Source organism: Streptomyces sp. NPDC054770, assembly GCF_053611985.1.
In genome coordinates this window covers 1-54383 of the sequence record NZ_JBSHBL010000016.1, presented here as the reverse complement: position 1 = coordinate 54383, position 54383 = coordinate 1, and the positions used below count along the sequence as shown (strand labels likewise).

Here is a 54383-nt window from a genome sequence, read left to right as displayed (position 1 = left end):
GCATCGGCGCGGGGTCCGAAGTGCTCGGTTACGACACCGAACGCTCCGCCGACCACGAATGGGGCCCACGCCTCCAGCTCTTCCTGCACTCCCACGATGTGGGCCGCCACGCCGGACGCATCAGACATGTGCTGGCCGAACATCTTCCGAAGACCTTCCACGGCTGGCCCACCCATTTCGCCGCCACAGGGGACCGGGACGTCCGCGTCATGCGGGTCACCGACGGTCCCGTGCACCACCGCGTCGAGGTGACCGGCGTCTCCTCCTGGTTCCGCGCCACCCTCGGCTTCGATCCCGCCTCCGGAGTCACCCCGGCGCACTGGCTCGCGCTGCCCACCCAGCTCCTCGCCGAGGTCACCGCCGGCGCCGTGTTCCACGACGGCCTGCACACGCTCACCCCGGCCCGCACCGCCCTGCGCTGGTACCCGCACGACCTCTGGCTCCACGTCCTCGCCTGCCAGTGGCAGCGCATCGCCCAGGAGGAGGCCTTCGTCGGCCGCTGCGGCGAGGTCGGCGACGAACTGGGCTCCGCCGTCGAGGCCTCGCGCCTGGTCCGCGACCTCATGCGGCTCTCCCTGCTGATGGACCGGCGCTACCCGCCGTACGGCAAGTGGCTCGGCAGCGCCTTCGCCCGCACCCCCGCGGCCCCGCGGCTCACCTCCGAACTCACCGCCGTCCTGGCCGCCACCGACTGGCGCCGCCGCGAGCGTCATCTGGCCCAGGCGTACGAGATCGTGGCCCATCTGCACAACGAGCTGGAGCTCACCGACCGGGTCGACCCGGCCACGCGCGCCTACCACTCCCGGCCCTTCCGGGTACTGCGCGCCGACCGCTTCACCCGGGCCCTCACCGCCCGCATCAGGGACCCGGACATACGGGCGTTGCGCCGGGCCGGCGCGGTGGACCAGTTCATCGACAGCGTGGAGGTCCTGAGCCGGCCGGACCTGACCCGGGCCGTGGCCGATGCCGTGACGGGCATCGACTCCCACGACGGCCCGCCGCGCGCGCCCACGAAGAGCGGCCGAGGCCAAAGAGGTCACCGTGTGTGATGTTCTGGGGATGGCGGAGAGGGCGCGGAAGGCCCTGCGCCCACCCTGTCGGGCCTCCCGGGGGCGCGCGGACCGAGGGTCGGCGAGCGGGACGGCGCGGTGCGAGCCCCGGCTCGCGTCTTCTGTGTGTGACCGTTTCTGAGCAGGTCGGATCGGTCGGCGACTGTTCGAGGGTGGAGTGCCGAGGGGGTTATCGGTCTTTCGTACGAGGGCTCATACCAGAGCGGGACCATCTCCGGGTGACTTTGTCAACTGCCCACCGCACATGATGCCTTGGCGACTACTGTGAGTGTCCGTCGGACGGCGCGGGGCCGAATTCTTTTGCGGTCCCCTCGGCCGACACCGCGATGGCGCATGCCCAACTCGCGCGACCCGCGCGAGAAACCAGGCCCGACGGACCAGTACGAGGACGCAGATGTCTCACCTCCGTGCACCGGCCGCCCGCGCCGACCGCCGTGAGGGCGGCCGGCACGGACGTCCGGTCGCCCGACCCGTTCCCGCGCTGCCCGAGACCCACATACGGCCTCAGCTCATGCGTCTGGCGGTGCTGCCGCCGGTCGCGGTGGCGCTCAGCGGCTGCGCGGCCGTCCTGTTCACCGTCCGCTCCACCGGCGCCCGGCCCAGCCTCACCCTGCTGGCCGTGCTCGCCGGAGCGGTCTCGGTGACGGCCGCGGGCATCGTGATCGCAGCCGTGGCCGCGGGCCGCGCCGCCAGCTCGGTCAGCGACCGCGTCGGCATCCTGCGCCGCAACGCCGCCCGCGGCGAGGCCGATCTGCTGGCCCTCGTCGACGCGCTGCGCCGCGGCGAGACCCCACCCCCGCGCAAGCCGCGCGGCGGACCGCCCGAGGACGCGGACGACTTCGAGCTGCTCGCCGCCGACCTGTCCCGGGCGCACGACGGCGCCGTCACCGCCGTCGTGCAGGCGGCCCAGCTCTCCAGCCAGGCCGGCAGCGAACAGAAGCTGGAGGTCTTCGTCAACCTGGCGCGGCGCCTTCAGTCGCTCGTGCACCGGGAAATCTCGATCCTCGACGAACTGGAGAACGAGATCGAGGACCCGGACCTCCTCAAGGGCCTCTTCCACGTCGACCACCTGGCCACCCGGATCCGACGGCACGCCGAGAACCTCGCCGTCCTCGGCGGCGCCGTCTCCCGGCGGCAGTGGAGCAACCCCGTCTCCATGACCGAGGTGCTGCGCTCCGCCATCGCCGAGGTCGAGCAGTACTCCCGGGTCAAACTCGTCCCGCCGATCGACGGCGAACTGCGCGGACACGCCGTCGCCGACGTCATCCACCTGCTCGCCGAACTCGTCGAGAACGCCACGGTGTTCTCCGCCCCGCACACCCAGGTGCTGCTCCGCGCCAACCTCGTCACCTCCGGCCTCGCGGTCGAGGTCGAGGACCGCGGACTCGGCATGCCGGTCGGCGAGCAGTCCAAGATGAACGCCCTGCTCGCCGACCCCGACCAGGTCAACGTCGCCAGCCTGCTGGCCGACGGCCGCATCGGCCTCTTCGTCGTCTCCCAGCTCGCCCGTCGGCACGGCATCAACGTCCGCCTCCAGACCAACATCTACGGCGGTGTCCAGGCCGTCCTCGTCGTCCCGCAAGGTCTGTTGGGCACAGCGCCGGGCGCGCCCGGCGCACCCGGCGCCGTACCGCAGCCGCGCGACACGGCGAACGGGGCCGGTGCGCCGGTCGCACCGGTGGCGCCCGGCGGTGGTGTGCCCGGAGGCGGCGGAGCACGGCCGTCCGGCGGCACCGGGGCGCCGGAAAGCACCGGAAGCCGGGCCGCCGCGGGCTCGTCGGCAGCCGGCCGGGGGCCCGGGCAGCAGCAGGGCTCCGCCACGGCCGCCGCCGGTGGCCGGCGACGGCGCACGCAGCCGGGGGGCGCGCCCGCGCCACTGCCGGTGCGCGGTGCCCAGGAGACCCGCCCGAACCCCGCCGAGGCGCTGCCCGGCATCCGGCCCGAGGACCGGCCCACGGTCGCCGAGCACGCGGGCAGCCCGCCCGTACCGCGCGTCGGCGCCGTGCGCGGCACCATGGGCAAACCCCAACTGCCGCGCCGCCGTGCCCAGGAGCACATCGTTCCCCAGCTCCGCGGCGGCCCGGCGCCCCGCCAGGAGAACGAGACCCCGGCCGGACACGACCCCGGCCTGATGGCCGCCTTCCAGCGCGGCATCGGCCTCGCCGAGGCCCAGCAGCACCTGGAGGCGACCCAGGCGGAGCCGACCGCCACCGAGTCCATGGGCGGCCCACATGGCGTTTCCCTCCATGACGGGCTCACCGGTATGGCCTTCACCGACATGTCCGTCGCCGACGGAACCGGCGACCAGAGGCCCCACGCGTCCCACGTCACACACCTGGACGGCACACACATGGATGCCCCGCACATGGATGCCTCGCACATCGAGGCGGCCCATGTGGAGGCGGCGCACATGGGGGCCGGATACCTGACCGCGGACCACACGGCTCCCGACCACCTGGCGTCGGATCACACGACCCCGGATCACACGACCCCGGACCACATGACCACAGGCCACCGGGCGCCGGACCACATGGCCCCCACCCACCTGAGCCGGACACTCCGGGACCCCGCCGACCCCCAGCCGGCGTCCCGACCCCAGTCGTACTCCCAGGCCCTGCGCCCGGTGCACACCTCCGAATTCACCGCCCGGCCCGACGGGAGCGCACCGGCCGGATGACCAGCACCGTTTCCACCCCCACCCCCAGCGCTCCCGCAGACCTTCGTACCTCAAGGAGTCGATCCACCATGGCGAGCGATGCGCCGACCGCCCAGGTATCCGACCTCGACTGGCTGATGAGCGGCCTAGTGCAGCGCGTACCGCACACCACCAGCGCCGTGCTCCTGTCCTGCGACGGGCTGGTGAAGTCCGTCCACGGCCTGGACCCCGACAGCGCCGACCACATGGCGGCGCTCGCCTCCGGCCTGTACTCGCTCGGCCGCAGCGCCGGCGTCCGGTTCGGCGACGGCGGGGACGTCCGCCAGGTCGTCGTCGAACTCGACTCGACGCTGCTGTTCGTCACCACCGCCGGCTCCGGCACCTGCCTCGCCGTGCTGGCGGGCCGGGAGGCCGACGCCGCCGTCCTCGGCTACGAGATGGCGATGCTGGTCAAGAGCGTCCGCCCGTACCTCGTCACCGCGCCCCGGCAGCACGCCGTCGACTCCACGGCGATGAGGCCTTGAGGGTGGCGGCAGCCGGCGACGGGCCCTGGCTCGACGACGCGGCCGGACGCCTCGTGCGCCCGTTCACGGTCAGCAACGGCCGCACCGAGCCCAGCATCGCCCTCGACCTCATGTCGCAGGTGATGGCGACCGGGTCCACACCCCTCGGCTACCTCGGCCTCGAACACGCGCAGGCACTCGACCTGTGCCGCGCCCCCGTCTCGGTCGCCGAGGTCGCCGCGCACCTCAAACTGCCCGCCGTGGTCACCAAGGTGCTGCTCTCGGACCTCGTCGACTGCGGGGCGCTGACCGCCAAGCCCCCCGTGTTCCACCACAACCCCACTGACCGGTCCCTCCTGGAGGCAGTGCTCGATGGACTACGACGACAGCTCTGATCCCTTCCCCACCGCGCTGAAAATCCTGGTGGCCGGCGGGTTCGGAGTCGGCAAGACCACCTTCGTGGGCGCGGTCAGCGAGATCGCGCCGCTGTCCACGGAGGAACTCCTCACCACGGTCAGTGCGGCGACCGACAGCCTCGAAGGGATCGAGAACAAGGTCGAGACGACCGTGGCCATGGACTTCGGCCGCATCACTCTGGACCCGGAACACGTGCTCTACCTGTTCGGCACGCCCGGACAGGAGCGGTTCTGGTTCATGTGGGACGAGCTGTCCGAGGGCGCGCTCGGCGCGGTCATCCTCGCCGACACCCGCCGCCTGGAGGACTGCTTCGCGGCCGTCGACTTCTTCGAGGAGCGAGGCCTCGGCTTCATCGTCGCCATCAACGAGTTCGACGGTTCCTACCGCTACGAGCCCGACGAGGTGCGTGCCGCCATCGACCTCGACCCGGAGGTCCCGGTGGTCCGCTGCGACGCCCGTATCTCCAGCTCCGGCGTCCAGACCCTGCTCACCCTCGTCCGCCATCTCATCGCCCACGCTCCGGTCTCCGCGCCGAGCCACGGCGCCCACATGTGAACCCCATACACCCGTCACGGAGCCCGTATATGACCCACGTCCACTGCGACGGAGCCCGCGCATGAGGTACGACCCGTCGCGCCCGGCCGGCCGGCTGCTGCTCACGCCCGAGGACAAGGAGGCCCCCGAGCGCACCCGGCGCCTCGGTCAACTGCACCTGGGCACACATCCGGACCCCGCCCTCGACGCCTACGCGGACCGGCTCGCCGAGGTCACCGGGGCGCCGTACGCCATGGTCAACTTCATCGACCTGAACCGTCAGTTCTTCGCGGGCCTGCATCTGCCGGACGTGGCACCGCCCGTGGTGCGGCCCGACGGCAGCACCCCGGTACTGGGCCGTGAACTGCCCCGCGACCATGGTTTCTGCCCCCATGTGGTGGTCCGGCGCAAGGCGCTGGTCCTGGAGGACGTCTGCGACTACCCGCGGTTCGCGGGCAACCCGGTCGTCGACGACTTCGGCATCCGTTCCTATCTGGGCGCCCCGCTGATCGACAGCACCGGGACGGCGCTCGGCACGGTGTGCGTGGTCGACGTGGAGCCGCGGCCCTGGGGCCGGGCCGGCCTGGAGGCCATCAAGACGTCGGCGGCCGAGCTGGTGGCCCGCATCGAGCGCCGCGAGGCCGACGGTCTGCCGCTGTTGTGACGACGGGAACAGTCCCTGCACTAGCCGACCGGTCTAGTACCTCCGTACCCTGGTGGTATGGGACGTACCAGTGACGCCAGGCGGAAGATCCTCGACGCCGCACGCTCGCTGATCGAGGGGCGTGGCTACGCCGCGCTCGGAGTCGCCGAGATCTGCAAGGCCGCCGAGGTGCCTAAGGGCAGTTTCTACTACTTCTTCGAGTCCAAGGAGGCCCTCGCGCTCGCGGTCGTCGACGAGCACTGGGCGGCCCAGAAGCGTGACTGGACCCGGGCCCTGACCGGTGACGCGGAGCCGCTGTCGCGGCTGCGGCGGCTGTTCGAGGAGACCGAGGCCGGTCTGCTGGCCGGCCAGCGGGGCTGCGGGACCGTGGCGGGCTGTCTGTTCGGGAACCTCGCCCTGGAACTGAGCAACCAGACCGAGGCGGTCCGCGGCCGGTTGCAGGAGATCTTCGACGCGCAGGTCGACATGGTGGAGTCGGTCGTCGCCGAGGCCGGGGAGCGCGGCGACGTGGACGTGACCGACACCCGGGAGGCGGCGCGGGCGGTGGTGGCCCAGCTGGAGGGCCAGGTGATGTTCGCCAAGCTGTACAACAGCACCCACCGACTGAGCCCCCTCTGGCAGAACTGCCGGGCCCTGCTCGGTGTGACAGGAGCCTAGGGGCGCACGGCCTCGGCCGGTTGCCGCTGTCGTACGGGCGTTGTGTGGTCCCCGTCCATGTGGTGAGGGAACCCGATCCGCAGTACGGCGGCGGTGACGGCAGCCATGAGGACCACCAGGGCGGCCAGGAGCAGGGCCTGGTGGTAGCCGTGGTGCAGCAGCGGGGCGACGACCAGGGGGCCGAGGATCTGGCCGACGGAGTAGCCGGCGGTCAGCAGGGCGACGGAGCGCGGGAAGCGCAGGTGCGCACCGGTGGCCAGGGCCAGGGTGCTCACGCCCAGGAACGTGGCGCCGAACAGCACGGCCGAGCCCAGGGCGGCGACCGTGCTCCCGGTCAGCGCGGGCAGCGCGATGCCGACCGCCTGGATCGTGAGCGCGGTGAGCAGCAGACCGGGGCGGGACCAGCGGTGCCCGAGCCGGGCCCACAGCGCCGAGGACGGCACGGCGGCCAGCCCCACCAGCACCCATGCGCCGCTGCCGAGCCAGCCGGGGGAGCCCTGGCCGATCGCCGCGACCAGGAAGGTACCGGCGACGATGTAGCCGACGCCCTCCAGGAAATAGCTGACGAACAGCGCGCCGAACCACCGGTGGGTGCGGACCCCGGGCCGGTCGTCGCCGGTCCCTCTCGCGGCCGGCTCGTCCTCGGGCCGTAGCCGCCAGGAGGCCGCGGCCAGCACCGCGGTGAGCGCGGCCGCCGCCCACCAGGCCGCCCGCCAGTCGGCGACGGACCGCAGGGCCAGCACCAGCAGGCCGGACAGCGCGATGCCGGCGCCGACCCCGCCGAAGGCCCAGCCGGGCAGATGCGCCGGATGGTCCCGCAGATGGTGCAGCAGGGAGGCGACGGCGACGACGAACACCAGGGCGCTCGCCGCTCCGGCCAGCAGCCGCAGCGCGGCCCACACCGCCGTGCTGTGGGTGAGGGGCATCGCGGCGAGCGTGGCGGTCAGCAGGAGCAGGGAGCCGCGCAGCACGGCGCGCGACCGGACCAGCACGGGGACCAGGGTGCCGGCCAGCGCGCCGACGAGGTAGCCGGCGTAGTTGGCGGTGGCCAGGTTCGCCCCGGCACCGGCCGACAGGCCCGCCTGCGCGTGCATCAGGGGCAGGATCGGGGTGTACACGAAACGGCCGACGCCCATGCCCGCGGCGAGTGCGGCGGCGGCCCTGCCGACATGGGTCCAGGGGGAGGCGGTGGTCATCGGGTGCCGTCGACCCGGCCCGGGTCGTTGGGGTGGGACTCCAGCGGGGTGACGGTGAGCGTCATCCACGGGCGCAGCGGCAGGGTGCCGAGCACCTTCTCGTGGAGTTCCTCCTCGTCGTCGGCGCGCCAGACGCCGATGCTGCGCAACTCGCCCACCGGGCGCCACAGCCGGGCCAGATGACCGGTCGCCGCCAGTTGCCTCGCCCGGACGGCCTCCGCCGCCCGCCGCCGGTCCACCTCGTCCTGGCCCGTGCCCTCGGGGATGCGGGTGGTGATCTCGACCAGGAACTCTCGCACGATGTGCTCCCTCCGGTGCGCCCTGTTGCCGGTGAATCCATCGTGCGCCGCCCCCGGCACCCGTGCCACGACCGGCGGACTCGCTGCTGAGAGGCGCAGCCTCCCAGCGCGCGTAGCATGACGCGCGTGGAACTGCGTCAGCTGCGCTACTTCGTCGCGGTGGCCGAAGAGCTGAACTTCGGCCGGGCCGCCGAGCGGCTGCTCATCGCGGGCCCCTCGCTCTCCCAGCAGATCAAGGCGCTCGAACGGGACCTGGGCGTCCGGCTGTTCGACCGGGACCGCCGCTCGGTCTCGCTCACCCCCGCCGGCGCCGAGCTGCTCCCGCACACCCGGGACCTGCTGGAGCGGGCCGACGAACTCCAGCGCCGGGCGGGCCGGCTCGCGGGCTCCCAGTCGGTACGGCTCGGGTACGTCAACTGGCTGCCGCCGGACCTGAGTTCGCGGACGGCCGCGGTGGCCCGGGTGCATGTGGACGCCTGGGTCGCACCCTCCCACACCCAGGCCGCCAGGGTCGCCGACGGCAGCCTGGACCTCGCCGTCTGCTGGGTGCGTACCGAGGACCTCGAACGCCTCGGGCTGCGGGCCCGGCTGATCGGCGCGGACCGGCTGTACGCCGTCGCGAAGGGCACCGACACCAGCGACCTGCCGGCCCGGGAGGCCGACATCCTGATCGACGACGACATCACCTCCTGGGCCTCCTGGAACGTGTACGCCGAGGAGCTCACGCAGGCCGTCGGTGCCCGCGCGGTGCGCATCTCCGACGGCGCCGTCACCGGCCCCGCCTACTTCGACCACGTCCGGCGCCGCACCCGGCCCGTCCTCAACTCGCCCAAGGGCCAGACCACTCCGCTCCCGCCCGACCTGGTCCGCCGCGAGATCGTCGCGCCGAAGGTGTACTGGACCTGGTCCCTGGTCTGGCGCGCGAGCGAGGACCGCGCCGGCGTGCTGGCCGCCGTCGACGCCCTGTGCGACGGCGTCGGCGACCTCGGGATCCACGCCCCGGACGCCTGGCTGCCCACCGGCGACCCGTACGCACTCCCGGGCTGAGCTGCGCTGGGAGGCTGCGCCTCCCAGCCGGGAGGATACTGATCCTGGCGTCCCGGACCGGCCCGACCTACGGTCCAAATAGTCGACCGGTCGGCTAGTAACCGGTCAGCCACTACGGAGAAGGTCATCATGAGCACGCAGCAGCAGAAGGTCGCCATCGTCACCGGTGCCTCGCAGGGCATCGGCGCCGCCCTCGTCGAGGGCTACCGCAAGCTCGGCTTCGCGGTCGTCGCCACCTCGCGCACCATCGCCCCCGCCGACGACGCCGGCGTCCTGGCCGTCCAGGGCGACATCGCCGACCCGGCGACCGCCGAGCGGGTCGTGGCCGCCGCCGTCGAGCGGTTCGGCCGTATCGACACCGTGGTCAACAACGCCGGCATCTTCGTCGCCAAGCCCTTCACCGAGTACACCGCCGCGGACTACGCCGCCGTGACCGGCATCAACGTCGCCGGCTTCTTCCACCTCACCCAGCAGGCGGTCCCGCACCTGCTGGCCCAGGGCGGCGGACACATCGTCAGCGTCACCACCAGCCTGGTCGACAACGCGGACGCCCGGGTCCCCTCCGTCCTGGCCTCGCTGACCAAGGGCGGCCTCCAGTCCGCGACCAAGTCCCTCGCGATCGAGTACGCCACCCGCGGCATCCGCGTCAACGCGGTGTCGCCCGGCACCATCAAGACCCCGATGCACGCGGCCGAGACCCACGAGTTCCTCGCCGCCCTGCACCCGGTCCACCGGATGGGTGAAGTGAGCGACATCGTCGACGCGGTGCTCTTCCTGGAGACGGCGCCGTTCGTCACCGGCGAGATCCTGCACGTCGACGGCGGTATGAGCGCCGGACACTGACGGCATGGCACGTCACCGACCAAGAAGACCAAGGAGCTGACATGACCGGCATGACGGAGGACACGGCGATCCTGAGCGCAGTCCTCGACCGGTGGAAGGAGGCCGTCGACGCACACCAGCCCGAACGCGTCGCCGCCCAGTTCACCGAGGACGCCGTCTTCCAGGGACTGCACCCCTACAGCGTCGGACGGCAGGGTGTCGCCGCCTACTACGAATCCCAGCCCCTCGGCATGAAGGCGGCCTACCGCGTCCTGGAGACCCGGTGGCCCGCCGAGGGTGTCGTCCTCGGCTACCTGGCCGTCGAGTTCTCGTTCACTGACCGGCCCCCGCTGGACGTGAAGCTCTCCGTCCTCGTCACCCGGACGGGCGAGGACTGGCACATCGCCCATTACCAGGTCTCCCGCCTCGACTAGCCGTGTCCTGCCGGGTGTTCCGGGGGTGTGAAGCGGAGCTGTGGCGGCGCTTAAGAAATCCTCGATGGACCGACGCGCCCGGGTGCGGCAGATTGCTGTGAGATTCCACCCCCTCCCCGGCCGCGGGCCGCCTCGGCGTCCCCGCGGCCGGGGTCTCACGCACAGGAGCCGTAGCGTTGAAGGCGCTGGTCAAGCAGAAGGCGGAGCCCGGGCTGTGGCTCACGGACGTGCCGGAGCCCGCGGTCGGCCCGGGTGACGTACTGATCAAGGTGCAGCGGACCGGTATCTGCGGCACCGATCTGCACATCAGGGCCTGGGACGGCTGGGCCCAGCAGGCCATCACCACCCCGCTGGTGCTCGGGCACGAGTTCGTCGGCGAGGTCGTGGCGACCGGCCGGGACGTCACCGACGTCGAGGTGGGCGACCGGGTCAGCGGCGAGGGCCACCTCGTGTGCGGCAAGTGCCGCAACTGCCAGGCCGGGCGGCGCCACCTGTGCCGGGCCACGGTCGGCCTCGGTGTCGGCCGCGACGGTGCGTTCGCCGAGTACGTCGCGCTGCCCGCCGGCAACGTCTGGGTGCACCGGGTCCCCGTCGACCTCGACGTGGCCGCGATCTTCGACCCGTTCGGCAACGCCGTGCACACCGCGCTCTCCTTCCCGCTGGTCGGCGAGGACGTCCTGATCACCGGCGCGGGCCCGATCGGTCTCATGGCCGCCGCCGTGGCCCGGCACGCGGGCGCCCGGCACGTCGTGATCACCGATGTCAGCGAGGAGCGCCTCGACCTCGCCCGCAAGATCGGCGTGAGCCTGGCGCTGAACGTGTCGCAGGCGGAGATCGCCGACGGACAGCGGAAGCTGGGCCTGCGCGAGGGCTTCGACATCGGCCTGGAGATGTCCGGCCGGCCCGAGGCCATGCGCGACATGATCGCCAACATGACGCACGGCGGCCGGATCGCCGTACTCGGACTGCCCGCCCAGGAATTCCCGGTGGACTGGGCCCGGATCGTCACCTCGATGATCACCATCAAGGGCATCTACGGCCGTGAGATGTTCGAGACCTGGTACGCGATGTCGGTGCTGCTGGAGGGCGGCCTCGACCTCGCCCCCGTGATCACCGGCCGCTACGGCTACCGCGACTTCGAGGCGGCCTTCGCCGACGCCGCGAGCGGCCGCGGCGGCAAGGTCATCCTCGACTGGACCGCGTAATCCCTTAGGAGCTTCTGGAATGTTCGACTCCGTGCGCGACGACCTGCGTACCACCCTCGACGAGATCCGCGCCGCCGGTCTGCACAAGCCCGAGCGGGTCATCGGCACCCCGCAGTCCGCGACCGTCGCCGTGACCGCGGGCGGCCGCCCGGGCGAGGTCCTCAACTTCTGCGCCAACAACTACCTCGGCCTCGCCGACCACCCCGAGGTGATCGCCGCCGCCCACCAGGCCCTGGACCGCTGGGGCTACGGCATGGCCTCCGTCCGCTTCATCTGCGGCACCCAGGAGGTCCACAAGGAGCTGGAGGCCCGTCTGTCGGCGTTCCTCGGCCAGGAGGACACGATCCTCTACTCCTCCTGCTTCGACGCCAACGGCGGTGTCTTCGAGACCCTGCTCGGCGAGGAGGACGCGGTGATCTCCGACGCCCTCAACCACGCCTCCATCATCGACGGCATCCGCCTCTCCAAGGCCCGCCGCTTCCGCTACGCCAACCGCGACCTGGCCGACCTGGAACAGCAGTTGAAGGAGGCGCAGAGCGCCCGGCGGCGGCTGGTCGTCACCGACGGCGTCTTCTCCATGGACGGCTATGTGGCGCCGCTGCGCGAGATCTGCGACCTCGCCGACCGCTACGACGCGATGGTCATGGTCGACGACTCGCACGCCGTCGGCTTCGTCGGCCCGTCCGGCCGCGGCACCCCCGAGCTGCACGGCGTGATGGACCGCGTCGACATCATCACCGGCACCCTCGGCAAGGCCCTGGGCGGCGCCTCCGGCGGCTATGTCGCGGCCCGCGCCGAGATCGTCGCCCTGCTCCGCCAGCGCTCCCGCCCCTACCTCTTCTCCAACACCCTGGCCCCGGTGATCGCTGCGGCCTCGCTCAAGGTCCTCGACCTGCTGGAGTCGGCGGACGACCTGCGGGTCCGGCTCGCCGAGAACACCGCGTTGTTCCGGCGCCGGATGACCGAGGAGGGCTTCGACGTGCTCCCCGGCGACCACGCCATCGCTCCCGTGATGATCGGCGACGCGGCCGAGGCGGGCCGGATGGCCGAGCTGCTCCTGGAGCGCGGCGTCTACGTGATCGGCTTCTCCTACCCGGTGGTCCCGCAGGGGAAGGCCCGGATCCGGGTCCAGCTGTCCGCGGCCCACTCGACGGACGACGTGAACCGCGCGGTGGACGCCTTCGTCGCGGCCCGGGCGGAGCTGGCGGGCTGATCCGGCTGACCGGGCGGATCCGCCGGTCCGGCTGATCCGGCTGACCGGGCGGACGTCGGGCCGCTCGGACGTCGGGCCGCTCGGACGGAGCCGGGCCGCCGGGCCGCTCGGGCGGAGCCGGACCGGCGTCCCGAGCGGCTCCGACATATTGCGATAATCAATCCCATGATCGAGGCGCGGCGGCTCCACATCCTCCGTGCGGTGGCCGACCACCGCACGGTGACGGCGGCTGCCGCCGCGCTCTATCTGACCCCCTCGGCCGTCTCCCAGCAGCTGACGGCTCTTGAGCAGGAGACCGGCCACCGCCTGGTCGAACGCAGTGCCAAGGGCGTACGGCTGACCGCGGCCGGCGAGATCCTGCTCGCCCACACCAACGCGGTCCTCGCCCAGCTGGAGCGGGCCGAGGCCGAGCTGGCCGCGTACGGCTCCGGCGAGGCCGGCACGGTCACCGTCGCCGCCTTCGCCACCGGCATCGCCCAGGTGGTCGCCCCCGCCGTGGCGCACCTCGCCCGCACCGCCCCCGGCATCCACATCCGCGTCCAGGACGCCGAGGGCGACGCCAGCCTCCCGATGGTCCTGGACCGGCAGGTCGACGTCGCGGTCGCCGTCGAGTACCGAGGGGCCCCGTCCGCCGACGACCCCCGGCTCACCCACGTACCCCTGTACGCCGAGCCGTTCGACGCAGTCGTCCCGCTCCACCACCGGCTGGCGGAGGCCCCCGAGGTCCCCCTCGCCGAACTGGCCAAGGACACCTGGATCGGCCCGTACCCCGGCAACCCCTGCCACGATGTGGTCGTCCTGGCCTGCGAGAGCGCCGGATTCCAGCCCCGCCTCGAACACTCCTCCGATGACTTCCGTGCCGTGGTGGCCCTGGCCTCGGCCGACGCGGGCGTGGCCCTCGTCCCGCGCTCGGCGCTGCGCGGCATGGACCTGACCGGCGTGGTCGTACGCCCCGTCGACGGCGTCGCCCCGACCCGCCGTGTCTTCGCGGCCGTACGACGCGGAGCCGAGGAGCATCCGCTGATCAGCCCGGTGCTGAAGGCCCTGGGCGAGGCGGCACGGCCGTGAGCGTCCCTTAACCCCGACGTTTCATATCAGGGATATCGTCCCGGATGTGAAACAGGTTGCTCCCGGCCCGGCCGCCACCGATCCCGCCGCCTCCGATCCCGCCGTCCCCGATACCGCGGCCCCCGACCCCGTCGACGTCCGCCTCGGCAGCCGCCTCGCCGAACTGCGGGCCGAACACGGCTGGTCCCTGGGCGAGTTGGCGGATCGCAGCGGAGTGAGCAGGTCCACCCTGTCCCGCGCCGAGCGGGCCGAGACCAGCCCCACCGCAGCCCTTCTCAACCGCCTCTGCCACGTCTACGGCCGGACCATGTCCCAGCTGCTCAGCGAGGTCGAGGCGGAGCCCGCGCCGGTGCTGCGCGCCGCCGAACAGCAGGTCTGGGAGGACCGCGCCGCCGGCTTCGTACGACGGTCCGTGTCGCCGCCGCACGGCGGGCTGCGTGGCGAACTCGTCGAAGGCAGGCTCGCGGCCGGGGCGGACATCGCCTACGACCGCCCGCCGGTGCCCGGCCTGGAGCAGCACATCTGGGTGCTCGACGGGAGCCTCGCCGTGACGGCGGAGGGCACCGAGCATCTGCTGGCGGCCGGTGACTGCCTGCGGCTGCGGGTATGGGGGCCGACGCGCTTCCGGTGCGCCGGACCGGGGGAGACGCGGTACGTCCTGGCGGTGGTGCGGCCGTGAGGACACTGCGCCTGGGGGCAGATCAACTTCCGCGGCGAGTCGAGGAGTTGGCCGACCTGCTGGCCGACACCGTGAACGGCGGGGCGTCCATCGGCTTTCTCGCCCCCTTCGCACGGGAGCGGGCCGTCGCCTGGTGGCGGGGGCGGGCGGCCGCCGTGGCCGCCGGGCAGCTCGCCGTGTGGGCCGCGCTGGACGACGCCGACCGGACGGTGGGCACTGTCAGCCTGGCCTTTCCCTACCCCGACAAGCCCAACAGTCCGCACCGGGCCGAACTGGTGAAGCTGATGGTCCACCGCGACGCCCGCGGCCGGGGCATCGGACGGGGACTGCTGGCCGTCGCCGAGGAGGCCGCGGCCGCCGCCGGGATCACCCTGCTCCATCTGGACACCGAGACGGACAGCCCCGCCGAGCACCTCTACCGCTCGGCCGGCTGGACCCGCGCCGGAGTCATCCCCGACTACGCCCTCGACCCAGGCGGCGTGCTGCGCCCGACGACCCTCTACTACAAGCACCTGGTCGCTCCGGCCGGGTGACTGTCAGTGGCAGGGGCTACGGTTCTGGGCATGCCGGAAGCCGAAGACGTACGCCGCGTCGCCCTGTCCCTGCCGGACACCAGCGAGAAGATCGCCTGGAGCATGCCCACGTTCCGGGTCGCCGGGAAGATGTTCGCCACACTGCCGGAGGACGAGACCTCCATCGCCGTGCGCTGCCCCAAGGAGGAGCGCGAGGAGCTGGTGCTCGCCGAGCCCGGGAAGTTCTGGATCGCCGATCACGAGGCCCAGTTCGCCTGGGTCCGGGTCCGGCTCGCCGCGCTGGAGGGCGAGGGTGAGCTGCGCGACATCCTCGCCGACTCCTGGCGACAGGCGGCCCCGACCCGGCTCCTTGACTCCTACCCCGAGTTGGGACTGCCGGGCGGGCACTGACCAGGCCTGCCCTCAGCGGCGCGGCCGGCCGGCACGAAAGGCGTGCGCGATCACCGAGCCGAGTGCGGTATTGTTTCCTTGCACGTTTCGCCCGGGGAAACCCCAGGTCAAACGGCACCGGGACGTGGCGCAGCTTGGTAGCGCACTTGACTGGGGGTCAAGGGGTCGCAGGTTCAAATCCTGTCGTCCCGACTGGAGACAGTCGCAGGTTGGGGTCGGTTCGGAGGTATCCGAATCGACCCTTGATCTTTTTGGGGGCCAGTTGGGGACCGGTGTGCTTGACCGGGGTCAGCGGGCCACGGCGATCGGGTTCGGCAGCGAACGCGGTGCGCGCAGCACACTGAAGTGTGCGCAGAGCTCCGCTCCAGCGGCCGTGATTTTGTATACGTCCGGGCGCAGGTAGCGCTGGGTGGTAGTCGGTGACCCGTGGTCGGCAGTCCTGTGCAGAGCCCGGGAATGGACGAAGGGCCAGGCTGAGGGATTCGGCCAAGCGTTGGCCCTGCCCCGCCTGGGAAACCCCTTCGAGCCCTCGGGTCGGCTTCCCACGGATCCCCGGTGGCGCGGAGTTTCCCACCCGGTTCAAGACCTTTTGGCCTCGCCTCGCGCCTCAGCTCGCCCCGGTTCCGGCTCCTGCAGACGACGAACGTGACCTTGTGGGCGGGTGATGTCCGAGGCGGGGAGTCTGCAGGAGCTTGTCGAAAGTCTGGCTGTCTTGTCTCCGGGCGGGCGGGTGGGAGGGGACGCTGCCTGCCTCGGACGGGCCCCGTCCTGAGGGGGCTGAGACACCGGCCGGTTACATCCCGCTGCCGACCATGCCCGAGGGTGTCCGATTGAGGGTAGTCACGCACATCGTCCGGCCAGGGTGGTCAGCGGAAGGGGACAAGGCCGCCGCAGGGGGGCCTTCGTTGGGAGGCAGTGCGAAGTGCCGCTACGGTCTGTTCGTCCCCTGCCCGGGTGTGTCAATCCCAGGGCTCCCAGTGCATGCTGTGGAGCGCCCGGGCCGCTGGCGGTGTGACCAAGTGCGTCGTCGATGCGGATGCGCCGACATCGGGCCGGTCTGCAGGTGTTGGTCAGCGTGTGGTTCGGATCTTGGTTGCGGAAGGGCATTGGCCCGAGGTGAGCAGAGAGTGCCTCCCTGGGGCTGCTCTTGCTCCCCAGATCATCCCTAAAGGGTGTTGCACAAGGCTCTGATCTGGGCATCTCCCTTGCACGGCTGGGGTGTTAAGGGATGATCGGGTGTGGGTGGAGACGTTCACGGGGTTGCGGTTGACGCAGTTTGCGGGTCTGTTGAAGGTGGTGCGGGACCGGAGTGCGGCGGCCTCCAGCCGCAACTACCGGTTCTCGGCAAACGTGCAGGTCGTCGTGGACGCCGAGACCCGGCCGGTGATCGCGGCCGCGCGGCCGGTGCCGGGGACGACCGCGGACGCCCATGCCTGGCGGGCGTCCGGACTGAGCTGGCATTGCGAGGGTGTAACCGTGGTCCTGCCGACGGCGTCCTCCGCGCCCGACGGCGCCCTGTGCTGGCAGCCGACATTCCTGCGTCAATCTCTGCCGCCCTCACTGGAAGCAGCGTCGACAACGTGACGGATTGGACGAACTCCGTCACACGCAACTGGACCGACTACACCGCTACCGTCGAAACGACGGCTGATCACCTGGCTCAAGCTCTCGGCTCAGGCATAGCGCACCGCGGGTCAGGGAGTGGACGATAAAGGTCCGCAGTTGACAAGGGCCAAAGTGCCCTCGACCACGTCGCGGGTGACTTCCTTGTAGAGACATTCCCTGTGGGCATCGGTGATGTCGATGTCGGTGTAATCCTCTGCGGGGTCCTTGAGCGCATGTCCGAGTTGGTATTCGGCATCCCGGAGTAGTTCCTCCGTCACCCGAGCTCCGGTCAGGCGCTTGGCGAGGGCGAAGCCCGCCGCCTTGATGCAGACACGCTCCCTCGTCTCGCCCCCGTCGCCCGACAGTGCGAAGCCGACCTTGCGCATCACCGAGTTGAGGGCATCGGGAGTGCTGCCGTCCCTGGCTGCCTGCTGCTCGAAGGCGGTCCGAAGTTCCCCGTCCTCATACCAATGGAAAAGTGCATGGGCTTGCCTCCGTTGCTGGCGTGCACCACGGCGCACCCTCCGGCCGACAGGGCCTCCAGGAAGCGCGGCTGCATTCCCATGCCTCCGTCTTCGACATGCAGGACGAGCGTCCAGTCGCCACCTTCGCCCGGAACCGTGAACGCTCCCGCGATGAAGGACGCGTACCAGAAGCCCGTCGGGTCGCCCAGTTCGTCCTGCCGCTCGAGCAACGCGTCCGCCCCTGTGCATGTGTCACGCCCCGCACCAGGGTCAGGGTGTACCCGGTCTCCAGCGTGTAGCGGAACAACGGAGAGGAACGTATCCAGGCCTACGTTGTCCGGACATCCCCCAGCGGATCACTGCCTGGTTGGGCAGACTGACCAGTGGTGAGAACCGCCTTGTATGCCATCCGATACTGAATTGGATCAGTGGATACCGGCGAGGCGGCGCCATCTGATTCGGGAATGCCGCGGAGGATCCTCCGGCGCGAATATCTGAACAGGCGGCGACTGTTCCGATGTCCCCTTTGGAAGTGCGAGGGCAGATATGCTCTGGACCGGAGCTCGGGACACCGGAGCGAGGGGTGGGGGATGCGGATCAAGCCACGCCAGCACCTACTTGATATATGGCAGGCGGTATCACGCCACTCGTTCGAGAGCGGTGAATGGGACTGGGGTGAAAGGGGAGGTCTCAGCAGCGTCGCGGACGCCGAGCGGCTGTTGTGCCTGATGTATCCGGCCACGGAGATCCCCGCATTCAGGCTGGACGTCCCGGATACCGTGCAACGCGACGTGGAGACGGCGCTGAAGGGCATCGGTGGCCGGACGGAGATCCCCGCGAAGCTGGTCCGCATACTTGCCGAGTTCATGGACTCCTATACCGCCGAGGACGACCGACCCGACTTCGCGGGCGGTCATTACTTCGACGCGTGCGACCCCGGCGAGGAACCCACCCAGGAACAGCGCCGGCTGGGCGTCGTCGACTCTTTCTCGATGTCGATCACTCTGTGCCTGGCCACCCTCGGCTTTCTCAAGTGCTACACGGGCACAACCCGGCGCGCGGAGGTGCTTGGCCTCGCCGAGGAGCTCAGGGCCGCCACCGAGACCCGGCTCACCGCCGCCATGGTGAGCCTGCTGCGATCCTTCACCGTCAACGTCTTCGATCCCGACGATGCGCAGGGCCGCACCCTGTGCGATGTCCTGGGGCAGGGACAGGTCTCCCGACGCGTCGTGGTGGAGCGGTTCCAGCGACGCTTCGGAGCACTGCGCGCCACCGTCAACGAGAGCCTCGTGCTCGGCGTCGACATCGCCGACCGCCTCGCCGACCAGAACCGGCTCTTCGAGTGCGGGTGGGCCTGGACTCTGGTGAGGGACTCCCCGCCGGTCGAGACGACGGAGTCCATCGGCAGGCAGCCCGACGGCGTCGCCTGGCCGATCCCGTACCTCTATTTCACCGTCGTCGCCCTCGACGGCATCCAGGACCTGTTCTCCGAACGCACCATCACCCTCGGCCTGCTGAACCCCGAACAGCAGCGGCTCGCCGAGGCGTTACGCCTGCGGTGGGAGATCACTCAGCAGTACTGGTCCGGCATCGCACGGTTCGGCGACGTCTGGCCGCTGGAGGACATCCCCTGGCGCACGACCGGGCAGCGTCTGGAGTCCGAGTACTTTTCCCTGTCGGTCACCTCCATCCTGGTCCACGACCTGGTACGCCGCCGCGCCACCGACGACGACCTCACCCGTACCGTCGCGGTGATGGAACGGCTCGCCGAACGTGGCCGGATCAGCAGCCGGATGACAGCGGAGGACACGGCGATTGCCCTGCACGCCCCGGGCGTGCGGCTGCCGCTCCAGGGGAGCGGCGACATCGGACCTCCGATGCAGTGGACCATGGCCGATTTCTCCGCTCAGTTGCTCAAGCGGAGCATCCAACTGTGCGCGCTGTCCAGGAACGTGTCCTCGAACGACCGGCTGCTGAGACTCACCGAGCGCATCTTCGGCCACGTGTGGGAGCGGCGGATCCGCGACGGCGAGGGAACCGGTCTGTGGGACGACATCCGGGCCGTATACCAGGGTGCGCCGACCACAGGGCGGCCGCCGTCCTGGAGCTTCACCGAACGAGTCGTCGAGTGCATGGTGGTCGGCCACCGGCTCTACGGTGAGCCGCCGATCCACAGCACCGAACTGATCAGCTGTGCCTACTCGCTGCTCAGCGAGGCGACCCACCTGCTCGGCAAGGAACTGCTCGAACCTACCTCGGGCCAGGACACCTCCCTCAACCTCGCGCTGAGGTCCGTCGAGGCCCGACTCGCGCGGGCACGCGAGCTCCTCGACGGGCAGCCAGGCACCGCGATCGCGCTCACCCTGGGAGTCCTGGGCGAACTCGACAGCCTGGCGCGGGCCAGACGCGCCGCCTCCCGGGGAGAGTGAACGGTGCTCGTCTTCGCCGCTTCGGACAAGGGCGGTACCGGCCGCTCGGTCACCACCGCCAACATCGCCTTCCGTCGTGCACTGACCGGTGACGACGTCTGCTACCTGGACTTCGACTTCGGCTCGCCCACTGTCGCGGCGGTCTTCGACGTACCGGGCGCGATGGGGGGCATCGACCAGGGCGGCCTGCACTCGTACCTCCAGGGGCAGGTGCACGAGCCGGCCCGGCTCGATGTCTGGGCACATACCGAGCACCTGGCACTTCGCCACCGGCCCGCCGGCTCCGGCAACCTCGTCCTGTTCCCCGGCGACCGCAGCGGCGGTGAGTTCGCCGTCGGCAACGACTCGGTGATCCGCTGCGTCGATCTCTTCCTACGGCTCCACAGCGAGTTCGACGTGGTGGCGGTCGACCTCAGCGCCGGCCGCAGCTACGCCGTCGACCTGGTGCTGGAGGTCACCGCGCGGCCCGAACTACAAGGCGTCGGCGCCCGGTGGCTCATCCATCACCGCTGGACCCGGCAGCATGTGATCGCCGCCTCCGGGTTCGCCTTCGGCCCGCGCGGCATCCTCACCGGCGGCGTCGCCCGCGGTCACGACGTCGAGCAACTGCGCGGAAGCATGCGCTTCGTACGCGCCGCCGTGCCCGATCCCGAGAAGCCGCCGTGGTGCTTGGCGCCGGCCGCCCAGTCCGCGTGGATGCGCACGTGCGCCCAGGACCTCGACCGGCTCGCCGCCGACCGCGGTGCCGGCTGCACCGCGATCCTCGGCTCCGTACCGCTCGACCCGGTACTGCAGTGGCGCGAACAGCTGATCACCGACGAGGACGTGCTCCTGAGCAAGGTCGCCGGCCTGGAGACGGTGAACGCATTCCAGAACCTGGCCGAGAGACTCACCGACGACGACGCCTGGGGGATGCCGTGACCGAAGCCGAGGCCGAAGCCGAAGCCGAAGCCGAAGCCGTCTTCCGGGAGACGACCGCCGAGCCGCGCATCCAGGCGGTGCCCCTCGCCCATGTGTCACTGGAACTCGGTCACCTCTATACGGAGGACTTCGAGGCGGGTCCGGAAAGGCTGCGCGCGCACTTCGCCCGGGTCCGGCCGTGGGCCGACACGGCGCGTACGGTCGCCGTCGGCGGACGCCGGCTCCGGGTCAGCACCTGCTTTCTGGTGGACGAATACTGCACCCGCTTCTCCACCCCCGCAGCACTCCTTCCTGTCCTGCTCGCCGAGGCCGAGCGCGCCGGGCTCGTGATCGACTACCTGGCCCGCGAGTCCGGCTGCGTCGTTGCGGACGACGTCCCCGTCGCTGAGGTGGTCGAGGCCCGTCTCGTCGAATCGCCGGCCCCTGGCAGCGATGGCTCCCGGCCGCCGGTCGGTCAGACCGGCTGGCTCGCCAACGGCCGCCGAACCCCCGGCCTGCGGACCGTGGAAGCAATGGCCGACGCCACTGCCTGGCAACCGCCCGCCGAGACCACCGCCCGGCGGCACTCGATCTTCATCGACACGGAGCTCTGGGACGCCTTCGGCAGCCGGCGCGTCTGGTCGTGTGCGTTCCTGGCCGCCGTCTGGCAGCTGGCCCGCCTCGGACTGCTGCGGCACTGCGGCGAACCCGTTCTCCAGCCCGTGCCGTGGACGGTCGGTGAGGACTTCCCGGATGACTGGGACGCGCTGCCGCCGCTGATCCGGCTCAGCCCCTCCGCTGCGCCCTTCTCCGCCTACCGCACCTGTTCCGTCCTGCCGTCCCGTCTCCTTCCGGTCGAACATGCCGTGCGGGTCGTCCTCGACCAGGTGAACGTCGAGCCGCAGGCTCTCCGCCAAGTCGCCGAACGCGCCCTCGGCGAAGGCCTTTCGGTACCCGAGGAGATCCCCGACCGCATCTCCTACGTCTTCTACGAGGGGCCCTGAGATGGCCTACGTCGCGGATACCGATGAGGTGACCGAGCAGAACCCGGAGCCGGTTCTGGTCCTCGGCGAGGTGCACACCTGCCTGCTGCCGCACTCCCAGGCACTGACCGGGCGCAGCGCCGCAGCCCTGTTGCGATTGCGGACCGGTGAGCAGATCCGGCTCTCCAAGCGGCCCAACCTGTACGTCCGGTCACCCGACGTGATGACCGGCGTGGACTGTCACCTGCCCACCGCCTCCGGTGCCAAGGTCCGCGCCGTCGGCACCGTCACCACCCGCGCCACCCTCACCGAGGGCCGGCTGCTCCAGGCGGGCGCCTTCTGCGCGGTCACGGCCGACGGCGCCCATCGCCGCCGCCGCTGGGGCCACTACCTGGCCCGCCCCGGCGTCGTCGAGCCGTTCGGCACGCTTCCCGGGCGGGATGTCGCCGACGGCTGCCTCAAAGACGCCGGCCGCCCCGGTGACCTCGACCTGGGAGCGATCGCCGGCCGTACACTCGGCTGGGTACTGCGGGACCGGGCACTCGACAATCAGCCGCCCTTCAAGTCCCAGGTCACCCGTCTGCGTTGGGTGGGGTTACCGGCCCCTGCCGGTGAGGGTCCGTCCCTGGAGAGCTTCACCCTGGCCGGGAACGGGCTGCGAACGGCGGAGCTCCGGCTGCCGACGGGAATCACCGCAGACGCCGCCGCAGGGCTCTGCCATGACCTCACACTGCACGACTGGCTGCTCACGACGCTCCTGAGGATGGTCGAGCGCAGCCGGCTCGGCTCGACCGACGGGCGGGACGCGCTGGCGGCGCTGCGCCCCGCCTTCGACCATCTGCTGCATCTGTGGATGCCGGCAGCGCGTGTGGACCGGGTCCTCCGCCCGTTGTGGGACGCGCTGGAGCGGGAACCCGGATTCACCAGGCAGTGGCTGATCCTGGTCCAACGGATCAGGGATCAGCTGGCCCTGCAGACCGCCGCGCACCTGCAGTCCTGACCGCCCGCACATTGGTGTGGGCGCGGACGCGCACAGTCCCTCCGGAGGAGACCACGACGCACGGCCGGATCGTCGAACACACCGGACGCCGCTGCGCCGGCCGGGCTGGACGCTGCGCGGCCCTCCTTGGCGGTGAATGACGGGAACCCGGAGCCACGCCCGGTGCACACTTGGTGGCATGCGGCACGGACAGGTGCGACATGCGGTCGAGGACGACCTGGCGGCTATCGCGGCCCTGGAGGCGCGCGCGTTCCCCGGCCTCAGCTATCCGTACTTCGCACTGCGCCAGCTGTTCGACGTTCATGGCCACCACATGCTCGTCACCGCCGGCGCCGGAGAGCTGTACGGCTACGTGCTCCTGGGCGGTGACGGCAACGGCCGGTTGTGGCTCCTGTCGCTCGCGGTCGACTGCGCATACCGGCAGCAGGGGCACGGGCGCCGTCTGCTCGACGCCGTGCTGAGCCTCGCGGACACCAGGCGGCTCGGCACGGTCTGGCTGAGCGTCGCCCCGGACAACCACCCCGCCCTGCGGCTTTACCAGGCGTCGGGTTTCCGCCTCGCCGAACAGCGCCCCGACTATTTCGGGCCGGGCCAGGACCGCCTGGTGATGGTCCGAGCGGCGCCCCTCCGCTCCCCTTAGCCCACCAGTGGTCAGCCAGCAGGCAACCGGGCCGTCACAGCCGAGCACAACGCCCTCGCCCGGGCGTCGGTGTAGCCCTGCAGGATGCCGACGGCCTCCCGCCGGTGCGATGCCGCGGCGGACGGATCACCGGTCCGGCCCATGGCCGCAGCCAGGTTCTCCAGCGCACCGGCAACCCGCCAGTCGTCGCCGAGCTCGCGGAACTCCGCGACGGCGAGGCGGTGGAACTGCACGGCTTCCTGCGGCCTCTCCAGCGCCTGGTAGGCGAGCCCGGTCATGTCGAGCGCCGTCCCCTCCATCGCCTGGTCACCCAGGAGCCGGCCGATCGACGCGGCACGCTGGAGCGCGGCCAGTCCGTCTTCGGCTCGGCCTGACGCGAGGCAGATCCGCCCGAGTTCGGTCTCGCACTGGCCTTGGTAGATGACGTTGCGGGTCTCGTACGCAATGTGCAGGGCTTGGCTGATGTGCCGGTCCGCGTCGGCCAGGCGGTCCGTCTCCCGGTCGATCGTCGCCTCCACCCACAGGCATTCCGAGCGGGCTCCGGGGCTCTCGCCGTCGTGCAGTTCCCGCAGCGTCGCCGCCACGCATTCGCGGGCCTCAGTGTGGGAACCGGAGTCGAGCAGCGCCTCGGCGCGCCCGATGAGCCCCCACACGATCCACAGCCGCAGCCGTAGCGCTCGGGCGATGTCCAGTGCCTCCTGGTACGAATCCAGGGCTTCGTCGAGCCGACGCCCCAGGCGCAGCGCGTGCCCGAGCATGACCAGGGCGGCGATCGTCTGCCACGCGTCGTCGACCTGACGGGCGGCGGCCAGCGCGGCACGGCTGTGCTCGACGGCCTCCGCGACGTGGTGAGCCTGGCGGTGCGCGATGCTCATGCCGAGAAGCGTCACGGCTTGGCCGACCAGATCCTCGGATCGCCGAGCCGCCAGTAGCGCCTGCTCGGCCATCGGCAGCCAGCCCTGCACGGGGTGCCGGTCCAGGAAAGGCGTACGTAACAGGGCCGGCAGCTTCCACGCCACCTCGTGGAGGCCGGCCTCGGCCGCCGTCCTGCTGACCGCAATGAGGTTGTCGGTCTCGGCGGTGAACCAGGCCATGGCCCGCTCGTAGTCCGACACGTCCGGAAGCCCTGGCAGGCCGGCCCGCGCACGATGGACATGCCAATCGTCGGCGTACTGCGCGTCGTGCACCACGGCGGCCGCCGCCATCGCCTCCAGATACCACTCGCACAACCGCCGCACCGCGGATGCGCGGCCTTCCGGCGTCTCGTCGTTCACCGCCTGCTCGGAGGCGAAGGCTCTGAGCAGGTCGTGGAACTGAAATCGGTCGTAAGCGGACGCGGAGATCAGATGAGTGGCGGCGAGGGAGTCGAGCAGTCGCCGTGCGGTGACGGTGGAGACGCCTGCCAGGGCCGCCGCGGCGTGGACCGAGAAGTCCGGCCCGGGGTGCAGGCCCAGCAGCCGGAACATGCGGGCGGCGTCGCTGCCCAAGGCACGGTAGGACCAGGCGAACACGGTGTGCACCGCGTCGCTGTCGTCCTCCTCGTCCGCCGACAGAGCTATCCAGAGGGAGGACTCGTCCTGCAGATCAGTGATCAGGTCGCTGAGCGGCATGTGCGGCCTGGCAGCCGCGCGCTCGGCCGCGATGCGCAGCGCCAGGGGAAGGCGGGCACACAGACGGGCGAGCTGGATCAGCTCGGGCTCGGGGTCCGGGCCGCGGTGCCCCCGGGTGCTGTCCCGTAACAACCGCACTGCCTCGTCTTCTGCGAGGACATCGAGGTCCAGCCGGTGCGCGCCGTCCCGGGCCACCAGCCCGGACAACCGGTCACGACTGGTCACCAGCACCATGCAGGAGGAGGTCCCGGGCAGCAGGAGGCGCACTTGGCGTACGGCCGCGGCATTGTCCAGCACGATGAGCATGCGCCGCCCGGCCAGCAGGGACCGGTAGAGCGCGGCCTTGTCCTCGGGGTCGTCGGGGATCGCTCCCGGAGCGACCCCCAGCGCGCGCAGGAACCGCTCGAGTGCCTGATCGGCGGTGACGGGAGGTCCCGCGTCGTAGCCCCGGAGATTGACGTGCAACTGGCCGTCGGGGAAGTGGTCCTTGACCCGGTGCGCCCAGTGTGTCGCGAGGGAGGTCTTGCCGACGCCGGCGGTGCCGGCGATCGTCGAGATCACCACGGTCTGCGAGCCCTCGGTGCCGCGGGCCAGGATGTCGTCGAGGCTTTCGAGTGCCGCCTGCCTGCCGACGAATCCCCTCACGTCTGCGGGAAGTTGCCGTGGACTGGGCCCAAGGGCACGGTCCGCGTGGTGGAAGTGGATCCCACCGGTGACGTCGCGCGCCTGGACCACGTCCCAGGCGTTCCCGGACAACTCGGAGCGAGTTGCCCCGGATCGGTCGGGACCGCGATCGTCCCGCCCTTCGGAGCCTCCCATCGGCATGGCCTCTCGCTCGCAAGCAGCTGACCACCGCCCATACGGTGCTCTCCTCCCAGTCAACCAGTTGCTCCGCCCAGCAGCGGCCGGTTGCAGAGCATTTGACGGACCGCCCATCTGGATGCGATCCGGGCGAATCCCTACTCTGGACCGGTGGCTGTCTCAGCGGATCCTGAGGTCGTTGTTGTCGGGTGCGGGGTGGCGGGACTGACGACCGCACTGGTGCTGTCCGAGGCGGGACGAGTGGTCACCGTCGTCTCCGACCGCGAACCCCAGCGTACGACGTCCGCGGTTGCCGGGGCCCTGTGGGGGCCGTACGTCTTCGATGATCCCAGGGTGCTGGACTGGAGCCTGGACAGCCTGCCGGACCTGACGGCGATCGCCGCCGATCCGCAATCCGGTGTCCGCATCACCCAGGGGATCGAGGCTTCGCACGAGCCGGCGGAGCCGCCCGCGTGGTTGTGTTCGGTGAGCGGATTCGCCACCTGTGGTCCGTCCGAACTGCCGCCTGGCTTCGGATGGGGGTGGACCTACCGGGCCCCGGTCTTCGACATGCCCGTCTACCTCGACTACTTGATGAAGCGTCTGGTCACGTCCGGGGCCACCGTTCGACTGCTGGACAGCCCGTTGCGCGACCTGGACCGGGCGCTGGACATCGCCCCGGTGGTGGTCAACTGCGCGGGACTGGGGGCCCGGGATCTGGTCGGCGACCTGGAAATGACCCCGAGTTGGGGCCAGTTGGTGATCACGGAGAATCCGGGGATCGAGGGCTTCTTCTCGGACTTCCCCGAGAGCGAGGACCCCACCTACTGGATCGCCCACCCCGACCACGTCGTCCTGGGCGGGATGGTCAGACACGGCAGAAGCGACCTGCGGCCGGACCCGGAGGCCGCCGAGCGGATCGTGGCACGCTGCGCCGCCGTCCAGCCCGCGCTCGGCCGTGCCGGGGTCAGGGAGATCCGGGTCGGTCTACGGCCGGTGCGGCCGCGCGTACGGCTGGAACGCGGCAGCCACCATGGCGCTCTCGCGGTGCACAACTACGGCCACGGAGGATCGGGGGTCACCCTGTCGTGGGGTTGTGCTCGGCAGGTTCAGGGCCTGATCGGTTGAGGAGAGGAATGCCCGTGTCCCTAGCCCTGCCGCTGGACGCCGGACGCTACCACCCGGACCCGCGAGAACCCGTGGACCGGTGGTTCCAGACGGCGAGCGCCTCCAACGTCCGCACGACAATGGCGGTCGTCGCCGACCTGGTGGGCCCGTCGTGCAGCGCTGTGGTCGATCCCTTCGCCGGCGGGGGGAGTTCGGCGACGGCCGCCCGGCTGATGAACCTGCCGTTCTTCGGGATCGAGATCGACCCTGTCCTGGCCTGCGTCAGCCTGGCGAAGAGCCGCGCCACCGGCCGCCATGCCCGGATGCTCCGGCAACTGCCGCCGATCCGCGACCTCGACGGCCTGCTGTCGGTGCTGGCGATGCTTCCCGAGTACGGCAGCGCCGGCGAGGTGGCCGTCGCGTCCTGCCTGGCTGTCGTACTGGCGTTACGGGCCTTGCGCGGTACTCCGCTCGGGTACGAGGAGGTCACCGGCGATCTCGCTCGCCACCGGCCTCCCGCTGCCACCGGCCGATTGGTGTGCGCGGACGCAACAGCCCCGGTCGGCTGGCGCGACCTGCCGGTCCCGGAGGAGGGCGCCGTGCTGTACACGTCGCCGCAGTTCGGGCGGCGGTCGCCGCTGCTGGGTGCGCCGCCGCAGCTGACCGAATCGGCTCGCGACGTTCTTGCCGCCGCCGGGGCCGACCACGGGCGGGAGGCGGCCCCGGCGGATTCGGGCTTCGCCGGAACCACCGTGGCCATGCTGCTTCGGGCGGCCGCGTCGATGCGGCGGGCGACGGTGGTCATCGAGCACGAGCCCGACGACGACGGACACGATGCGACGGAGGAGGTCTTGGAACAGGCTGCCGCGGCGCTGCCCGGGCGGGTGCACGAAGCACGGGTCATCGTCTGCGGTCAGTTCACCTGGCGCGGGCCACTGTCCCTCATCGTCTTCGAGCTGCGGCGAGGACGCGATGACGTCTTTGAGGGTCAGCGGTTCGCCCCGTTCCCGGCGGAGGTGATGACGGCGGCATGGCGCCGTACGCCACAGGAGGGCACATGAATGAGCAGCTCATCGTCCTGGTCACCGGAACAACCGTGGTGCCGCCAGAGGCTCGCCGCCTGATCGTCGAACGTGGGTTCGTACTGCGGGAGGTCGCCGACGACCATCTGGGCAAGGATGACCTGCATGCGGCGCTCGATGGCGTCTCCGGGTACCTGATCGGCGGATACGAGGAGCCGGAGCCCGCCCATTTCGAACGAGCCGTGGGGCTGGAAGCCGTCGCGTTCGTCGGTACCGACTTCCGGAGCTACGTGCCCGGCTGGCGCACGGCGTACGACCTGGGGATAGCTTTCGCGAACACACCGGGCGAAAACGCGGCTTCGGTCGCGGAGTTCACCGTCCTGCTCGCGCTCACCCTGGCCCGCCCGTTCACCGACGCCATTGTGAGAACCCCGCACGCCCCGGCCGCCGCGATCGCCACTGTGTCGCCTCCCGAGGGCCGCGAGCTGGGCGGTCGCATCCTGGGAGTGGTCGGAGCAGGCAGGATCGGAGCACGCGTCGCCGTGATCGCCCAGGGACTGGGCATGCGTGTGCTGTACACGTCCCCGCGACGCAACCAGGCGCTCGAGGCCGCCACGGGCATCGCGTACACCGACCTCGACGGCCTGCTCGCCCGGTCCGACGTGATCAGCCTGCACCGCCCGGGACCCACTGCGGACGAACCGCCGATGCTCGGCAGGCGGGAGCTGGCGATCTGCAAGGACGGCGCCCTGCTGGTGAACACGGGCCATCACGATCTCGTCGATCCTGTGGCGCTTGCCTGGGCTGTCGAGCACAGGAACCTCCGGGCCGCTGTGGACGGCCTCGGACCCGGGGACGCCTGGACCGCGCTCACGTCGCTCGGCCCGGAACGCTTTCTGTCCGTCCCCCAGATGGGCTTCCTCACCCGGGACGCGGGGCTGCGCGCCGGCCTGCGTGCCGCCTGCGCAGTGTGCGACGTGCTGTCAGGGACCGGCTCTCCCGACGTCACCAACCCCGACTTCCGCGAACGGCGGACAATCGTGCAGCGCGGCGGCGAGTAGCGCCGGGGAGCCGAAGCGGGCGGAGCTGCCGGATTCAGCAGGGCGCGAACGGCTTTGTCTGGTAAGGGAGAGCGGCCTCCGCGCCGGAGGGATCCCGCGGGAGGGACCTGGCGTACGTCCTGTGCAGCCACCGGTCGTGGCCGTCCCAGCGCGGCGTGAAAGCCGTGCGACCGTGGACGACGCGTGCGTTGTCCAGGATCAGCAAGTCACCGGGACGCATCCGTACCGTGTCGGTGACTTCGTCCAGAGCCTCGGACAGCGCCTGCAGGGCTCGACGGGCCGATGGGTCGCCGGGTTCCAGCAGCTCGCGGTCGAAGGCGAGTCGGGGATCGGCGGGAACACCGTCGACGACCAGCACGTGCGCCTGCGGGCTCGATCCGTCCGTGTGACGGAAGGCCAGGTCCGTGCCGCATGCCCTCCGGCGCTCGCGCAGGATCTCCAGCTCGGCGGCCCCGAGCAGCGGCAGCGCGGCCCGCGCGGCCGCCACGGTCGTCCCGGCAGCGCCGTCGTGGTCCGCGCGTGAGCACGCGAGCAGCAGGAAGTCTGGCCGCCACCGGTGGTACAGCATTTCCGAGTGCAGGGCCAGCGGAATGGTCGAGCTCTGCGCCGACAGCGGATGGGCATTCGGCGACGGATAGACGTCCTGAAGCAGACTGCCCGAGTGCAGCTCGCGGTAAGCGGTGGGCACGCCCATTGCCGTGCATACAGCCAAGAGCCAGCCCTCCATGTCAAGCAGCGGGCGCTCGACCGGGGCGGGCCTGCTGTCAGGCGTTCTCGGCAGCGCGCCGGGTGAACAGGGAAGATCCGTCACGTGAAGATAGCCATGGCCGTCCTGTCCCGTCCTCAGCGCCTCCAGGCGTTCCATAAGGGCACCTGGTAACTTGGCGGCCACCTTGGCTGCGGCGCGGACAAACGCTGCGACATTCTGTCGTGGCACCACGGGCAATCCCAAGGGCAGGCCGTCGAGTTCGTCGTGCCATTCCCCGCACGATATGTGTGCGGACCTCTCATTATCCATGATCCGTCACTCGGCTTCCCGCGCCACCAAAAAGTCGTAGAACAGGCAGCGCGCGTCGAGCGCCGCGCTGACGCCGTACTCGATGTCCGCCCTGGTCGAGGGGTTTTCTGCCGCGGCGTCGATCAGCGACTCGAGGAGTTCGGTGTGCCGCGTGTCGGCTTTCATGTTCTCGGTGAAGTACGAGAGGTCGGCCGCCGGGAAACGGGACCGGACGGCGGCTTCCAACGGGCGGAATTCGGCGAGCGACAGGTACTCGTTCGCGTAACAGAAGGCGCCCACGCCTCGCCAGACGCTCCACATCGTGAGTTCGCGCTGCGTCTTGAGGAACGCAAGCGTCCCGTCGGTCGGAGGGCAGTCGAGTCGGTCCCTGCCGACTCCCATCGAATTGAGCAGGTTGTCGAGCAGGACGGCGTGGGCCTGGTCGGGATTCCCCTCACCGAACTCCTCCCACAGGTTCTCGGCGAGCACCGTCCTCATGGGGAAGTCATCGGCGCACGAGATCAGTAGACCGATGGACCGGGGAAAGGTGTACGACACGTGGCGTTCCTGAAGCCCCCAGGCGATGAGATGCTCGGGCTCGGCCTTGCCGGAGGCCACCAACGCGAGGAACGGGTGGCGAAGCACCCTGTGCTGATCCACGAAACTTCGCAGATGTTGCGACGTTGCGTACATGGCGTCCGCCTCCGCAGTATCCAGTCGGCTCAGCCTTGCGTCGGCGGAGTCTCCGTTCGGGGGGCGGGTGGCGGCGGAGCGGGGGTGTTGAAGGTCAATCCGGAGAAGTCCCGCCCTTGCACCACGTGCCCGTACTGGGTGCCGCCGCTGAGCGTGTTGTGGACGTCACCTTCGCTGGTTCGCATAGATTTCGCCTGTTCAATCCACTGCCGCAGGTCGGCGGAGAACTCCGGATCCACCGTGGCTCGCGTCGCCAAGGCGGTGCTCAACGCCCTTGCACGCGCCGTGTCACCGGGCTCCTCCTGAAGCCGGATCAGCTCCGTCTCTCCGGTGCTGACAGCCGGAGCCTGCGCGGATGGGTCGTAGCCGTGTCCGAACGGGCGGCGTACCAGCGAGGTGAGCGCTACCCACGCCTGGTGGCCGAGTGCACCGCCGGCGCCTCCTGCCAGTTCCGCGAGTAACGCCGCCGACACCGGATCCATGCCCCACCGCCCTTGGCGAGTACTGCCCGACCACCACTGGACACGCTACCGGCCCGGCCATGTCTCACGGGAGGTAAGTGCGGAATTGGTGCATACTGTGGCCGCTCGCCGGCTGCACCGCGCAGCGGGCCTGCCTGTCCGGGCGAGCACTGCATCCCGGAAGGGGGCGCACATATCCTGAATCGCTCCGGGATCGGTGGGGGCCCTGTGCGTCGACTCCAGCCGTCGGTCGCGGCTGGCGTTGGGCGGATCTTCTTCCCGCGCCCGGCTCCCTCGATGCCGATGTCGCGCATCAGCGGGGCGATGGTGCAACGGGCTGCCGATATGCCCTCACGGTGCAGCTGCCGCCAGACCTGCCAAACCCCGCAACCCTCGGATTTGCCCGTATGGATGCAGCTGACGGTCGCAGGTTCAAATCCTGTCGTCCCGACTGGAGACAGTCGCAGGTTGGGGCCGGTTCGGAGGAGTCCGAACCGGACCTTGATCATTTTTGGGCACCGGTCGGGGACCGGCATGCGGTCTGGAGTACGGTCGGCGGCCAAGGGACGGCGCGCGAGGCCGTCCGCGCCGGTGACGGCGGTCATCGCGTCTTCTCGGGGTGGGTGAGGCCGGTGACTCGCATGGTGATGATCAGCCGACCGTACTCCAGACCGCAGGCAGGGTCGGGGGTGCCTTCGTGGACACCGAGGTGGACGTAGTGGGAGGGGCCACCGAAGACGAACACGTCTCCGGAGGCGAGTTCGATGTGCTCGTCGAGGGTGAGCCGGCCCGGCGCGGGCACCGTGCCGGGCGCAACCTCCATGGCGGGTTGGGGAATCAGTGCGCTCACGCGGTCACCTCCTACGGCGGGTAGGAGGTGACCCACGCCCCGCGTACCTCCCAGACGCCGCCGTCGGTGCTCGCGCCGCGCAGCCCGCTCAGGGTGTCGGGGCCGGCGAGTGCGGTCAGGAGGGGGGTGTGCGGCGAGGAGAACGCGACGGTGCGGGCTGGGTCGAAGTCGGTGGTCCGGCGCAGGCGGCGCGCGAGCTGGGCGAAGCCCAGTACAGCGGCGGCGATCACCCATGCGTCGGGGGTTTCGGCGGTCAGACGCCTGGCCGAGCGCAGCCAGGAGGCGGCCGTCTCCGGCCAGTCCACCACCGTGAGCACCTGTCCGCCCCGGGCCGTCCACGCGCGAACGAACGCCCGGGCCGCGGCGCGGGAGGCGTCGTCGCGGCCGTGTCCGATCGCGACCGTCTCGATCCGTGCCTTCGGCGCGGTCAACAGTCCGATGACCGTGGCGAGTTCGGCTTCGGTGTGCGGCTGGGGTGCGGGCAGGCCGCCTGCGTACGCGGCGAGGTCGGCCGCGCCGATGAGGGGGGAACAGGAGGTGTCATGCTGCTCGGTGCGGGAGTTCATGAGGTGGTGGTGCTTTCTCGGTTCGCTCTCCAGCGGGCGTACTCGGCGGGAAGGCACGCGGCGCAGGGCCGGTATCCGGCGGCGATCGCGGTGGTCTCGTCGGCGAAGAACACCCGGTTCCCGACGTAGTGGCCGCGGGCGATGGCCCGCAGCGCGGACGGGCAGTCCAGCCGCCCGTACAGGCGTCCGCGGCGGTGCCCCCCGAGAGCTCCCGGAATCGGGCTCCGGTAAGGCTGTCCGTCCGGGCCGAGCAGGGTGTAAGCGCGCTCGGGCTCGCCGGCGACGGGGCGGGCGGCGGTCATGCCGCGTCGTGGAAGACGATGCCGAGGGTGTGGCGGCGGCCGGAGCGGACGGTGCTCACGCCGTGCCGCATCGGCCCGTTGGACCAGCCGCGCTTGGTCGCCACCGGCCGGCCGCGGGTGGTGAAGACCAGGCCGTGGCCCTGCGGCAGGGTCGTGGCCGAGCCGCGGGACTGCGCACGCGGCCGCTGCTCGGTCATCAGGAACTCCCCGCCGGTGAAGTCCGTGCCGGGGGCGTCGAGGCCGATGACGACCTGAAGGGGGAAGACCATGTCGCCGAACACGTCGCGGTGCAGGGCGTTCCAGTCGCCGGGACCGTAACGCAGCAGGATCTGCGCGGATTTGGTCTGGCCTGCCTCGTGGCACAGCCGAAGCCACTCCTCCAGGCTGTCGGGCCAGGGCGCGGGCTTGCCGAGCCTGGCCGCCCAGTCGCGGGCGATGGGCAGCAGGCGCGGGTAGAACGCCTCGCGCAACTCCCGCACCAGGTCGGGCAGATCGTGGGTGAAGTAGCGGTACTGGCCGGAGCCGAAGCGGTGGCGGGCCATGTCCACGGTCGTGCGGAAACGGGCCGGCTCGTCGTAGAGGGCGGCGATCTCAGCGCACTCGGCGGGTGTGAGGAGCTGCCCGGTCAGGGCGTTGCCGTGCCCGTCGAGTTCGTCGGTCAGGGCTGCCCAGTCACTGTGGGCGACCCGGCCGGCGACCGGGCCCGCGAGCCGGGTGGTCTCGATCATGGTGGGGGATTCCTTGCGTCGAGGGTGACGCCACCCCGGTTCCGCCGTCACGAGGGGGACGGTGCGCAGCCGGGGGTGACGGTTTCTCAGGCGGCCTGGTGGACGCTTTCGAGGTCCAGGAGCCGCTGCCCCCGCTCCAGACCGCCGGCGTAGCCGGTCAGCGCGCCGTCGGCGCCGATCACACGGTGGCAGGGGCGAACGACCAGCAGCGGGTTGGCTCCGATCGCGGTGCCCACGGCCCGTACCGCGGCCCTCGGGGCGCCGATCCTGTCGGCGATGTCGCCGTAGGTGAGGGTGGTGCCGTACGGGATGGCTTCCAGGGCCGTCCACACCCGCTGCCGGAAGTCCGAGCCGCTGGTGACGTACTCGATGCCGAAGCGGGTGAGTCCGCCGTCGAAGTAGGCGCGCAGCTGGGCGACGATCTCGGTGAACGCCTCCGGCTTGCGGATCCAGCCGCCTTGGACGACGGCCTCGTTCTGCCGGCCGGGCACGGACAGCGAGGCCAGTGCGGTGCCGCCCTCGGCGGTGGCCGATTCCTCGCCCACCAGCAGCAGTTCGCCCAGCGGGCTGTCCATGGCCGTGTGGAGCGTCATCGGTCCGGTGTCCTTCCCTGAAGGCGGTGCAGCGCCGTTTACGTCAGAGGAGGGCGGGCTGCAGGGCGCCCTCGTGGGTGAGGAGGTGGATCTTGCGGTCGACGCCTGCCGCGTAACCGCGCATCGAGCCGTCGGCGCCGATGACACGGTGGCAGGGGCGCACCAGCAGCAGCGGGTTCGCGCCGATGGCCGCGCCGACCGCCTGGACGCGCTCGCGCCCTGGGCCGAGTTGTTCGGTGAGCGCGCCGTACGTCGTGGTCGTGCCGTACGGGATCTGCTCCAGCGCGCGCCAGACGCGCCGCTGGAAGTCCGTGCCGCCCGGGGTGAAGGGGATGTCGAAGCGGGTGAGTTCGCCCGCGAAGTACGCCTCCAGTTGGCGGATGATGTCCGCGAACGGCTCCTTGTCCTGGCGGAAGCCGGGCCGGACGGCCGGGGCGTTCTTCTGGCCGGGCATGGACAGCGAGGCCAGGGTGATCCCGTCGCCGGTGTCCTCGCCGACCAGGAGCAGGTCGCCCAGCGGGCTGGTGATCGTCGTGCAGGCGGTCATCGTCGCCTCCTTCTCGTCAGCATGCGTGTCACCTTCGACTCTGCTGTCCGGGGAGCACGGGTGCTGGCGGGATCCGGACGTCACGCTGCGGGGTGCGGCGCTGACCGGCGCCGGGCAACCACTCCAGGCGGAGACAAGTCCGTGTCGGACCACGTCGGCAACGGTACGCGGCGGTCCGCTCAGCGGACTCCTGTCGTTCTCGGATCGGACCGCTTGGCCGAATAATGAGCCCACTCGATTCCAGGGGCTCCGCTGGGAGGCGGCTTCATGCGTGATACCGCCGCGCGAGCAACGAACGTACCCGTCGGGCCCCGCACATTACTCAGGCCGGCCTCCACAAGAGTCGGCTGAGCAGCACCTCCACAGCACCGAGTGCAGCAACACGAGCACCGGCAGGTCCGCCGCCCGCTCGAAGCGCCGCGTTCACGCCACCTGTCGGGGCGTCCCCACCGCTCTCAGGGCACCCACCTGCTGCAGGACCGCCCTGCCGCTCCGACATCGCGCGGACTCACACCAACGGAACATCCACGAGTCCCGCGTACCCATTCGATGCTCCGACGCCGAAGGTTCAGATGACACGCTCGCGCCTCACTCTCACAGTCACTGCCGGTGCCGCCGGGCTGGCGCTGCTGACCACCGCATGCGGCGGCGGAAACAGCGCTTCGTCCGGCACCGCGACAGCCCAGAACAAGAACGTCCTGACGGTCGCCTCGGCGATCGCGCCCAACACCCTCAATCCGGCTCTGGGCGGTTCCTCCGACCCGCAGCAGTATTTCTTCGAACTGGCATACGACACGCTGATCCGGCAGACCCCGGACGGGAAGTACACCTCCGACCTCGCGGTCAAGTGGGGCTATGTCGGCTCCGGCAGCAAGACCTTCGACATCACCCTGCGGTCCGGCGTGAAGTTCAACGACGGCTCCGCCCTCACCGCCGCGGGCGTGAAGAAGTCGCTTCAGTACTACGCGAAGGCCGGCGGACCGCTGGCGGCCGACCTGGCCCCCGTGGGCTCGATCGACGTCCTCTCCCCGCTCAAGCTGCGCCTCCACCTCAAGACGTCCGATCCGCTGATGCCGCTCTACCTCTCCAGGCCGACCACCGGGGAGATCATCAGCCCGGTCGGCCTCAGCAAGACGGGCGAACTCGGGACCACCACGCACGGCGCCGGGCCGTACATGATCGACGCGTCGCAGACCGTCTCCGGGCAGACCTACACCTACGTCCCCAACCCCACGTACTTCGACAAGTCGCGCGTGCACTGGAAGAAGGTCGTCGTCAAGGTCATCAAGGACGAGAACACCACGCTCAGCGCCTTCCGCTCCGGGGAGGTGGACTACGCGCTCGGGGATTCCACGACCGCCAAGGCCGCGAAGTCGGCCGGGTTCCAGGTCCTGTCGAGCCCCTTCTCGATCATGCAGCTGATGATCATGGACCGGACCGGGGCCATGGTCAAGGCACTGGGTGACCTGCGGGTACGGCAGGCCATGATGTACGGCATCAACCGGGACTCGATCGCCACAGCCCTGTACGGCACGTACGCCAAGGGCTGGGACTATCCCGTCCTCCCGAACACGAGCGGCTACACCCAGGGCAGCGAAGGAAAGTACGCCTACGACGTCGACAAGGCCAAGAAGCTTCTGGCGGAGGCGGGTTACCCCAACGGCTTCACCCTGCCCATCACCGTGAACCTCACGGGCGTCGGAGAGTCCCAGGCCGCTGAGGCCTTCGCCGCGGAGATGGCGAACATCGGGATCAACGTCAAGATCAACGTCCCGGCGAACGTCAACGAGCTCTTCTCCACCTACACGAAGTACCCGGCGATGATGTTCGACTACGGCGACGGCATCACCCCGCCGTACGCCCAGGGCAACGATCTCCTGTACAGCTGGGGCAACCCGTTCAAGGAGAACGACAAGCAGCTCGACGCGCTGTACGGCAAGGCGGCCTCCGCGCCGACCGCCCAGCTCCAGGAGCAGGGCTGGCAGAAGTTCGAACAGCGGCTGTCCGACCTGTCCTGGACGATCCCGATGGTCTCCATGGAAAAGATCGTCTACGCCCGGCCCGGCCTCCAGGGCATCGGCCTCTCGGCCACGAACCTCACGCCGGACCTGACGTCCCTCCACGCCGCCAAGTGACCCTCCCGAGAAAGGCACCACGTCATGTGGCGAACCAGCGGAATGCGGATCGTGCAGGCAGTGCCCCTGCTGCTTTTCGTCTCGGCGCTCACCTTCTTCCTCCAGCTGTTCATACCGGGTGACGCCGCCCGGTCCATCGGAGGTCTGAACGCCTCACCCCAGGCGGTCGCCGCACTGCGGCACCGCCTCCACCTCGACCAGCCGGTCTGGGAGCGCTACTGGGCCTGGCTGAAGGACGCGGTCCACGGCGACCTCGGGCAGTCGATCAGCAGCAACGAGTCGGTCTCGGGCACCCTCAACACCCGGCTGGGGGTGACCCTCTCCCTGGTGATCGCGACCACCCTGCTCGCGCTGGTCGTCGGGGTCGTCCTGGGCATGGCCGGCGCCCGCGGCGGCCGCACCACGCGGGTCGCCGCGGACACCGCGTCCATCGCCGGCATGACCATCCCCGCCTTCTGGGTCGGCCTGCTGGGCATCTGGATCTTCAACACCCGGTTCGGGCTGCTGCCGGCGAACGGCTACGTGTTCTTCGGGACGTCCGCCGGCGGCTGGGCGCGCTCGCTGCTGCTGCCGGTGGCCGCACTGGCCTTCGCGCTGGTCACAGTGATCGCCAAGCAGACCCGTGAGCAGCTCGCCGACGTGCTGGGCCGGGACTTTGTCCGCAACCTGCGGGCCAACGGCGTCAGCGAGCGGTCGATCCTGCTCAAGCACGCGCTGCGGCACGTCTCCGTCACGGTCCTGACCGTGGCCGGCAACAACCTCATCGGACTGCTCGGGTCGGCCGTGGTGATCGAGGAACTCTTCGGTCTGCCCGGTCTGGGCAGCGCAGCGGTCACGGCCGCGTCCAGTGGCGACATTCCGGTCATCCAGGGAGTGGCGGTGTACTTCACCCTCATCGTGGTCGGCCTGAACCTCCTGCTCGACCTCGCCGTCGGCTGGCTCAACCCACAGGCGGTCGCCGCATGAGCACACAGGAAGCATCGATGACCAAACCCGAACAGGCAAAGGACGCTCCGGCCTCCCCCGTCTCCGCCGCGGTGCGCCCGTCCCGGGGGTCCGTCCTGCGCCGCGTCCTGCGCCGGCCGCGCATCGCGATTCCGGCCGTGGTCCTGGTCCTGGAACTGATCGCGTCGTTCGGCGCCAGGTGGCTCGCGCCGTACCCGCCGCAGCAGGCGGACTTCACCGCGGCACTCAGCGGGCCGAGCGCGAAACACCTCCTCGGCACCGACCGGCTCGGCCGTGATGTGCTGTCGCGTCTGATGTACGGCGGCGCGGACACGTTCCGGGAGATCGCGACCGCCGTGGTGATCACCCTGGTGATCGCGGTTCCCCTCGGCCTGGTCGCCGGCCTGCGGCGGGGCCGTCTCGACGCCGTGCTCATGCGGATGGCCGACGTGGTGATGTCGATCCCCGGCATCATCCTGCTGCTGATCGTGCTGGCCCTGTTCTCCCAGAGCATGACCGCGGCCATGGTCGTGATCGGCCTGCTGTCGGTACCCGGCATGATGCGGGTCGTCCGGTCGGCGTCGCTGACGGTCGGCCGGGAGACCTACGTCGCCGCGGCGCGGGTGTCCGGGCTCAGCACCTGGCGGGTGGCCCGCCGGCACGTGCTGCCGCGCATCACCGGCCTGGTCCTGGTGAACACGGCGCTGGCGTGCGCGAACACCCTGCTCATCGCGGCCGGCCTGAACGCCATCGGTCTCGGGGTGAAGCCGCCCGCGCCTTCCTGGGGCGGCATGATGGCCGACGCCTCGCAGACGCTCAACGAGAGCCTCTGGCTGGCCATCCCCACCGGCGGTCTTGTCGCCGTGACCGCCGCGGCACTGATCGTCCTCGGCGACGGCCTGCGCGACACGCTCGCCGAGCGCTGGTCCGGCACCTCGCACACGGAGCCGGCCCGACGCCGCAAGGCGTCCGCCCCGGTGGCCGACGCTCCGGCGGTGCCGGAATCCGACGACGCCCGGCTGCCGGAGGACCCGAACCCGGTCGTACGGCTCACCAAGGTGACCGTCACCGCGGACACCGAGCACGGAGAGGCCGACCTGATCAGCGAGGTGAGCCTGTCCGTGGGGCAGGGCCGCTCGGTGGGACTGGTCGGCGAATCCGGCTGCGGCAAGTCCATGACGGGGCTGGCGCTGCTCGGCATGCTGCCCGCCGGCACCCGCGTCTCCTCGGGCACGGTCGAAATCGACGGCACCGACGTCGGACAATTCCGCGCGGCCCGGTGGCGGGCGCTGCGCGGCGGCACCATCGCCTTCATCTCGCAGGAACCCATGGTCGGCCTCGATCCCCTGTTCACCATCGGCCACCTGCTGCGTGAGGCGGTCCGCACCCACGAGAAGCTCTCCCGCAAGGAAGCCACACTCCGGGCCCGTGAACTGCTCGTCCAGGTACAGCTCCCCGACCCGGACCGGGTCATGAAGCTGCGCCCGTCGCAGATCTCGGGCGGCATGGCCCAGCGCGTCTCCATCGCCGTCGCACTCGCCGGACGCCCGCGCATCCTGGTCGCCGACGAACCGACCACCGCGCTCGACGTCACCGTCCAGCGCGAGATCGTCCAACTGCTGCGCACCATCCAGCGGGACACCGGCATGGCGCTGCTGATGATCAGCCACGACTGGGACGTCATCGCCGAGGCCTGCGACACCGCCCTGGTCATGTACGCGGGCCAGGTGGTGGAAGCCGGTCCGACCGACCAGGTCATGACCGCGCCGGCGCACCCGTACACCCGCAAGCTGCTCGCCGCGAACCCGCGGCTGGCGATGGTGGGCGAGCCCATCCCCACCATCCCCGGCACCGTGCCGCCCCCCGGGCAGTGGCCCGTCGGCTGTCACTTCGCCGAGCGGTGTCCCGACCGGGTCTCCCGTTGCACCGAGGCGCCGATCGCCCTGATCCGGCCCACCGACCAAGGCCTGGCCCGCTGTGTGCGGGCCGGCGAAGAGCTGGAGGTGTCCGCGTGAGCACGACCGAAGCGCCGCTGCTCGACATCCGCGGTCTGTCCGTGTCGTACCACCGCCGCGGCAAGGGCACCCCGGCCATCCGGGACGTGTCCCTGGACATCCGGCCCGGCGAGACCGTCGCCCTGGTCGGCGAGTCCGGGTCCGGCAAGTCCACCCTGGGCCGTGCCGTGCTCGGGCTGACGGCCGCCACCCAGGGCACGATCCTGTTCGACGGCCGGGACATCACCCATGCCGGCGCGGCCCGGCGCAGGGAGCTGAGCAAGAGCATCCAGGCCGTCTTCCAGGACCCCAACGGCTCACTCAACCCGGCTCTGACCGTGGGCCAGACCCTGGCCGAACCCCTTCTGGTGCATTCCCGCGACGAGCGGTCCGTGGTCCTGGAGCGGATACGGGAGGTACTGGCGCTGGTCGGGCTGCCGGCCGAGGCGGCCGGCCGTTACCCGCGCCAGTTCTCCGGAGGCCAGCGGCAGCGGATCGCCATCGCCCGCGCCCTGGTCATGTCGCCGAAACTCATCGTCTGCGACGAGCCGGTCAGCGCGCTCGACCTCTCGGTCCAGGCACAGGTCCTGAACCTCTTCACCACGCTCCAGCGGCAGACAGGTGTCAGCTACCTGTTCATCTCCCACGACCTCGCCGTGGTCCGGCACCTCGCCCAGCGGATCGTCGTCCTGTACCGCGGTGACGTCGTGGAGAGCGGAACGACCGAGGACGTCTACGCCGATCCGGCACACCCCTACACACGACGACTGCTGACGGCGGCCGGGGTCGACGTGACCCCCGCTGCTTCCGCCCGTTGACACAGGCAGTCCCCGACCTCAGTACGCGGAGGCACACATGCAGCAGTTCACCGACCGCTTCGGCGTCACCGAGCCGCCGGAGCGGTCCGGTTTCAGCGCCGGACGGCTGGCGCGGATCACCGAGTTCTTCGACCGGCAGACGGACCTCGGGATCATCCCGGGCTGGTCGGCGCTCGTGGCCCGGAACGGCGAACCCGTGTACGCGGCGGGTGGCGGACTCCGGGACCTCGAACTCGGGCTCCCGGTCGAACCAGGAACCCTCTGGCGCCTGTACTCCATGACGAAACCGGTGACCTCCGTCGCCGTCATGATGCTGGTGGAACGCGGCCTGCTCGGACTCGACGACCCGGTCAGCGCCTACCTCCCCGAGTTCGCGGACATGACGGTCTACGACGGCGGGTCACCGGGCAGCCTCCGGGTGCGCCCTGCCGCACACCCCGTGACCGTGGGCCACCTGCTCACGCACACCGCGGGGCTGACCCTCGGGCTCTCCCACATGGACCCGGTGGACGCGGTGTACCGCCAGGCGGGCTTCGACGTGCTCCCGCTGCCGGGCACCACACTCCGGCAGATGTGTGCCGATGTGGGCGGCCTGCCACTGCTGTTCGAACCCGGTACCGCCTGGAACTACTCCCTCGGCGTCGACGTACTGGGCCGGATCGTCGAGGTCGTCGCCGGCGAGACCCTCGACAGGTTCATGGAGACGAACGTGCTCGGCCCGCTCAAGATGACCGACACCACGTTCTCGCTCGCGCCCGAGCGGCTGCCGGACCTGGCGGAGGTCTACAGCCCGGACCCCGAGTCGGGCCGGCTGGCCGTGAACGGGGAACTGCGGCCCACCTTCCGCGAGCCGGCTCAGTTCCCTTCCGGCAGCGGCGTGCCCGGACTGGTGTCGACCCTGGCGGACTACCACCGGTTCGCGGCCATGCTCGTCCGCGGCGGCGAACTCGACGGCGAACGGCTGCTCGGCCCGCGCACGCTCGCCCTCATGACCGCCAACCACCTCCCCGGCGGCGCCGACCTGAACTCCGTCGCGGTGTACCCGGACGACGAGCACCGTGGCTGCGGCTTCGGACTGGGCTTCTACGTCGTCACGAACCCCGTGGCCGCGTCCTCGCCCGGCAACAAGGGGGAGTTCGGCTGGTCCGGTGCGGCGAACACGCACTTCTTCGTGGACCCGGTCGACGGTGTCACGGCCGTGTTCTGCACGCAGGTCGTCACCTGGGGCAAGCACCGACCGCCCCTGCGCCGCCAGTTGCGAACGCTCGTGTACCAGGCCATGACCGCCTGAACCACAAGGGGGACGCGGTGCGGCCGGGCGTGGTGCGACCCGGTTGCTTATGCGCTGCGGACATCCGGGCGGAGTACGGTGGAGCCGAGAGTTTGAATTCTCAAACAGTCGCTCATCGGAGAACGTCATGCGCGTCGCGATCACCGGATCCACCGGACTCATCGGTTCCGCCCTCACCCGTTCCCTGCTCGCCGACGGTCACCGCGTGCTGCGTCTGACCCGCGGCCGGACCGTGGCCCCGGCGTCGGACGGGACCGAATCGGCGCCCTGGGAGCCCGGCGCCCGGCTGGACCCGGCCGTCCTGGACGGTGTCGACGCCGTCGTGCACCTCGCCGGAGCGGGGGTCGGCGACCGGCGCTGGACCGCGGCGTACAAGCAGGAGATCAGGCTCAGCCGCCTCCAGGGGACCCGGACCATCACCGAGGCCTGCGCCGAGGCCGCCGAACCGCCCCGGGTGCTGGTCTCGGCCTCGGCCACCGGCTACTACGGCGACACCGGCGACCGGGTCGTCACGGAGTCCGACCCGGCCGGCAGCGACTTCCTGGCCTCCGTCTGCGTCGGCTGGGAGTCCGCCGCCGCGCCGGCCGAGCGGGCCGGCGTCCGGGTCGTGCACCCGCGTACCGGTCTCGTGGTCTCAGCCGACGGCGGCGCCTGGGGCAAGCTCTTCCCGCTCTTCCGCTTCGGCCTCGGCGGCCGGCTCGGCTCGGGTGACCAGTTCTGGCCGTTCATCTCGCTCCCCGACCACATCGCCGCCCTGCGCCACGCGATCGACCACGACGACATCGCCGGCCCCCTCAACTTCACCGCCCCCGAACCGCTGACGAACCGCGAGATCACCCGCGCGATGGGCCGGATCCTGCACCGGCCCACCCTCGCCGCCGTCCCCGCCTTCGCGCTGAGGACCGTCCTGGGCGGGTTCTCCGAGGGCATCACGGGCAGCTGCCGAGCCGTTCCGGCCGGTCTGCTGAAGGCCGGCTTCACGTTCCGGCAGCCCGGCATCGACGAGGCGCTGCGCGCCGCGCTGTCCCAGGAGCAGGAGCAGGAGCAGGAGCAGGAGCAGGAGCAGGAGCAGGAGCAGGAGCCGTCCGGCGTCCCCGGTGGTCGCTCCGACCTGCCGCGTTAACCTGAGGTCATGTGCCCGAACCGTCCGGAAGGGGCCGAACCCGAGTCGTCCCCGGCCTCGGCGGCGCGGGCGAGCATGCCGGCGCTGGCCCTTCGGCAGGCGACGACGGGCGTCGGAGGGCAGGGCGCCCTCCTGCACCGCTGGGATCCCGGCACGGGCCTGCTGACCCTGCTGGCGGTGGACGGTGTCGACGCCGAGGCCGCGCGGCCCTGGGCGGAGCTGCGCGAGGAACAGGACACACCGCCGTCCCGGGCGCTGCGGCGCGGTGTCCTCGTCCAGGTGGCCGGGGACGGCCTCGGGACCGGCGCGGCCGGCGCGGTGGCGGTCCCGCTGATCGGGGCCGACGGGCCGGTCGGCACGCTCTCGGTGCTGCTGGCGCCCGGGACCGGCGAGCCCGGCGACGTACAGCTGTCCTTCCTGCACGCGGTGGCGGCCTGGGCCGCCGAACACCTGGACCGCGCGGAAGGAAGGACACCGCGCCGGGAAACCCCGCCCGGGCACGGGCGGACGGCCCGGGCGATGGAGCTGACCGCGACGCTCGCCGAGGCCGTGACCGTCCAGGACGTCGTACGGGCCGTGGCGCAGCACGTCCTGTCACCGTTCGGCGCCGACGGGCTGATCGTCTCCGTGTTCGAGGACGGCAGGCTGACCAGGGTCGGCGAGGTCGGGTACCCGGCGGACTACCTGCGGCGGTTCGAGGGCCCGCTCAACGCCGGCATGCCCGTCACCGACGTGCTGCGCACCCGCAGGCCGCAGTTCATGGAGTCGCCCGCCCAGATGTACGAGCGCTATCCCGCCGTCACGGACAAGATCATGATGGGTGTCTCGCCGAAGACGGCGTGGGCGTTCCTGCCGCTGATCGCCTCCGGGCGGGCCGTCGGGGTCTCCGTCCTGTCCTACAACCGGCCGCGCCTCTTCAGCGAGGAGGACCGCGCCCACCTGACCACGCTCAGCGCCCTGGTCGGCCAGGCACTGGAACGGGCCCGCCTCTACGACCTGGAGCACGCCCGCGCCCAGGAACTGCAGAGCGCCCTGCTGCCCCGGATCCTGCCCCGGCTGCCCGCCGCCGTCGCGGCCGCACGGTATCTGCCGGCGGGCCGGGGCGAACAGGTGGGCGGCGACTGGTTCGACGTGATCCCGCTCTCCGCCGACCGGGTCGCCCTGGTGATCGGCGACGTGATGGGCCACGGCATCGCCGAGGCCGCCACCATGGGCCGGCTGCGCACCGCCGTACGCACCCTCGCCGACCTCGACATGGCCCCCGACGAGCTCCTCGGCCACCTCAACGACCTGGTCAGCGACCTGGGCGAGGACTTCTACGCCACCTGCCTCTACGCCGTCTACGACCCGGTCGGCCGCACCTGCCGCTACTCCCTCGCCGGGCATCCGCCACCGGTGTTCGTGCATCCCGACGGCACCGCGCGGAGCCCCGTCGTGAGCCCCGATCCGCCGCTCGGCGCCGCCACCCCGCCGTTCGCCGTGCACGAACTCCCGCTCGCGGACGGGAGCCTGGTCGTCCTGTGCACCGACGGGCTCATCGAGTCCGGCGCGCGGGACGCCGAGCAGGGCCTGGCCGAGCTGCGGCGCGTGCTGGGCGGGGCCGCGGTCCGCCCGGCCCGCTTCACCGGCGCCGACCAGGAGGAGGACGTCCGCGCCCTGGCGGAGCTGTGCGAGACGGTCGTCTCGGAGCTGCTGCCGGACCGGGAGCGGACCACCGACGACGCGGCCCTGCTCATCGCCCACACCCGGGCCATGCCGGCCGGCGACATCGCCTCCTTCGGCCTGCCCGACGACCCCCGGGCGGCCGGGCGGGCCCGGGAACTCGTCCGCGACCAGCTCTCCCGGTGGGGCCTGGAGGATCTGTCGATGACCACCGAACTCCTGGTGAGCGAGCTGGTCGGCAACGTGATCCGGCACGCCAAGGGCCCCATGCGGCTACGACTGCTGCGCAGCCGCATCCTGACCTGCGAGGTCTACGACGGCAGCCTCAGCACCCCGCGCATCCGCCATGCCACCTACACCGACGAGGGCGGCCGCGGCCTCCAGCTGGTCGCCGCGCTGTCCCGGCGCTGGGGCGCCCGCTACCTCAGCGACGCCAAGTGCATCTGGACCGAACAGGACATCCCGAACGGCTCCGATGTTCCATCATCAACAGGTCTGAGCTGAGATGTCTTGCCGGATCTGTCAATGCTGGACTTACGATGGAATCATGAGCCTTCGCCACGCACTCATCGGACTCCTCGTCGACCGGCCCGCCAGCGGCTACGACCTGCTGAAGCTGTTCGACACCTCGCTGGCCTACGTCTGGCCGGCCACCCAGAGCCAGGTCTACGGGGAACTGAACCGCCTCGCGGAGGCCGGACTGGTCGACGTCTCCGCCGAGGGGCCGCGCAGGCGCAAGGAGTACCGGGTCACCGAGGAGGGGCTCAAGGAACTGCGGGAGTGGCTGGTCGCCCCGACCCAGCAGCAGCCGCGCCGCAGCGAACTGCTGCTGAAGGTGTTCTTCTTCAGCCTGGCGACGGACGACCAGGCCCGCTCGGTCCTCGCCGAGCGGGCGGAGCTGGCCGGGGCCTACTACGACCGGCTCGCGGAGCTGAGAACCGAACTGGAGCAGGACGAGGGACCGTTGACCGCCAACGGCCGGATCGCCCTGGAATACGGCCTGCGCTGGGCCGAGATGGAGCGGGAGTGGGCCCGCTGGGCCGCCGAACAGCTCGGCTGAACGCCGTCGGCGGCACACCGGCCGGGTGCCCGGGGCGGCTCCCTAGCTCACGAACCCCACATGGGCCAGGGCCTGCTTCAGCAGCACCGAATGGCCGCCGGGCATCTCGCTCTGCACGGCTTCGGACACCGCCTCCTGCGGGCTGAACCACACCAGGTCCAGGGCGTCCTGCCGGGGCCGGCAGTCACCGGTGACCGGCACGATGTAGGCCAGGGACACCGCGTGCTGACGCGGGTCGTGGTACGGGGTGACGCCCAGCGTCGGGAAGTACTCGGCCACCGTGAACGGCTGCAGCGAGGTCGGCACCCGGGGCAGCGCGACCGGGCCGAGGTCCTTCTCCAGATGGCGCAGCAGGGCGTCGCGGACCCGCTCGTGGTGCAGGACCCGGCCGGAGACGAGGGTCCGGCTGACCGTTCCGTCCGGGCCGATTCGGAGCAGCAGCCCGATGCTGGTGACTTCGCCGCTGTCGTCGACGCGCACGGGCACGGCCTCCACGTACAGGATCGGCATGCGGGCGCGAGCCATCTCCAGCTCGTCGGAGGACAGCCAACCGGGCGTGGTATCGGTCATGTCAGACATTGCTTGATCATACTTTCCGGGCGGGGCGCGCGGGTCAGTCGCGGCCGGGGTCGGATGCGGGAAGTCCGTAGAGGCGACGGGCGTTGTCGCGTCCTGTCCAGGCGGCGATCCGCACCGCGTCGGTCGGGCTCAGTTCGTCGGCGTCCACCCGGTCCTGGAGCAATCCGGCCAGTCCCTGCCGGAAGGACAGCGCGCCGAGGTGGTGGAACTCAGCCACACCATAGGCGTCCGAGCTGTACAGGAGTTTGCGGAACGGCGTGATCTCCATCGCCTCCGCCAGAACCGCCCCGGCCCGGGCCGGCCCCACGTGGTGCAGCGTGAGCCCGACATCGAGGTGCACATGCTCGAACACCGCGGCCAGGTAGGCGGCTTGGCGCTGGTAGGGCCAGCAGTGCAGCAGGAGCACCGGGACGGTGCCGGCGGTCAGCCGCAGCCAGTCGGTGAGCAGGGCCGGGTCCGCGAGGTGCAGCCGCAGGTCCGAGTCCCCGAAACCGGCGTGGAGCTGGAGCGGCAGCCCGAGACCGACGGCGGTCCACAGCAGATGACGCATCAGCACCGGGTCCGTCAGCTTGCCGCCCCGGGAGAACCACAGCGCGGCCGCGCGGGTCACCTCGGCGTACGTCGGGCGCGCCGGGTCCAGGGCGAAGCCGGTGCGGTAGGCGGCCACCGACTTGACCGCGACCACCCCCGGCCGCCGTACCGCCGCCTCGGCCGCCGCGCGGAAGGCGGCCGCGTACCCGGCCGCCTCGATGCCCTGCGCGGCCACCGCCTCGGCGACGCTCTCCAGACGTACGACCTCGTACGCTCGTGCACCGGCCGCCGCCGCGAGTTCGGCGGGGGAGGTGACCGGGTGCGGGGCGAAGCCGGTGTCCACGCAGAACGCCTCGGTGTGCGCGGCCGCCAGGAACCGGCGGTTGACCTCCTGCCAGCCCAGTTCGGCCCGGCGCGCCAGGTACTCGGCGGTGGGCGCGTGCCGGTCCAGGCCGAGCAGGGGCGCGCAGTGCCGTCGTACGGCGAGGCCGGCCGGGGTGTCGAACGGCGAGACGCCCGGCCAGGCCTCGCCCTCGGTCAGCAGCGACGCGAACTCCGGCTCGGCGAGGTCGGCGGTGACCGCGCCGTGGCAGTGGTGGTCGACGAGGGGGAGCGCGTCGAGGGCTTCCAGGATCGGTCCCGCCATCAGTACTTCCAGCGGTAGGCCGCCGCCACCCCGGCGTCGTCGAGGCCGGCCACGGCCGCCGCCTCGCCTTCGCGTACGGCGATCACCGCGTCGGCGAGGACCGGGCCGAGCGCGGCGCGCAGCACCTTGTCCTCGCGGAACTCCTCGACGGCCTGGGGGAGCGAGGTCGGCAGCCTGCGCACGCCCCGCGCCACCGCCTCGTCCGGGATCAGCCGGGCCGGGTCGTCGCGGACCTCCTCGGGCAGCGCCGCGGCCGAGGCGAGGCCGTCGAGTCCGGCGGCGATGGCGCAGCCCAGGGCCAGATACGGGTTGGCGGCCAGGTCGACCGGCTTGATCTCCAGGTTGGCGTCCTGGCTCTGGTGGCCGGCCGTGCCGGTGATGACCCGGATCCCGGTCTCCCGGGTCTCCCGGCCCCAGGCCGTGAACACCCCCGCCCACTGGGAGGGCTTGAGGCGCAGATAGCTGGCCGGGCTCGGCGCGGTCACCGCCGTCAGCGCGGGCAGGTGCGTCAGCAGCCCGGCGATGAAGGACTCCGCCGCGGCCGTCATGCCGTACCTTCCGTCGCCCCCGACGTGCAGGTTGACCCCGTGGCGCCACAGGGAGAGATGGAGGTGGCCGCCGTTGCCGACGCCCCGCTCGGCGACGGCCGGGGCGAAGCTCGCCCGCAGGCCGTGCTTCTGCGAGACCGCCCGGATGGTCTGGCGCACCAGCACGCTCTGATCGGCCGCCGCCACCGGGTCCAGGGCGCCGGTGGAGAGCTCGAACTGGCCGGGCGCGTACTCGGGGTGCAGCTGGGCGACCGGCACCTCCTGCCGCTCGAAGGCCGCGAGCAGGTCGGCGGTGTAGTCGCTCAGCTCGATCTGCCGGGCGGCGCCGTACGCCGGGCCCGAGGTGGCCGGCACGAACTCGTCGGCCGGCGCGGCGGCCCGGCCGAGCGCCCACTCGATCTCGACGCCCGCCTTGAACGTGATGCCGTGCCGGTCCTCGGCGTCGGCGACGACCCGGCGCAGGAAGGTGCGGCTGCACCCGGGGTGCCGGTCGCCCTCCTGGGTGACCCGGTCGACGGGCGCCCAGGCCCAGCCGGGCTGTGCGGCCAGCACCACCAGCCGGTCCAGGTCCGGGTAGAGCCGCAGATCGCCGTCGGGCGAGCCGAGGACGTCGGTACGCACGATCGCGTCGTTCGCCAGGAACGTGTCGAACACCGGGGACATGCCGACACCCCAGGCCACCGCAGGCTGGAGCCCCTGCCAGGGCACCGTCTTGACCCTGCACACCCCGGCGGTGTCCACATGGGCCAGCACGATCCCGCGCACGCCCTGCGCGGACAGTTCGTGGGCGAGGGCATGGGCCCGGGCGAGATCGCCGGGACTCCCACCGGGCACGGGGTCGACCAGGGGTGGCATACGACGTCCTCCTCGACGGGCTCGGATGCACGCGTCCCGGCCAGGGTTTCACGGCGACCGCGCCGAACTGCGCTACCGGCGCCGGGCGGTACGGGCTCTTTCTGCGAGGAGGGGGAGCGGGGCGGGGGAGGGGGGCGGCGGAGGGGGACGGGGGATGGGGCGGGGCTCCGGGCTCAGTCGGCGAGGAGTTCTTCCGACAGGTCCCACAGGCGGCGCGCGTTGTCCGGGTCCACGGCGTAGCGCGCCACGCCGTGCAGCGTGCCGGTGCGGCGGTCCACGACCTCGCTGTCGGCGCAGTCGTCGAAGTACCGGCCGCCGACCCCTTCGAGCAGGGGCGAGGTGGCGAGCAGCACCGAGGTCGCGGCGCCCTGCTCGGTGGTCTTGATGAGTTCCGCCGGGACCTGCCCGCTGCCGCGGCCACCGGTGTGGCGCTGGAGGTTGGTGTAGATCGCGCCGGGCATCAGGGCGTTGGCGGTGATGCCGTCCGCGGCCCAGCGCCGGGTGGCCTCCACCGCGAACAGGACGTTGGCGGTCTTGGACTGACCGTAGGCCAGCCACGGGTCGTAGGGCCGGAAGGCGAAGTCGATGTCGTCCCACACCACCGGCGACCGCTGGTGACCGGTGGAGCTGACGACGACGATCCGGGCGGCGCCGTCAGCGGCCAGCGCCCCGTGCAGCCCGGTGGCCAGGGCGAAGTGGCCCAGGTGGTTGGTGGCGAACTGCCACTCCCGGCCCTGCTCGGTGTACTGCTCCGGGCAGGCCATCACGCCCGCGTTGTTCACCAGGATGTGCAGCGGGCCCTGCCAGGCGGCGGCGAAGGCCGCGACCGACGCCGGGTCGGTCAGCTCCAGCTGTGCGACCCGCACCTGCCGGTTGCCGGTCGTCTCACCGATGTCCTTGGCGACCCGCTCGCCCGCGGCCGGGTCCCGCACCGCGAGGGTGACCTCCGCACCGGTCGAGGCCAGCGCCCGGGCGGTCTCCGCGCCGATGCCCGAGGAGGCGCCGGTGACCACCGCACGGCGGCCGGTCAGGTCGATGCCCGCCGCGACCTCGGCGGCCGTGCTGGAGAAGCCGAAGGGAGTGCTGATGGCGCTCATGAAAAGAACTCCGTGCTGCGTGCTGCGTGCTGCGTGCTGCGTGCTGTGGGGCTGTGTGGTGCGGAGACGTGTGGTGCGGAGCCATGTGGTGCGGAGCCATGTGGTGCCGGACGGCGTCGGGCTCGGTGCTCACGGTGTGACGAGGCGGTCCTGCTCCACCGGTGGCGTGCCCTCGCGCCAGGGCAGCGGTTCGCCGAAGCGGATCAGTTCGCCGTAGAGGGCGGGCTCGACCTGCTCGGCGAAGACCAGGTCGAGCACCGCGCGGGCGGCCTCGGCGGGGGACTGGGCCCCGCTGTAGTCGGTGAACCAGGGCCGGGAGGTGGCGGTGTCGACCATGCCGGGGCAGACGGCGGCGATCAGGGTGTCGGTGGCCAGGTCCTGCTCCCGGCGCTCGGCGGCGACCGCGCGGACCGCGGCGACCTGGGCCACCTTCGAGGGCACGTTCAGCCAGACCGGCCAGCCCGCCTCCGCCGCCGTGCTGTTGTGGATGGCGCTGCGCCAGGACTCGACGGCGTACTCCACCTGGTCGAGGCTCGCGCCGTCGAACAGGTGGTGCAGCCGCGGGTCGAGGTGGCCCAGGGTGCCGAGCGAGCTGGCCACCACGAGCAGCCTGCCGCGCGGGCGCAGGACGGCGCCGAAGGAGCGCAGGACCGCGTGGGTGGCGGTGTTCGAGACGTCGATGAACTCGTCGGCCCGCGCGGACTGCGAGTCCTCGGGCAGTACCCGGGCGACCGCGTTGGAGACGACGACGTCCACCCCGCCGTACCGGGCCCTGAGCTCGTCGGCGAGCCGGGCGATCGCGTCGGTGTCGGTGACGTCCAGGACCCGGCCCTCGACGCGGGCGCGTGTCGAGGGCTGCCGGGTGATCTCGACGGCGGCGTCGGTCACCCGCCCGGGGTCGCGTCCGGTGAGCAGGACCAGGTCGTCCGGGCCCAGCCGGGCGGCGAGTCCTTCGGCGAGGGCGCGGCCGAGTCCTTGGTTGGCGCCGGTGACGAGGGCGATGCGGGAAGCGTTCATGCGTCCCACGCTAGGAACGCCGTGTCCATGAGTCCAACGAAAGTTATGCACCGCTAGTATGCGGAAACGTCATGGACTTCAACGATGTGTCACTCACCGCGCTGCGGGTCTTCCGCGCGGTCGCCGAACAGGGCACCTTCACCGCGGCCGCGGCCTCGCTGGGCTACACCCAGTCGGCGGTGTCGCGGCAGATCGCCGCGATCGAGCGGGCGGCGGGCGCGGAGCTCCTCGAGCGACGGCGCGACGGCGTACGGCTCACCGCGGCCGGCCGGGTCGTCATGCGGCGCGCGACGACCGTGCTGGACGAGATCGAGGCGACCGCGAGGGAACTGTCCGGGCTGCCGGGAGAGGCCGGCACGGTCCGTCTCGGCTGGTTCCCCACCGCGGGCGCCGCGCTGGTGCCCCGCGCCCTGACCGCGCTGCGCCGCACGGACCCCGGGCTCCGGGTCGTCGGCCGCGAGGGCACCACCCCCGCACTGGTGCGCGCCCTGCGGGCCGGCAGCATCGACCTGGCCCTGCTCGCCTCGGCACCGCCGTTCCGGGCGCCGGACGCCGAATCGCCCCCGCTGGTGCTGCAGACCCTCACCGAACGCGCCCTGTGTCTCGCGCTGCCGGCCGGTCACCCCCTGGCCCGCGGTGATTTCGTCGACGTGGCCGACCTGCGCGGGCAGCGCTGGATCGCCGGGTCCGCCTCCGGGGAGGACCGGCTGATGGGCGTGTGGCCCGGCCTGGACGAGCGGCCGGAGATCGCGCACATCGCGCGGGACTGGCTGGCCAAGCTCCATCTCGTCGCCGCCGGATGCGGGTTGACCACCGTGCCGGCCGCCCTCGCCTCCGCCGCACCGCCGGGTGTCCGGATCCTGCCCGTCCGCGGCGGCCCTCAGGAACAGCGCCGTCAGCTCCTGGCACGGCTGCCGCACCCGCCGGCCGAGGCGGTCACCCGGGTGGCGGCCGCTCTGCGGGCGGCGGCACTCGACGCGGACGCGGCGGACCGGCCCGGGTGAGCCCCGGGAGGCTCAGGTGTTCTCGGCCGCGAACATCCAGCGCTGCTTCTCCAGGTCGGCGGTGAGGGAGATCAGCAGGTCCTGGGTGACCGGGTCGGGTTCGGCGGTCGCGGCGATCCGCTCGCGCAGCCGCCCGATCGCCGCCTCCAGGGTCCGCACCATCAGGTCGACGACCTCGTCGTCGCGCAGCCAGCCGTCCTTGGTGCCGGGCAGCGAGAAGGCCGCGGCGATGGTCTCCGGGCGGCCGTCCGGCGGCACACCCAGCGCGGCGGCGCGCTCGGCGACGGTGTCCGAGTAGGTGCGGGCGGTGGCGACGATCTCGTCGAGCTGGAGATGGATCGAGCGGAACCGCGGTCCCACGATGTTCCAGTGCGCCTGTTTCCCGGTCAGCGACAGTCCGAGCAGATCCACCAGGGTCTCCTGGAGGGCGCTCCCGGTGACCCGGAGCGCCTCGTCGGGCAGCGTGTTCCTCACCACGGACATGGTGCGCATCTCCCTTCCGAGCTGTGCCGTCATCGCTGCGCGGGTGCCCGTGCCGATCAGCCGCAAACGCGCACGGCCGATCGGCGAGACGGTACTTACATCGTCGGGTTGTCCGGACATAACATCGGTCCCCGCATGAACACGATGACGCTCTGGCACATATCCGGCTGGGAGTTCGCCGCCCTGGCACTCGCCGCTCTGCTCGTCGGCTTCTCCAAGACCGCCGTCAGCGGGGCCAACACCGTCAGTCTCGCCATCTTCGCCGCGGTACTCCCGGCCCGCGCCTCCACCGGGGTCCTGCTGCCGCTGCTCATCGCGGGCGACGTGCTGGCCGTGGCGACCTACCGCAGGCACGCCCACTGGCCCACGCTGTGGCGGCTGTTCCCGGCGGTCGCGGCCGGCGTGCTGATCGGCACCCTGTTCCTGGTCTGGGCCGACGACAGCGTCGTACGGACCTCGATCGGCGCGATCCTGCTGCTGATGGCCGGGGTCACCCTGTGGCGGCGCCGCTCGGCCGAGCGACCCGACGACCCGGACGCGGTCACCACCCGGGCGGGCCGGGTGAAGGCCGGTTCGTACGGCGTGCTCGGCGGCTTCACCACGATGGTCGCGAACGCGGGCGGCCCGGTGATGTCCCTGTACCTCCTGTCGGCCGGTTTCCGGAAACTCGGTTTCCTCGGCACCTCGGCCTTCTTCTTCCTGATCGTCAACCTCTCCAAGGTTCCCTTCAGCGCCGGCCTCGGCCTGATCGACGGCCACTCGCTGCTCCTCGACGCCGCGCTGGTCGCGTTCGTCGTCCCCGGCGCGTTCATCGGCAAGTGGGCCGTGCACCGGATCAACCAGCGGCTGTTCGAGCAGCTGGTCATCGCGGCGACGATCGTCGGCGGCCTCCAGCTCCTCCTGCGCTGAACGGTCCGACCGGGAGCCCCCGGCCGGTCCGGCGGCCCGGGAATGCGATGGCGGGAGGTGTTGTTGGACAGGTCGTGAATGACATGCCCGGATCAAAGATCCAGGGTGTGGGCGAAAGGAGGACCTCATGGCACGCAGCACCGCGCGTCCCGTCGTCAGGCTGAAGTCGACGGCCGGGACCGGTGTCACCTACGTGACCCGCAAGAACCGCCGGAACGACCCCGACCGGCTGGTCCTGCGCAAGTACGACCCGGTGGCCGGCGCGCACGTCGACTTCCGCGAAGAGCGCTGACCGCTCGCGCGAAGAACGCCGAACCGCAGCGAACAGCAGGGCCGAGCGCCCCGGGAGGACCGGCCGGGCAGACCCCGGGAACCCCGCAGGGCCGAGGCCCAGGAAAGGAAACCCCATGAAGTCCCGCATCCACCCCGAGTCCCGCCTCGTGGTCTTCCGCGACCGGGCCGCGGACACCGCCTTCCTGACCCGTTCCACCGCCGACTCGTCCCGGACGGTCGAGTGGGAGGACGGCAACACCTACCCGCTGATCGACGTGGAGATCTCGTCCGCGTCGCACCCCTTCTACACCGGCAGGACGCGGGTCGTGGACAGCACCGGCCGGGTGGAGCGCTTCGAGCGCCGCTACGGCCGCACCGCCGCCGCCCGCGGCTGACCCGGCCCGGCGACCGACCCGAGGAGAACAGAACCATGAAGGTGCGCAAGTCCCTACGCTCACTGAAGGCCAAGCCCGGCGCCCAGGTGGTCCGCCGACGTGGCGTGGTCTACGTGATCAACAAGAAGGACCCCCGCTTCAAGGCCCGCCAGGGCTGACGGAGGCCCCGTCCCACGACGGCCGCCCGGCGATCCCGCCGGGCGGCCGTCGCACGTCACGGCGTGCCTCCGCCGACCGGATTCCGGACGCCGGCGCCGTTCGGGTGCCTGTGC

The 54383-nt window shown here is 71.4% G+C and carries 55 protein-coding genes, 1 tRNA gene and 3 pseudogenes (1 of these 59 running past the window's edge); 39 read left to right on the top strand and 20 right to left on the bottom strand.

Annotated features, from left to right (window positions below; all coding sequences use genetic code 11):
• The 7 genes from ACWGKQ_RS16765 to ACWGKQ_RS16735 all read left to right on the top strand — a co-directional run.
• Positions 1 to 1049, top strand: partial view of a DUF4037 domain-containing protein gene (locus ACWGKQ_RS16765; RefSeq protein WP_453292744.1) — the 3' portion only. It extends 112 nt beyond the left edge of the window; 1049 of the gene's 1161 nt are visible here — the last part of the coding sequence; its start codon lies beyond the left edge, outside the window; it ends in the stop codon at positions 1047 to 1049.
• A gap of 415 nt (positions 1050 to 1464) precedes the next feature.
• Positions 1465 to 3747, top strand: coding sequence for a sensor histidine kinase (locus ACWGKQ_RS16760; RefSeq protein WP_453292662.1), 2283 nt, complete (start codon positions 1465 to 1467; stop codon positions 3745 to 3747).
• A gap of 68 nt (positions 3748 to 3815) precedes the next feature.
• Positions 3816 to 4250 (top strand): roadblock/LC7 domain-containing protein, encoded by a 435-nt coding sequence (locus ACWGKQ_RS16755; RefSeq protein WP_361290652.1) that lies wholly within the window; start codon positions 3816 to 3818, stop codon positions 4248 to 4250.
• A 2-nt stretch (positions 4251 to 4252) separates the two neighbouring features.
• Entirely contained in the window at positions 4253 to 4624 is a 372-nt protein-coding gene (locus ACWGKQ_RS16750; protein WP_217552435.1) for a DUF742 domain-containing protein, read from the top strand.
• Positions 4602 to 5201, top strand: a complete 600-nt coding sequence (locus ACWGKQ_RS16745) for a GTP-binding protein (protein ID WP_453292661.1) — start codon at positions 4602 to 4604, stop codon at positions 5199 to 5201. The genes ACWGKQ_RS16750 and ACWGKQ_RS16745 overlap by 23 nt, the downstream gene beginning before the upstream one ends.
• 61 nt (positions 5202 to 5262) lie before the next feature.
• Positions 5263 to 5844: a GAF domain-containing protein gene (locus tag ACWGKQ_RS16740; RefSeq protein ID WP_453292660.1), complete on the top strand. Its 582-nt coding sequence runs from the start codon at positions 5263 to 5265 to the stop codon at positions 5842 to 5844.
• A 57-nt stretch (positions 5845 to 5901) separates the two neighbouring features.
• Positions 5902 to 6501, top strand: a complete 600-nt coding sequence (locus ACWGKQ_RS16735) for a TetR/AcrR family transcriptional regulator (protein ID WP_453292659.1) — start codon at positions 5902 to 5904, stop codon at positions 6499 to 6501.
• On the opposite strand, the gene ACWGKQ_RS16730 is transcribed toward ACWGKQ_RS16735, so the two are convergent.
• Positions 6498 to 7697, bottom strand: a complete 1200-nt coding sequence (locus tag ACWGKQ_RS16730; protein WP_453292658.1) for a YbfB/YjiJ family MFS transporter — start codon at positions 7695 to 7697, stop codon at positions 6498 to 6500. The genes ACWGKQ_RS16735 and ACWGKQ_RS16730 overlap by 4 nt on opposite strands.
• The gene (locus ACWGKQ_RS16725; protein ID WP_453292657.1) at positions 7694 to 7996 is read right to left on the bottom strand and encodes a muconolactone Delta-isomerase family protein; all 303 of its coding nucleotides are present in this window, start codon (positions 7994 to 7996) and stop codon (positions 7694 to 7696) included. Before ACWGKQ_RS16725 ends, ACWGKQ_RS16730 begins: the two co-directional genes overlap by 4 nt.
• 117 nt (positions 7997 to 8113) lie before the next feature.
• On the opposite strand from ACWGKQ_RS16725, the gene ACWGKQ_RS16720 reads away from it, so the two are divergent.
• The 11 genes and pseudogenes from ACWGKQ_RS16720 to ACWGKQ_RS16670 form a co-directional block, all read left to right on the top strand.
• A complete protein-coding gene (locus tag ACWGKQ_RS16720; protein WP_453292656.1) occupies positions 8114 to 9043 on the top strand; it encodes a LysR family transcriptional regulator in 930 nt (309 codons plus the stop codon).
• A 129-nt stretch (positions 9044 to 9172) separates the two neighbouring features.
• Positions 9173 to 9886, top strand: coding sequence for an SDR family NAD(P)-dependent oxidoreductase (locus tag ACWGKQ_RS16715; protein WP_453292655.1), 714 nt, complete (start codon positions 9173 to 9175; stop codon positions 9884 to 9886).
• Positions 9887 to 9927: 41 nt separating this feature from the next.
• Complete coding sequence (locus ACWGKQ_RS16710) at positions 9928 to 10299, top strand: YybH family protein (RefSeq protein ID WP_453292654.1); 372 nt, start codon at positions 9928 to 9930, stop codon at positions 10297 to 10299.
• 176 nt (positions 10300 to 10475) lie between these two features.
• A complete protein-coding gene (tdh, locus tag ACWGKQ_RS16705) occupies positions 10476 to 11504 on the top strand; it encodes an L-threonine 3-dehydrogenase (protein ID WP_453292653.1) in 1029 nt (342 codons plus the stop codon).
• A gap of 19 nt (positions 11505 to 11523) precedes the next feature.
• Positions 11524 to 12717, top strand: a complete 1194-nt coding sequence (locus ACWGKQ_RS16700) for a glycine C-acetyltransferase (RefSeq protein WP_453292652.1) — start codon at positions 11524 to 11526, stop codon at positions 12715 to 12717.
• Positions 12718 to 12882: 165 nt separating this feature from the next.
• Positions 12883 to 13785 carry a LysR family transcriptional regulator gene (locus tag ACWGKQ_RS16695; RefSeq protein ID WP_453292651.1) on the top strand — a complete coding sequence of 301 codons (903 nt, stop codon included), beginning with the start codon at positions 12883 to 12885 and terminating at the stop codon, positions 13783 to 13785.
• 46 nt (positions 13786 to 13831) lie between these two features.
• Positions 13832 to 14464 (top strand): helix-turn-helix domain-containing protein, encoded by a 633-nt coding sequence (locus ACWGKQ_RS16690; protein WP_453292650.1) that lies wholly within the window; start codon positions 13832 to 13834, stop codon positions 14462 to 14464.
• Complete coding sequence (locus tag ACWGKQ_RS16685) at positions 14461 to 14997, top strand: N-acetyltransferase family protein (RefSeq protein ID WP_453292649.1); 537 nt, start codon at positions 14461 to 14463, stop codon at positions 14995 to 14997. The genes ACWGKQ_RS16690 and ACWGKQ_RS16685 overlap by 4 nt, the downstream gene beginning before the upstream one ends.
• Positions 14998 to 15027: 30 nt before the next feature.
• Positions 15028 to 15387 carry an MmcQ/YjbR family DNA-binding protein gene (locus ACWGKQ_RS16680; RefSeq protein ID WP_453292648.1) on the top strand — a complete coding sequence of 120 codons (360 nt, stop codon included), beginning with the start codon at positions 15028 to 15030 and terminating at the stop codon, positions 15385 to 15387.
• A gap of 118 nt (positions 15388 to 15505) precedes the next feature.
• A tRNA-Pro gene (locus ACWGKQ_RS16675) sits at positions 15506 to 15579 on the top strand.
• Between the two features lie 1026 nt (positions 15580 to 16605).
• Positions 16606 to 16869: pseudogene (locus tag ACWGKQ_RS16670) on the top strand (hypothetical protein); the annotation flags it as partial.
• Between the two features lie 212 nt (positions 16870 to 17081).
• Here the strand turns inward: ACWGKQ_RS16670 and ACWGKQ_RS16665 are convergent.
• Positions 17082 to 17686, bottom strand: a pseudogene (locus ACWGKQ_RS16665) (DUF6461 domain-containing protein).
• A gap of 360 nt (positions 17687 to 18046) precedes the next feature.
• Here ACWGKQ_RS16665 and ACWGKQ_RS16660 point away from each other — a divergent pair.
• From ACWGKQ_RS16660 to ACWGKQ_RS16640, 5 genes are all read left to right on the top strand, one after another.
• Positions 18047 to 19885: an SCO2524 family protein gene (locus tag ACWGKQ_RS16660; protein ID WP_453292647.1), complete on the top strand. Its 1839-nt coding sequence runs from the start codon at positions 18047 to 18049 to the stop codon at positions 19883 to 19885.
• Between the two features lie 3 nt (positions 19886 to 19888).
• The gene (locus ACWGKQ_RS16655; RefSeq protein ID WP_453292646.1) at positions 19889 to 20806 is read left to right on the top strand and encodes an SCO2523 family variant P-loop protein; all 918 of its coding nucleotides are present in this window, start codon (positions 19889 to 19891) and stop codon (positions 20804 to 20806) included.
• Positions 20803 to 21789, top strand: coding sequence for an SCO2522 family protein (locus tag ACWGKQ_RS16650; protein ID WP_453292645.1), 987 nt, complete (start codon positions 20803 to 20805; stop codon positions 21787 to 21789). Before ACWGKQ_RS16655 ends, ACWGKQ_RS16650 begins: the two co-directional genes overlap by 4 nt.
• Position 21790: 1 nt before the next feature.
• The gene (locus ACWGKQ_RS16645; protein WP_453292644.1) at positions 21791 to 22768 is read left to right on the top strand and encodes an SCO2521 family protein; all 978 of its coding nucleotides are present in this window, start codon (positions 21791 to 21793) and stop codon (positions 22766 to 22768) included.
• Between the two features lie 178 nt (positions 22769 to 22946).
• The gene (locus ACWGKQ_RS16640) at positions 22947 to 23408 is read left to right on the top strand and encodes a GNAT family N-acetyltransferase (RefSeq protein WP_453292643.1); all 462 of its coding nucleotides are present in this window, start codon (positions 22947 to 22949) and stop codon (positions 23406 to 23408) included.
• 11 nt (positions 23409 to 23419) lie between these two features.
• On the opposite strand, the gene ACWGKQ_RS16635 is transcribed toward ACWGKQ_RS16640, so the two are convergent.
• On the bottom strand, positions 23420 to 25663 hold the full coding sequence (locus ACWGKQ_RS16635) for an ATP-binding protein (protein ID WP_453292642.1): 2244 nt from the start codon (positions 25661 to 25663) through the stop codon (positions 23420 to 23422).
• A gap of 327 nt (positions 25664 to 25990) precedes the next feature.
• Between ACWGKQ_RS16635 and ACWGKQ_RS16630 the strand changes: the two genes are divergently transcribed.
• The 3 genes from ACWGKQ_RS16630 to ACWGKQ_RS16620 are packed head-to-tail and all read left to right on the top strand — an operon-like array spanning position 25991 to position 29009.
• Positions 25991 to 26947 carry an FAD-dependent oxidoreductase gene (locus tag ACWGKQ_RS16630; protein WP_453292641.1) on the top strand — a complete coding sequence of 319 codons (957 nt, stop codon included), beginning with the start codon at positions 25991 to 25993 and terminating at the stop codon, positions 26945 to 26947.
• Positions 26948 to 26955: 8 nt separating this feature from the next.
• On the top strand, positions 26956 to 27987 hold the full coding sequence (locus ACWGKQ_RS16625) for a hypothetical protein (protein WP_453292640.1): 1032 nt from the start codon (positions 26956 to 26958) through the stop codon (positions 27985 to 27987).
• Positions 27984 to 29009, top strand: coding sequence for an NAD(P)-dependent oxidoreductase (locus ACWGKQ_RS16620; protein WP_453292639.1), 1026 nt, complete (start codon positions 27984 to 27986; stop codon positions 29007 to 29009). The genes ACWGKQ_RS16625 and ACWGKQ_RS16620 overlap by 4 nt, the downstream gene beginning before the upstream one ends.
• A gap of 34 nt (positions 29010 to 29043) precedes the next feature.
• Here the strand turns inward: ACWGKQ_RS16620 and ACWGKQ_RS16615 are convergent, their stop codons facing one another.
• The 10 genes and pseudogenes from ACWGKQ_RS16615 to ACWGKQ_RS16570 form a co-directional block, all read right to left on the bottom strand.
• Entirely contained in the window at positions 29044 to 29874 is an 831-nt protein-coding gene (locus ACWGKQ_RS16615; protein WP_453292638.1) for a TauD/TfdA family dioxygenase, read from the bottom strand.
• Positions 29875 to 30033: 159 nt separating this feature from the next.
• Positions 30034 to 30699: an iron-containing redox enzyme family protein gene (locus ACWGKQ_RS16610; protein ID WP_453292637.1), complete on the bottom strand. Its 666-nt coding sequence runs from the start codon at positions 30697 to 30699 to the stop codon at positions 30034 to 30036.
• A 29-nt stretch (positions 30700 to 30728) separates the two neighbouring features.
• Positions 30729 to 31181 carry a hypothetical protein gene (locus tag ACWGKQ_RS16605; RefSeq protein WP_453292636.1) on the bottom strand — a complete coding sequence of 151 codons (453 nt, stop codon included), beginning with the start codon at positions 31179 to 31181 and terminating at the stop codon, positions 30729 to 30731.
• Positions 31182 to 31420: 239 nt separating this feature from the next.
• Positions 31421 to 31546 (bottom strand): annotated as a pseudogene (locus tag ACWGKQ_RS16600) (IS3 family transposase); the annotation flags it as partial.
• A 215-nt stretch (positions 31547 to 31761) separates the two neighbouring features.
• Complete coding sequence (locus tag ACWGKQ_RS16595; protein ID WP_453292635.1) at positions 31762 to 32010, bottom strand: hypothetical protein; 249 nt, start codon at positions 32008 to 32010, stop codon at positions 31762 to 31764.
• A gap of 11 nt (positions 32011 to 32021) precedes the next feature.
• Complete coding sequence (locus ACWGKQ_RS16590; protein WP_453292634.1) at positions 32022 to 32576, bottom strand: hypothetical protein; 555 nt, start codon at positions 32574 to 32576, stop codon at positions 32022 to 32024.
• Positions 32573 to 32878 carry an Ada metal-binding domain-containing protein gene (locus tag ACWGKQ_RS16585; protein WP_453292633.1) on the bottom strand — a complete coding sequence of 102 codons (306 nt, stop codon included), beginning with the start codon at positions 32876 to 32878 and terminating at the stop codon, positions 32573 to 32575. Before ACWGKQ_RS16585 ends, ACWGKQ_RS16590 begins: the two co-directional genes overlap by 4 nt.
• Entirely contained in the window at positions 32875 to 33606 is a 732-nt protein-coding gene (locus tag ACWGKQ_RS16580) for a 2OG-Fe(II) oxygenase (RefSeq protein ID WP_453292632.1), read from the bottom strand. Before ACWGKQ_RS16580 ends, ACWGKQ_RS16585 begins: the two co-directional genes overlap by 4 nt.
• An 86-nt stretch (positions 33607 to 33692) precedes the next feature.
• Entirely contained in the window at positions 33693 to 34199 is a 507-nt protein-coding gene (locus ACWGKQ_RS16575; protein WP_453292631.1) for a methylated-DNA--[protein]-cysteine S-methyltransferase, read from the bottom strand.
• Positions 34200 to 34242: 43 nt separating this feature from the next.
• Positions 34243 to 34746 (bottom strand): methylated-DNA--[protein]-cysteine S-methyltransferase, encoded by a 504-nt coding sequence (locus ACWGKQ_RS16570; protein ID WP_453292630.1) that lies wholly within the window; start codon positions 34744 to 34746, stop codon positions 34243 to 34245.
• A gap of 572 nt (positions 34747 to 35318) precedes the next feature.
• Between ACWGKQ_RS16570 and ACWGKQ_RS16565 the strand changes: the two genes are divergently transcribed.
• The 8 genes from ACWGKQ_RS16565 to ACWGKQ_RS16530 all read left to right on the top strand — a co-directional run bounded on the left by ACWGKQ_RS16565 (position 35319) and on the right by ACWGKQ_RS16530 (position 45774).
• Positions 35319 to 36881 (top strand): ABC transporter substrate-binding protein, encoded by a 1563-nt coding sequence (locus tag ACWGKQ_RS16565; protein WP_453292629.1) that lies wholly within the window; start codon positions 35319 to 35321, stop codon positions 36879 to 36881.
• A gap of 24 nt (positions 36882 to 36905) precedes the next feature.
• Positions 36906 to 37847, top strand: coding sequence for an ABC transporter permease (locus ACWGKQ_RS16560; protein ID WP_453292628.1), 942 nt, complete (start codon positions 36906 to 36908; stop codon positions 37845 to 37847).
• A gap of 17 nt (positions 37848 to 37864) precedes the next feature.
• Positions 37865 to 39841, top strand: a complete 1977-nt coding sequence (locus tag ACWGKQ_RS16555; RefSeq protein ID WP_453292627.1) for a dipeptide/oligopeptide/nickel ABC transporter permease/ATP-binding protein — start codon at positions 37865 to 37867, stop codon at positions 39839 to 39841.
• Positions 39838 to 40638, top strand: coding sequence for an ATP-binding cassette domain-containing protein (locus tag ACWGKQ_RS16550; RefSeq protein ID WP_453292626.1), 801 nt, complete (start codon positions 39838 to 39840; stop codon positions 40636 to 40638). Before ACWGKQ_RS16555 ends, ACWGKQ_RS16550 begins: the two co-directional genes overlap by 4 nt.
• Before the next feature lie 37 nt (positions 40639 to 40675).
• Positions 40676 to 41929 (top strand): serine hydrolase domain-containing protein, encoded by a 1254-nt coding sequence (locus ACWGKQ_RS16545; protein ID WP_453292625.1) that lies wholly within the window; start codon positions 40676 to 40678, stop codon positions 41927 to 41929.
• A gap of 127 nt (positions 41930 to 42056) precedes the next feature.
• A complete protein-coding gene (locus ACWGKQ_RS16540; protein WP_453292624.1) occupies positions 42057 to 43052 on the top strand; it encodes a TIGR01777 family oxidoreductase in 996 nt (331 codons plus the stop codon).
• A gap of 9 nt (positions 43053 to 43061) precedes the next feature.
• Positions 43062 to 45218, top strand: a complete 2157-nt coding sequence (locus ACWGKQ_RS16535; RefSeq protein WP_453292623.1) for an ATP-binding SpoIIE family protein phosphatase — start codon at positions 43062 to 43064, stop codon at positions 45216 to 45218.
• Positions 45219 to 45261: 43 nt separating this feature from the next.
• The gene (locus ACWGKQ_RS16530) at positions 45262 to 45774 is read left to right on the top strand and encodes a PadR family transcriptional regulator (RefSeq protein ID WP_453292622.1); all 513 of its coding nucleotides are present in this window, start codon (positions 45262 to 45264) and stop codon (positions 45772 to 45774) included.
• Between the two features lie 42 nt (positions 45775 to 45816).
• Here the strand turns inward: ACWGKQ_RS16530 and ACWGKQ_RS16525 are convergent, their stop codons facing one another.
• The 5 genes from ACWGKQ_RS16525 to ACWGKQ_RS16505 form a co-directional block, all read right to left on the bottom strand.
• Positions 45817 to 46344, bottom strand: coding sequence for an NUDIX hydrolase family protein (locus ACWGKQ_RS16525; RefSeq protein WP_453292743.1), 528 nt, complete (start codon positions 46342 to 46344; stop codon positions 45817 to 45819).
• Positions 46345 to 46387: 43 nt separating this feature from the next.
• Positions 46388 to 47530 (bottom strand): amidohydrolase family protein, encoded by a 1143-nt coding sequence (locus ACWGKQ_RS16520; protein ID WP_453292621.1) that lies wholly within the window; start codon positions 47528 to 47530, stop codon positions 46388 to 46390.
• Positions 47530 to 48933, bottom strand: a complete 1404-nt coding sequence (locus ACWGKQ_RS16515) for a glutamine synthetase (RefSeq protein ID WP_453292620.1) — start codon at positions 48931 to 48933, stop codon at positions 47530 to 47532. Before ACWGKQ_RS16515 ends, ACWGKQ_RS16520 begins: the two co-directional genes overlap by 1 nt.
• Positions 48934 to 49106: 173 nt before the next feature.
• Positions 49107 to 50030 carry an SDR family NAD(P)-dependent oxidoreductase gene (locus ACWGKQ_RS16510; protein ID WP_453292619.1) on the bottom strand — a complete coding sequence of 308 codons (924 nt, stop codon included), beginning with the start codon at positions 50028 to 50030 and terminating at the stop codon, positions 49107 to 49109.
• Positions 50031 to 50159: 129 nt separating this feature from the next.
• Positions 50160 to 51047 (bottom strand): SDR family NAD(P)-dependent oxidoreductase, encoded by an 888-nt coding sequence (locus tag ACWGKQ_RS16505; RefSeq protein ID WP_453292618.1) that lies wholly within the window; start codon positions 51045 to 51047, stop codon positions 50160 to 50162.
• A 71-nt stretch (positions 51048 to 51118) separates the two neighbouring features.
• On the opposite strand from ACWGKQ_RS16505, the gene ACWGKQ_RS16500 reads away from it, so the two are divergent.
• Positions 51119 to 52051, top strand: a complete 933-nt coding sequence (locus ACWGKQ_RS16500) for a LysR family transcriptional regulator (RefSeq protein WP_453292617.1) — start codon at positions 51119 to 51121, stop codon at positions 52049 to 52051.
• 12 nt (positions 52052 to 52063) lie between these two features.
• Here ACWGKQ_RS16500 and ACWGKQ_RS16495 read toward each other — a convergent pair whose 3' ends face one another.
• Positions 52064 to 52534, bottom strand: coding sequence for a Dps family protein (locus ACWGKQ_RS16495; protein WP_453292616.1), 471 nt, complete (start codon positions 52532 to 52534; stop codon positions 52064 to 52066).
• 135 nt (positions 52535 to 52669) lie between these two features.
• On the opposite strand from ACWGKQ_RS16495, the gene ACWGKQ_RS16490 reads away from it, so the two are divergent.
• The 4 genes from ACWGKQ_RS16490 (at position 52670) to ykgO (ending at position 54269) form a co-directional block, all read left to right on the top strand.
• Complete coding sequence (locus ACWGKQ_RS16490; protein WP_453292615.1) at positions 52670 to 53443, top strand: sulfite exporter TauE/SafE family protein; 774 nt, start codon at positions 52670 to 52672, stop codon at positions 53441 to 53443.
• A 127-nt stretch (positions 53444 to 53570) separates the two neighbouring features.
• Entirely contained in the window at positions 53571 to 53735 is a 165-nt protein-coding gene (gene rpmG, locus ACWGKQ_RS16485; protein ID WP_046728127.1) for a 50S ribosomal protein L33, read from the top strand.
• A 115-nt stretch (positions 53736 to 53850) separates the two neighbouring features.
• The gene (locus ACWGKQ_RS16480; RefSeq protein ID WP_453292614.1) at positions 53851 to 54111 is read left to right on the top strand and encodes a type B 50S ribosomal protein L31; all 261 of its coding nucleotides are present in this window, start codon (positions 53851 to 53853) and stop codon (positions 54109 to 54111) included.
• A gap of 35 nt (positions 54112 to 54146) precedes the next feature.
• Complete coding sequence (gene ykgO / locus ACWGKQ_RS16475; RefSeq protein WP_046728129.1) at positions 54147 to 54269, top strand: type B 50S ribosomal protein L36; 123 nt, start codon at positions 54147 to 54149, stop codon at positions 54267 to 54269.
• Positions 54270 to 54383: the final 114 nt, after the last annotated feature.

What these genes read in the sequence shown, in the direction of transcription:
- ACWGKQ_RS16760 (WP_453292662.1), top strand. Translation starts at nt 1,465, where the DNA reads ATGTCTCACCTCCGTGCACCGGCCGCCCGCGCCGACCGCCGTGAGGGC.
- ACWGKQ_RS16755 (WP_361290652.1), top strand. Translation starts at nt 3,816, where the DNA reads ATGGCGAGCGATGCGCCGACCGCCCAGGTATCCGACCTCGACTGGCTG.
- ACWGKQ_RS16745 (WP_453292661.1), top strand. Translation starts at nt 4,602, where the DNA reads ATGGACTACGACGACAGCTCTGATCCCTTCCCCACCGCGCTGAAAATC.
- ACWGKQ_RS16740 (WP_453292660.1), top strand. Translation starts at nt 5,263, where the DNA reads ATGAGGTACGACCCGTCGCGCCCGGCCGGCCGGCTGCTGCTCACGCCC.
- ACWGKQ_RS16735 (WP_453292659.1), top strand. Translation starts at nt 5,902, where the DNA reads ATGGGACGTACCAGTGACGCCAGGCGGAAGATCCTCGACGCCGCACGC.
- ACWGKQ_RS16730 (WP_453292658.1), bottom strand. Translation starts at nt 7,697, where the DNA reads ATGACCACCGCCTCCCCCTGGACCCATGTCGGCAGGGCCGCCGCCGCA.
- ACWGKQ_RS16720 (WP_453292656.1), top strand. Translation starts at nt 8,114, where the DNA reads ATGACGCGCGTGGAACTGCGTCAGCTGCGCTACTTCGTCGCGGTGGCC.
- ACWGKQ_RS16715 (WP_453292655.1), top strand. Translation starts at nt 9,173, where the DNA reads ATGAGCACGCAGCAGCAGAAGGTCGCCATCGTCACCGGTGCCTCGCAG.
- ACWGKQ_RS16710 (WP_453292654.1), top strand. Translation starts at nt 9,928, where the DNA reads ATGACCGGCATGACGGAGGACACGGCGATCCTGAGCGCAGTCCTCGAC.
- ACWGKQ_RS16700 (WP_453292652.1), top strand. Translation starts at nt 11,524, where the DNA reads ATGTTCGACTCCGTGCGCGACGACCTGCGTACCACCCTCGACGAGATC.
- ACWGKQ_RS16695 (WP_453292651.1), top strand. Translation starts at nt 12,883, where the DNA reads ATGATCGAGGCGCGGCGGCTCCACATCCTCCGTGCGGTGGCCGACCAC.
- ACWGKQ_RS16680 (WP_453292648.1), top strand. Translation starts at nt 15,028, where the DNA reads ATGCCGGAAGCCGAAGACGTACGCCGCGTCGCCCTGTCCCTGCCGGAC.
- ACWGKQ_RS16660 (WP_453292647.1), top strand. Translation starts at nt 18,047, where the DNA reads ATGCGGATCAAGCCACGCCAGCACCTACTTGATATATGGCAGGCGGTA.
- ACWGKQ_RS16645 (WP_453292644.1), top strand. Translation starts at nt 21,791, where the DNA reads ATGGCCTACGTCGCGGATACCGATGAGGTGACCGAGCAGAACCCGGAG.
- ACWGKQ_RS16640 (WP_453292643.1), top strand. Translation starts at nt 22,947, where the DNA reads ATGCGGCACGGACAGGTGCGACATGCGGTCGAGGACGACCTGGCGGCT.
- ACWGKQ_RS16625 (WP_453292640.1), top strand. Translation starts at nt 26,956, where the DNA reads ATGCCCGTGTCCCTAGCCCTGCCGCTGGACGCCGGACGCTACCACCCG.
- ACWGKQ_RS16620 (WP_453292639.1), top strand. Translation starts at nt 27,984, where the DNA reads ATGAATGAGCAGCTCATCGTCCTGGTCACCGGAACAACCGTGGTGCCG.
- ACWGKQ_RS16615 (WP_453292638.1), bottom strand. Translation starts at nt 29,874, where the DNA reads ATGGAACGCCTGGAGGCGCTGAGGACGGGACAGGACGGCCATGGCTAT.
- ACWGKQ_RS16610 (WP_453292637.1), bottom strand. Translation starts at nt 30,699, where the DNA reads ATGTACGCAACGTCGCAACATCTGCGAAGTTTCGTGGATCAGCACAGG.
- ACWGKQ_RS16605 (WP_453292636.1), bottom strand. Translation starts at nt 31,181, where the DNA reads ATGGATCCGGTGTCGGCGGCGTTACTCGCGGAACTGGCAGGAGGCGCC.
- ACWGKQ_RS16590 (WP_453292634.1), bottom strand. Translation starts at nt 32,576, where the DNA reads ATGAACTCCCGCACCGAGCAGCATGACACCTCCTGTTCCCCCCTCATC.
- ACWGKQ_RS16585 (WP_453292633.1), bottom strand. Translation starts at nt 32,878, where the DNA reads ATGACCGCCGCCCGCCCCGTCGCCGGCGAGCCCGAGCGCGCTTACACC.
- ACWGKQ_RS16580 (WP_453292632.1), bottom strand. Translation starts at nt 33,606, where the DNA reads ATGATCGAGACCACCCGGCTCGCGGGCCCGGTCGCCGGCCGGGTCGCC.
- ACWGKQ_RS16575 (WP_453292631.1), bottom strand. Translation starts at nt 34,199, where the DNA reads ATGACGCTCCACACGGCCATGGACAGCCCGCTGGGCGAACTGCTGCTG.
- ACWGKQ_RS16570 (WP_453292630.1), bottom strand. Translation starts at nt 34,746, where the DNA reads ATGACCGCCTGCACGACGATCACCAGCCCGCTGGGCGACCTGCTCCTG.
- ACWGKQ_RS16565 (WP_453292629.1), top strand. Translation starts at nt 35,319, where the DNA reads ATGACACGCTCGCGCCTCACTCTCACAGTCACTGCCGGTGCCGCCGGG.
- ACWGKQ_RS16560 (WP_453292628.1), top strand. Translation starts at nt 36,906, where the DNA reads ATGTGGCGAACCAGCGGAATGCGGATCGTGCAGGCAGTGCCCCTGCTG.
- ACWGKQ_RS16555 (WP_453292627.1), top strand. Translation starts at nt 37,865, where the DNA reads ATGACCAAACCCGAACAGGCAAAGGACGCTCCGGCCTCCCCCGTCTCC.
- ACWGKQ_RS16545 (WP_453292625.1), top strand. Translation starts at nt 40,676, where the DNA reads ATGCAGCAGTTCACCGACCGCTTCGGCGTCACCGAGCCGCCGGAGCGG.
- ACWGKQ_RS16540 (WP_453292624.1), top strand. Translation starts at nt 42,057, where the DNA reads ATGCGCGTCGCGATCACCGGATCCACCGGACTCATCGGTTCCGCCCTC.
- ACWGKQ_RS16535 (WP_453292623.1), top strand. Translation starts at nt 43,062, where the DNA reads ATGTGCCCGAACCGTCCGGAAGGGGCCGAACCCGAGTCGTCCCCGGCC.
- ACWGKQ_RS16530 (WP_453292622.1), top strand. Translation starts at nt 45,262, where the DNA reads ATGAGCCTTCGCCACGCACTCATCGGACTCCTCGTCGACCGGCCCGCC.
- ACWGKQ_RS16525 (WP_453292743.1), bottom strand. Translation starts at nt 46,344, where the DNA reads ATGACCGATACCACGCCCGGTTGGCTGTCCTCCGACGAGCTGGAGATG.
- ACWGKQ_RS16520 (WP_453292621.1), bottom strand. Translation starts at nt 47,530, where the DNA reads ATGGCGGGACCGATCCTGGAAGCCCTCGACGCGCTCCCCCTCGTCGAC.
- ACWGKQ_RS16515 (WP_453292620.1), bottom strand. Translation starts at nt 48,933, where the DNA reads ATGCCACCCCTGGTCGACCCCGTGCCCGGTGGGAGTCCCGGCGATCTC.
- ACWGKQ_RS16510 (WP_453292619.1), bottom strand. Translation starts at nt 50,030, where the DNA reads ATGAGCGCCATCAGCACTCCCTTCGGCTTCTCCAGCACGGCCGCCGAG.
- ACWGKQ_RS16505 (WP_453292618.1), bottom strand. Translation starts at nt 51,047, where the DNA reads ATGAACGCTTCCCGCATCGCCCTCGTCACCGGCGCCAACCAAGGACTC.
- ACWGKQ_RS16500 (WP_453292617.1), top strand. Translation starts at nt 51,119, where the DNA reads ATGGACTTCAACGATGTGTCACTCACCGCGCTGCGGGTCTTCCGCGCG.
- ACWGKQ_RS16495 (WP_453292616.1), bottom strand. Translation starts at nt 52,534, where the DNA reads ATGTCCGTGGTGAGGAACACGCTGCCCGACGAGGCGCTCCGGGTCACC.
- ACWGKQ_RS16490 (WP_453292615.1), top strand. Translation starts at nt 52,670, where the DNA reads ATGAACACGATGACGCTCTGGCACATATCCGGCTGGGAGTTCGCCGCC.
- rpmG (WP_046728127.1), top strand. Translation starts at nt 53,571, where the DNA reads ATGGCACGCAGCACCGCGCGTCCCGTCGTCAGGCTGAAGTCGACGGCC.
- ACWGKQ_RS16480 (WP_453292614.1), top strand. Translation starts at nt 53,851, where the DNA reads ATGAAGTCCCGCATCCACCCCGAGTCCCGCCTCGTGGTCTTCCGCGAC.
- ykgO (WP_046728129.1), top strand. Translation starts at nt 54,147, where the DNA reads ATGAAGGTGCGCAAGTCCCTACGCTCACTGAAGGCCAAGCCCGGCGCC.